This is a genomic window from Roseicella frigidaeris, from assembly GCF_003258945.1.
Classification (GTDB): Bacteria; Pseudomonadota; Alphaproteobacteria; order Acetobacterales; family Acetobacteraceae; genus Paracraurococcus; species Paracraurococcus frigidaeris.
Window position 1 is genome coordinate 1 of the sequence record NZ_QLIX01000029.1, and the last position, 50218, is coordinate 50218.

Below are 50218 nucleotides of genomic sequence, written 5' to 3' on the forward strand. Positions count from 1 at the left end.
ACTCCAGGTCCCCCGGGTCACCCGGGAGACCGTAGGTTGAGGGACGGCAGGTGGGCCAAAATTCGCCAGCACGCCTGGGCCAACATTCAGTAGCAAAGCCAGGGGAGTCCACCTGATCGGGATCTGCTCTAATTTGCCCCCGGTCCGGCGAGGGGATGCAGGCGTGGTGGAGAGGGTGCTCGGCGTGCTGGGCGGCATGGGGCCGCTGGCGAGCGCGCAATTCATGGTCCGGCTGACGCTGCTCACCCCGGCCGGGCGGGACCAGGACCATCTGCCCGCCATCCTCTGGTCCGATCCGCGGGTGCCGGACCGCACCGCGGCCCGGCTCGGCAGCGGGGAGGATCCACTGCCGGCCCTGCTGCGCGGCATCCGCGGCCTGGAGGCGGCCGGCTGCGGCGCCATCGCCATCCCCTGCAACACCGCGCATGGCTGGTTCGGGCCGATGCAGGCGGCGACCCGGCTGCCGATCCTGCACATCGTCGAGGCGGCGGCGGCGGAGCTGCGCCGGCTCGGCGTGGCGCCGGGGCGGATCGGCCTCATGGGCACCGCCGCCACCCTGGCGATGCGGCTCTACCAGGATCGCCTGGGCGCGGGCGGCTGGGACTGCCTCACCCCCTCGGCCGAGGCGATGCAGCGCCTGGTCACGCCCGGCATCGCGCTGGTGAAGGCGAACCGCGTCGCCGAGGCGCATGCGCCGCTGGCCGAGGCGGCGCGCGACCTCGCCCGGCAAGGGGCGCGGGCGGTGGTGCTGGGCTGCACGGAGATCCCGCTCGGCATCGCCGCAGGGCCGGCGCTGCCCTTTCCGGTCGTCGACACGATCGACGCCCTGGCGCGGGCAGCAATCGGCTGGGCGCGGGGATGACAGGCCAGGGGTAGGCGGGGGTGGGTGGGCAGGGCCTGCCCCGAGGCGACGCTCCCCCCTCTCGGCGACAGGGGACGGGCCGGGGCCGGCGGGCTCCGGCGTCAGGCCGGAGCGGGGGTCAGGGAAGGGTCAGTCGCAGTCGCAGCCCGGCGTCGGCCCGGCATCGCCGCGGACGATGTGATGGTCGATCCATTCGGCCACCAGCCGCCGCGCCTCCTGCATCGAGGCTTCGGGATGGTGCACGCGATAGAGCATGGTGCAGGTGCGGAAGGCCGAGAGATCATCGGCTCCCGTTTCCCGCAGCTCGCGGTAAGCCGTCACCACCGCGCGCTCGCAGCGGCGAAGGATGGCTCCGACGGGCAACACGACCTGACCCATTCCCCAGACCCTCCGGCTGCGAGCTAGTTGAGAATCATTCGCAACCACACCCAATCCTAACGACACTTGAACAGGGGTTCAAGTTTCCCTCCCGCTCAGATTTGCTCCAGCGCCGCCGTCAGGCGCGGCTGACCGCCTCCGCCAGCGCCTTGCCGACATCGACGGTGCCGGCATTCCCGCCCATGTCGCGGGTGCGCGGCCCACCCTCGGCGAGATGCCGCTCGATCGCCTTCACGATCGCGTCCGCCGCGGCCTTCTCGCCGAGATGCTCCAGCATCATGGCGCCGGACCAGATCTGGCCGATCGGGTTGCAGATCCACTTGCCCGCGATGTCCGGGGCCGAGCCGTGCACCGGCTCGAACATCGAGGGGAAGGCCTTCTCCGGATTGATGTTCGCGCTCGGCGCGATGCCGATGGAGCCGGCCACCGCGGGGCCGAGATCGGAGAGGATGTCGCCGAACAGGTTGGAGCCGACGACCACGTCGAACCAATCGGGGTGCTGCACGAAATGCGCGCAGAGGATGTCGATATGGAACTGGTCGGTGGTGACATCCGGGTAGTTCTTCGCCATCGCCGCGAAGCGCTCGTCCCAATAGGGCATGGTGAAGGTGATGCCGTTCGACTTGGTGGCGCTGGTCACTTTCTTGCGCGGCCGGGTCATCGCCAGCTCGAAGGCGTAGCGCAGCACCCGGTCGGTGCCGGTGCGGGTGAGCACGCTCTGCTGCGAGACGAATTCCCGCTCCGTCCCCTCGAACATGCGGCCGCCGACCGAGCTGTACTCGCCCTCGGTGTTCTCGCGCACCACGTAGAAGTCGATGTCCTCGGGCCCGCGGTTGGCGAGCGGCGTCCGGGCGCCCGGCATCAGCTTGCAGGGGCGGAGGTTCACATACTGGTCGAAGCCGCGGCGGATCGGGATCAGCAGGCCCCAGAGCGAGACATGGTCCGGCACCCCCGGCCAGCCGACCGCGCCGAGGAAGATCGAGTCGCTCTCCCGCAGCCGGTCGAGCCCGTCCTCCGGCATCATCCGGCCGGTCTTCGCATAGATGTCGCAGGACCAGTCGTAATCCGTCAGCGCCAGCTCGAAGCCGAAGCGCCGGGCCGCGGCGTCCAGCACGCGCAGCCCCTCGGGCGTCGTCTCCTTGCCGATGCCGTCGCCGGGGATAACGGCGATGCGGTATTTGCGCGCCATGGGCGGGTCCTCCGATCAGCGGCCGCACCCTGACGAGGGCAGGACGCCGCGGCAAGCCCCGCGCGCGCCGGGCCCGAGGGCGGAGCCGGGGCTCCGCCCCCTTGCCCGCCCCCTTTCCCATCCCCCTGGCCGCCCCCCCTCGCCGTCCCCCTGGCCGCCCCGCGGCGATCTGCTAAAGCCCGCGGACGGCCAGGGCCTCGACCGGGCCTCGCGCCGCGCCGCAGGGGAGCCTCCCGCATGACCGTCACCGCCGCCGACCTTGCCCCCTATGCCGGTTTCGTCCTGCGCGACGCGGCGATCCCCGAGCTGCCGAACCACTACCGCGGCAAGGTGCGGGAGAATTACGACCTGCCGGACGGGCGGCGCATCATCATCGCCACCGACCGGCTCTCCGCCTTCGACCGCATCCTCACCGCCGTGCCGCTGAAGGGGCAGGTGCTGACCCAGTTCGCCCGCTTCTGGTTCGAGCGCACGGCCGATCTCTGCCCCAACCACGTGATCGAGTACCCCGATCCCAACGTGCTGGTCGGGCAGCGCCTGAGCATCATGCCGGTCGAGGTGGTGGTGCGGGACTACCTGGCCGGCACCACCTCCACCTCCATCCTGTCGATGTACAAGGCGGGACGGCGGGAGATGTACGGCCACCGCTTCCCGGACGGGCTGCGGCCAAACCAGAAGCTGCCGCAGACCATCCTGACGCCGACCAGCAAGGCCTTCGATGCCGGGCATGACGAGGAGCTGAGCCCGGCGCAGATCCTGGACCAGGGGCTGCTGACCAGGGCGCAGTGGGAGGAGGTCTCGGCGCTGGCCCTCGCCCTCTTCGCCCGCGGGCGGGAGCTGGCGGCGCAGCGCGGGCTGATCCTGGCCGACACCAAATACGAGTTCGGCTTCGACGCCGAGGGCCGCATCCTGCTCGCCGACGAGATCCACACGCCGGATTCCAGCCGCTACTGGTTCGCCGGCAGCTACCCGGCGCGCTTCGCCGCCGGCGAGGCGCCGCAGAGCTTCGACAAGGATTTCGTCCGCAGCTGGGTGGTGGCGCGCTGCGACCCCTACAAGGACGCGGTCCCGGCCATTCCGGCCGAGGTCAATCTCGAGGCGGCGCGGCTCTATATCGAGGCCTTCGAGACGGTGACCGGCGAACCCTTCCCGCTGCCCGATCCCGGCCAGCCGGTGCTGGAGCGCATCCGAGCCAATCTCGCGGCGTATTTCTAGAGCGCCGATCGAAACCGTCGCTGCCCGTTGCCCTGCCGCGGCTTCGCCGCGGCAGGCTGTGACGCCCCCTGGGCCGGTGGGGGACTCACGGGGCCCCCGCAACGCCGCGAAGCGGTTTTGCGGGGTGCTCTCAGGCTCGCGCCGGCACCCGCCGCCGCGGCCGCCACCGCCAGAGCAGCGCCACGGCCGGCACCGCCAGCGCCGCCACCCCGGCCCAGACCGCCGGCCGCAGCCCGAAGGCCACATCGAGATTGGCCAGCAGGATCCGCTGCGCCGGCAGCTTGGTCGCCAGCGCGTACCAGGCATATTCCAGCGCCGCCGCGGCGAGGGCGGTGAGCGGCGCCAGCGCCAGCAGCGCCGGGACGCGGCTCTGCCAGGGCCGTGGCAGCACCCGCCAGAGCAGCAGCCAGGCGAGCAGCCCGCCGGCCAGCACCGCCTCCCAGACCACGGATTTCGACTGCATGTAGAAATGCAGCACGCCGAGCCCGGCGATCGGGAAGATCAGCGCGTGCAGCCGCTTCCAGCGCGGCCCGAGGGCGCGGATCCAGCCATCGGTCGAGGTCCAGCCGAGCGCCGCGAGGCCGAGCAGCGCCACGAAGCCGATGGTCAGGTAGATGCGCAGCGCGATCTCGGAGACCACCTTCCCGAGGTCGAAATTCTCCTGCCCGACATAGAGGAGGAGATGCAGCCCGGCATAGGCCAGCACCGTCAGGCCGCAGAGCCGGCGCAGCGCCAGCAGCCGCGGCTCGGCCAGGATGCGGCCGAGCGGCGTCACCGCGAGCGTCAGCAGCAGCAGCCGGATGGTCCAGAGGCCGATCTCCTTCAGCGCCGCCTTCCAGGGCTCCGGCCCGAGCTGGCCGAGCAGCGCCTCCCCCGCCACCCAGGCGGCCGGCGCCAGCAGCAGGGCGAAGACCAGGGCGCGGAGAGCGGAGAACCGCCCCGCCCGGTCCTGCCAGGGCCAGGTGAAGGGCCGGGGGCGGCCCGCCGGCAGGGGAAAGGCGGTGCGGAGGATGGCCTGCAGCATGGGCTGGATTTCGCCCCGGCCGCGCGGCCGGTAACCCCCCTCCCCCGTCACGCCCAGCCGCGCGCCCGGATCGCCGCCGCGACGCGCCCCGGCTCGTCGAGCGGCGCGCGCGCGAAGGGCGCCGGCGCCGCCGCCAGCATCCGCGCCTGGCCGGCCGCGACCAGGCTCGCCGCCAGCCGCTCGTGCCGCGGCCCGAGCCCGCCGGGATCGGCGATGAAGAGCGGCGCCGCCGTCGCCATCGCCTCCGACAGCATGGAGACGCTGTCGCCGGTGACGACGATGGAATCGGCCCAGGCGAGGAAGCCGGCATAGGGGTTGGCGCCCGCCGCGCCCCAGCGATGCAGGCGGTGCGGCACCGGGGCGAGGGCGGCCGCCAGCGCCTCGGTCGCCGGCGCCCCGGTGCGGCGGCTGGCGGTGGCGAGCACGCTGCCGGCGAAGCCCGCGACCCGCGCCCCGAGCGCGGCCGCGACATCGGGCGCCATGCCCTCGCCGCGCACCGGCCCGCCGAGCAGCAGCGCGACGCGCGGCGAGGGCAGCGCCGCCAGCGCCCGCCATTCCTCCCGCGCCGCCGCCAGCCGGTCCGGGCTCATCCGGTGGCAGGCGCCGAGGATGGGCAGGATGGTCGGGCGATCGGGCGGCGCGTCGTGCCGGCCGAGCACCAGCAGGTCGAACTCCGCCGCGCCGAAGCCCGGCCGCATGCAGTGCACCAGCCGCGCCCCGCGCCGGCCGAGCCAGCGTGCCACCGGCGCCGAACGCCGCCCGGCCGAGAGAACCAGCCGCGGCCAAGGGGGATGGATGGCGCCGCCCGCCCCGGCGGCGAGGCCGGCCAGGCTCGGCCAGGGCCAGGGCAGCCGGGCGAGCGGCCCCCAGGCGAGCGGGACGGCGCGGAACGGCACGCCCAGCCGCTCCGCGATGCCGAGCGGCTGCGCCGCCGTCCCGGCGCGCGGATCGGCCAGCACCCAGATCGCCTCCCCCGCCGCGGCGCCCTCGGTCATGGACGCCGCAGCGGCCGGAGGTTACGAGGGGGCACGACGCGGTTCGGGATGGGCGCCATGGCCATGCAACACGCTTCCGACTGGGACAGGGACGCCGCGCTGACGACGGCGCGGCTCCTGCTCGAGATCAAGGCGGTGAATTTCCGCCCGGAAGAGCCCTACACCTTCACGAGCGGCTGGAAGAGCCCCGTCTATATCGACTGCCGCAAGATCATCTACTTCCCGCGCGCCCGCACCCGCATCTGCGACCTCGGCGTCGAGAAGATCGGCCGGCATGTCGGCTACGAGACCATCGAGGTGGTGGCGGGCGGCGAGACCGCCGGCATCCCCTTCGCCGCCTGGATCGCCGAGCGCATGGCGACGCCCATGGCCTATGTGCGCAAGAAGCCGAAGGGCTTCGGCCGCGGCGCGCAGATCGAGGGCGACGTGCCGGAGGGCAAGAACACCCTCCTGGTCGAGGACCTCACCACGGATGGCGGCTCGAAGATCCGCTTCGCCCAGGCGCTGCGCGACGCCGGCGCGATCTGCGACCACACCTTCGTCGTCTTCTATTACGGCGTCTTCCCCGGCAGCTTCGAGACGATGAAGGGCATGGGGCTGAACCTGCACCATCTCTGCACCTGGTGGGACGTGCTCGAGGTCTGCCGCGAGCGCCCCTATTTCGCCGAGAGCGCGCTGAAGCAGGTGCGGAAATTCCTCGAGGACCCGGTCGCCTGGTCGAAGGCGCATGGCGGCATCGGCTCGGTCGAGGAGGCGCGGGCGATGCGCGACGGCGCGGGGAAGGCGGCGGACTAGGCGCGCGGCCCGCATGGCGCCCCCCAAGGCGCTTCCTGGGGCGGCCCCGGCCGGGCTGCGCCGCCGCGCCGCCGCCGCGGCCACCCTCGCCCTCCTCGCCGGCGGCGCGCCCGCCCTCGCCCAGGGCCAAAGTCAGGGCCAGGGCCAGAGCCAGGGCGCGCGCGACACGCTCACCATCGGCATCACCCAGTATCCGAGCACCTTCCACCCGAATATCGAGAACATGGCCGCCAAGGCCTATGTGCTCGGCTTCGTCCGCCGCCCCGTCACCGTCTACGGCGCCGACTGGCAGCTCGCCTGCATGCTCTGCGAGACGCTGCCGACGCTCGAGAACGGCCTCGCCGCGCGCGAGGTGACGCCGGAGGGCAAGCCCGGCCTCCGCCTCACCCTCCGCCTGCGCGAGGATGCGCGCTGGGGCGACGGCCGGCCGGTCTCGGCCGAGGATCTCCGCTTCGCCTGGGAGGCCGGGCGCAATCCCGAGACCGGCTTCGGCCCGGCCGAGTTCTACCGCTCGGCCTATGCGCTCGATGTCGAGGATGCGCGCAGCGTCACGCTGCATTTCGATCGGGTGACCTTCGACTTCGCCTCGCTCGGCGACTTCCAGCCGCTGCCGAGCCATATCGAGCGCGAACGCTGGGCGCAGGACCCGAAGGGCTATCGCAGCCGCACCGCCTACGACACCGAGCCGACCAATCCGGGCCTCTGGTCCGGTCCCTACCGGATCGTGGGCGTGCAGCCCGGGGCCGGCGTCACGCTCGAGCGCAACCCCGCCTGGCAGGGCCCGGCGCCGGCCTTCCGCCGCATCCAGATCCGCACCGTCGAGAACACCGCGGCGCTGGAGGCGCAGCTCCTCGCCGGGCAGGTCGACATGATCGCGGGCGAGCTCGGCCTGCCGGTCGAGCAGGCGGCGGCGCTGGAGCGGCGCACCGGCCAGCGCTTCCGGTTCCTCTACAAGCCCGGCCTCATCTACGAGCATGTCGATCTCCGGCTCGACAACCCGATCCTCGCCGACCGCCGGGTGCGCCAGGCGCTGCTGCTGGCGATCGACCGGGTGCAGATCGTGGCCCGCCTCTTCGAGGGGCGGCAGACCGTGGCGCAGGGCAGCGTCAACCCGCTCGACCCGATGCACAGCCCGGACGGGCCGGACTGGCCCTTCGACCCGGCCCGCGCCGCCGCCCTGCTGGAGGCGGCGGGCTGGATGCGCGGCGGCGACGGCCTCCGCCGCAACGCCGCCGGCGAGAAGCTCTCGATCGAGCTGATGACCACCGCCGGCAACCGCGCCCGCGAGGCGGTGGAGCAGGTGCTGCAGGGCATGTGGCGCCAGGCCGGGATCGAGACGCGCATCCGGAACGAGCCGCCGCGGGTGCTGTTCGGCGAGACCCTGTCCAAGCGCCGCTTCCAGGGCGCGGCGCTCTATGCCTGGATCAGCGCGCCGGAGAGCGTGCCGCGCAGCAACCTGCATTCCGAGGAGATCCCGACCGAGGCGCGGAACTGGTCGGGCCAGAACTACCCCGGCTACCGCAACCCGGAGATGGACGCGCTGCTGGAGGCGATCCCGCAGGAGCTGGACCGGGAGCGGCGCCGCGCCCTCTGGGCCCGGCTGCAGGCGATCTATGCCGAGGACCTGCCGGCGCTGCCGCTCTGGTTCCGCTCGGACGCGCATGTGCTGCCGCCCTGGCTCGACAACCTGCAGCCGACCGGGCACCTCAATCCCAGCTCGCTCTGGGTGGAGCAGTGGCGGCTGCGCTGACGGTGCCGGCCCGAGCCTCCAAGGCCCGGCCCCCGAGGCCCCACCCCTCCCCAGACCCGGGCCCGTGATCGCGACGCGGACCGGGCGGCGTTCCCTCCCGGCCGCAATCCGCTGTAGGGTGGCCCCGATTCCGGGCGTTCCGCGCCCGGCCCATGGAGTGAGACATGCCCACGGCCGAGTCGAAGCATCCCTATCTCGACCTGTTCGCCTTCGCGCTGGTGCCGAAGATGAAGCTCGGCCCCGATCATTCGAAGGACCCGCCGGAGCCGCACCTGCTGCCGCTGGACAAGGCCTCGCCGGAGGCGCGGCAGGTGCTCGAGCTGCTGCTCGGCGCCGATCACGACATCCGCGACGACCATGACAGCGCCGCGGGCATCAACCTCTCCCTCGCCGAGACCAAGATCCGCCTCGCCGCCAGCCATGGCGACGCCGCGCCGGCGCTGGCCACCGCGCTCGAGCGCATCGCCCTGGCGCGGCAGGAGCTGGCGCGGCACGACACCCGCCGCGCCTGCGCCGCGCTCGCGGACGCCATCCGCGCGGTGACGGCGAAGGGCTAAGGCCCCCCGCCTCCGGGCGGGCGGGAGCCGATGCGGCTCCCGCGACGCGCTTGCGGGGGGACTCCCTACCCCCCGACCGGCCCGCCGCCGTTGCGGACCAGCCCGATCAGCGTGCTGCGCGGCGGCAGCCCGGCCTGGAATTCCGGCCAGCGCGTCGCCGGGCGCTCGAAGCTGGTGCCCGGCTCCGCCCCGGGATGCCGCACCGCGCTGAACAGCACCTCGCCATCCGGCGTCAGCGCCGCGCCGCCGATCGCCCCGGCCCGCGGCGCCCCGTAGAGCGGCAGGGGCACGCCGCGGCGCGGCCCATCGAGGTCGCAGCCGAACAGCCCATCCGCCTGCGCGCCGACCCGGCCGCCGCGATCCGTGCCGATCCAGGCGCGGCCGCGGCCATCCACCGTCACCGTCGCCGGATTCTCCAGCCAGGCGCTGCCCGGCGGCAGCCCGGCCTGGCCGTAGCGCGTCTCCGGCCCGCGCGGGTCGCCGGCGGCGAAGAGCAGCGCCGCCCGGGCGCCCTCGGCGCCATCGTCGCCGCCGCTCGCGGTGAGCTCGATCACATGGCCCGCCGGCCGCGACGGGCCGCCGTGGCAGGCGAGCAGCAGCCGTGGCCCGGACGGATCGAGGCCGAGGCCGGCCGGCATGTCGAGCGGGCTGCCGCCCGCCGGCCCGGCGGCGGCGACGGGGTCGGACCCGGCCGGCAGCGGCATCCAGGTGACCCGCTCCCCCTCCATGCGCGCCACCGAGAGGCGGCCGGCATCGAGCGCGTCCTCGGCGGTCGCCGTCCCGGCCGAGACGAAGCGGAAGAGGAAGCCGCCGGCCCGGCGATCGGTCAGGTAGACCACCGCATGCCCGTCGCGCGAGAGCGTCGCCGCCACGTCGCCATGCGCGAAGCGGCCGAGCGCGGTGCGCTTCACCGGCAGGGATTGCGGGTCGAAGGGGTTCAGCTCCACCACCCAGCCATAGCCGGCGGGCGGCATCTGGGCGGGGTCGGCGCCGAGCCGCGCCAGCCAGGGCGCCGGATCGCCCTCGGCCAGCAGCAGCGTGCCCCAGGGGGTGACGCAGCCGCCCTGGAGGCCGAGCACGCCGCGCACGCTGCCCTGGCCCCCCGGCCCCTGCCCGAAGGGGCCGGAGAGGCGGCAGAGCGTCGCGGCGGTGAGGCGCCGGCTCTGGAAGCCGCCATCCACCACCACCCAGCGGCCGCGCCGCTCCAGGTTGAGCAGCGAGGCGCCCTGCATCATCGCCGCCGCGGCCGGCTGGTCGCGGCCGCCGGGGAAGGCGAAGCCGGGCTGCACGGTCGGGTGCACCACGGCGAGCACGGCGCGCGGGATGCCGTCGGCCGCCTGCTGCGTCGGCGCCGCGACGCCGGCCAGCCGCGCATCCCAGCCGAATTGCGCCGCCGCGCCCTCCGGATCGGGGCGCAGCGGGGCCCAGGGCGGCGCGTCGAAGGTCACGCGGTCGCCCCAGCGGACCAGCGCGTCGCGGCGATAGCCGCGGGCGATGCTGTCATCCTGCTTCACCGGCAGCGGCATCGGCGCGAGGTCGCTGCCGCGGCCGGGCGCCCGGGCCGGCTGCCCCCGGGCCAGGGACGGCGCCGCGAGCAGCGCCGCCAGCGCGCTGCGGCGGGCGATCATGCCCGGCGCTCCGGATGCAAGGCGGCCTGCGGCCTCGGCGCTGCCATGGCTGGATCCCGTCTCCCGTCGCGGTGGGGCGGACCTTGGCACCCGCTGCCGGCCGGCGTCCATCCGCCGGGGCGGCACATGCGCGTGCGGGGGCAGCGCCAAGGCGACCGGCAGCCGGGCGATCGGCAGCCAGGCGATCGGCGCCGATTCACGCCTCCGGGCGTTTCCGCCCTGCGGCGATCGGCAGCCATGCCATCAGAGCCGATTCACGCCTCCGGGCGTTTCCGCCCTGCGGCGATCGGTTCTAGACTGCCCCATCCCGGAGAGAAGGCGCAGCCATGACCCCGCCCCGCAATTCGACCGCCGCCCGCGACATCGCCTATGCGCTGCATCCCTACACGGACCACAAGGCGCATCTGAAGGACGGGCCGCTGGTGATCAGCCGCGGCAAGGGCGTGCGCGTCTATGACGAGCAGGGCAAGGAGTACATCGAGACCGTCGCCGGCCTCTGGTGCGCCAGCCTCGGCTTCGACAACGAGCGGCTGGTCGAGGCGGCGGCGGCGCAGATGCGCAAGCTGCCCTTCTACCACGCCTTCACCTCGAAATCGCACGAGCCGCTGGTCGACCTGTCGGAGATGCTGATCGAGCGCGCGCCCCCCTCCGCCGACGGGGCGCCGATGAGCAAGGTGTTCTTCGCCAATTCCGGATCCGAGGCGAACGACAGCGCCATCAAGATGATCTGGTACATGAACAACGCGCTCGGCCGGCCGGAGAAGAAGAAGATCATCGCCCGGCTGCGCGGCTATCATGGCATCACCCTCGCCGCCGCCTCGCTCACCGGCCTGCCGGCGAACCACAAGCTGTTCGACCTGCCGCTGCCGGGCTTCCACCACGTCTCGACGCCGCACCACTACCACAACGCCCAGCCGGGCGAGTCCGAGGAGGCGTTCGCCACCCGCCTCGCCGAGGAGCTGGAGCAGAAGATCCTCGCCGAGGGGCCCGAGACCGTCGCCGCCTTCTGGGCCGAGCCGATCATGGGCGCGGGCGGCGTGGTCGTGCCGCCGGCCACCTACTTCCCGAAGATCCAGGCGGTGCTGAAGAAGCACGACGTGCTCTTCGTGGCCGACGAGGTGATCTGCGGCTTCTGGCGCACCGGCAATTACTGGGGCTGCCAGACCCTCGGCATCCAGCCGGACATCCTGGTCTGCGCCAAGGCGCTCTCCGCCTCCTACCTGCCGATCTCGGCGGTGATCGTGAGCGAGAAGGTCTTCCAGGGCATCGCCGAGGGCTCCTCCTCCATCGGCACCTGGGGCCATGGCTTCACCTATTCCGGCCATCCGGTGCCGGCCGCGGTCGCCATCGAGACGCTGAAGATCTACGACGAGACGGATATCGGCGGCCATGTGAAGCGCGTCGGCGCGCATATGCAGGCGGCGCTGCGCGAGCGCTTCGGCGACCATCCGCTGGTCGGCGAGCTGCGCGGCACCGGGCTGATCGCCGGCATGGAGCTGGTGGCCGACAAGGCGAAGAAGGTCAATTTCGACCCGGCGAAGAAGGTCGGCGGCCGGCTGAGCAAGCTCGGCGAGAAGCACGGCCTGATCATGCGGGCGATGGTCAATGACAGCCTCGGCTTCTCGCCGCCGCTGATCATCACCGAGGCCGAGGTGGACGAGATGCTCGACCGCCTCGGCACGGCGCTCGACGAGCTGATGGTCGAGCTGCGCCGCGAGAGCATCGCCGTCGTCTGAGTCCGGGCGGGGGCGGCCGCGCGCCGCCCCGCCGCGACCGGCGCTCCTTCTGACCTGCCGCTGGCCGCCGTCCCGCCCCGGGGCGGCGGGCCCGGGGGGGATTCGCCGGGATCCTCGCCAAGGCGCGCCGCGGCCCTGGGATTCCCCCATGCCACCCTCCCCTGCCGCGGCGCCGCGCCGCGCCGATCCCAGCCTGCCGCTCGCCCTCGCGCTGGCCATCGCCCCGGCCGCGGGCGTGCTGCAATCGAAGGCCCTGGCGCCGATCGCCGTCATCGGCCTGCTGCTGACCGTGCTCGCCGATCGGCGGCGGCATGGCGCCCTGCGCTGGACATGGGGCCCGGCGAGCGGCGTCGCCCTCGGCCTCTTCGCCTGGGCGGCGGTGACGGCGCTCTGGGCGCCCGAGCCCTGGCGGGCGCTCGGCACCGCCCTGCAGATCGGCGGCTTCGCCGCGCTCGGCATCGCCGCCGCGCAGGCCGTGGCGGCGGAGACGGAGCCGGCGAAGCGCCGGCTGATGCGCCTCGCCGCCCTCGGCCTCGTCGCCGGCATCGCCCTCGCCGCGCTCGACGCCGCCACCGGCCATGCGGTGCGGGCGGCGGTGCGCGGGCTGCGGGAGGCGCCGGTGACGCTCGGCTTCGGCCTCAAGCCCGCCGCCTCGGCCATGGGGCTCTGGCTGCCGCTGGTCGCCGCCACCGCCTGGCCCCGGGCCTGGCGGGCGCTGCTCCTGCTGGCGGGCGCCGTGGTGCTGGTGCTGCTGCCGGGCGAGGCGGCCAAGCTCGCGGTGCTGGCGGGCGGCCTCGCCGGCGGCGCCGCCTGGCTGGCGCCCCGTCTGGCGCCGCGGCTGACCGGCGCCGTCCTGGCGCTCGCCATCCTCGCCATGCCGGCGCTGCTCGGGCCGGTGCTGGCGCGCGGCGTGCCGGCGGACGGCATCCCGCCCTCGGCGGCGCACCGGCTGCTGATCTGGGATTTCGTCACCGCCCGCATCGCCGAGCGGCCCCTCCTCGGCTGGGGCATGGAGGCGAGCCGGGCCATCCCCGGCCACCGCGACCATGCCAGCCCGGCGGTGCTGGAGCGCTTTCGCCTGACCGGGCCCGGCGCCGCGCTCTGGCTGCCGACCGCCGAGCTGCTGCCGCTGCATCCGCACAACGGCGCGCTGCAACTCTGGCTGGAGCTCGGCCTGCCCGGGGCGCTGCTCGGCGCGGCGCTGGCGCTGCTGCTCGGCCGCGCCGCCGCCCGCTCGGCGCGCCCCGCCCTGGCGACGGCGGTGCTGGCGGCGGCGAGCGTCACCGCGATGCTGAGCTTCGGCGCCTGGCAGGAATGGTGGGTGGGGGCGGAGCTGATGGCGCTCGCCGCGGCGGCGGGGCTGCCGCGGCAGGGCTGAGCCGCCCGCGCGCAGCCCGTTCAGCGCGGCGGGATCAGCGGGCCCGGGCGATGCAGAAATCGACGATGCCGGCGAGCGCGCGGCGCTCCGGCCCGTCGGGGAAGATGGCCAGCGCCGCCAGCGCCGCCTCGCCATAGCGGCGCGCCCGCTCGACGGTGTCGCGCAGCGCCTGGTGGTGCTCGATCAGCCGCTGCGCCTCGGCCAGGTCGTCCGGCCCCTGCTCGCGCTCCTCGAGGGTGCGGCGCCAGAATTCCCGCTCCGCGGCCGTGCCGCGCTGGAAGGCCAGCAGCACCGGCAGGGTGATCTTGCCCTCGCGGAAATCATCGCCGACCGTCTTGCCGAGGCGCGCCTGCTCGGCCGCGTAGTCGAGCGCGTCGTCGACGAGCTGGAAGGCGGTGCCGAGGGCGCGGCCATAGGTCTCGAGCGCCGCCTCCTCGGCCGCCGGGCGGTCGGCCACCACGGCGCCGATGCGGGTGGCGGCGGCGAAGAGGGCGGCGGTCTTGCCCTCGATCACCTGCAGGTACTGCGCTTCCGTGGTGGTGGTGTCGTTCTGGGTGACGAGCTGCAACACCTCGCCCTCGGCGATGGTGGCCGAGGCGGCGGAGAGGATCGCCAGCACCCGCAGCGAGCCGTCCTGCACCATCAGCTCGAAGGCGCGGGCGAAGAGGAAGTCGCCGACCAGCACGGAGGGCTTGTTGCCGAAGAGCGCATTGGCGCTGGCCTGGCCGCGGCGCAGCGCGCTCTCGTCCACCACGTCGTCATGCAGCAGCGTCGCGGTGTGGATGAACTCGACGCAGGCGGCGAGCGCCACCTGCCGCTCGCCGCNCACCGGGCTGTGCATGCGCGCGACGATGAGCCGGTTGCAGGCTTCGAGTTCGGCGCCGACGAGCGCGGTCAGCGCCGTCAGCGCATCCTCGCCGCCGGACGCGGTCGTCATCATCGGCGACATATCCGCCATCGCGCCCGCTTCCGCGTCCACTTCACTTGACCTGTCTCTCGGGGGCGGCACCATAACGACGCTCCCAGGTGGCGGCAAGCGCAGGGAAAACAAGGGTTTCGCACGGAAATGCGTGTCGTCGCGGAGAGCACGGACCCCGTGCGCGTGAGTTTCCTGATGGCGCTGCTGCGGGATGCCGGCATCGCCTGCGTCCTGCTGGATGCGCATATCAGCGCCATCGAGGGCGGGATCGGCGCCTTTCCGCGCCGGGTGGCGGTGGCGGCCGAGGATCTGGAGCGGGCCCGGCGGGTGCTGCGCGAGGCCGGCGAGGCCCCCGCGTGAGCGGGGCGGCGGGCGCGGCGGGCTTCACCGAGGACAGGCTGCTCGGCGGCCGGGTGCGGCTGCGCCAGCCCCGCGACGGGCTGCGGGCCGGGCTGGATGCGGTGCTGCTGGCCGCCGGGGTGCCGGCCCGGCCGGGGGAGCGGGTGCTGGAGGCGGGCTGCGGCAGCGGCGCCGGCTTCCTTTGCCTCGCCGCGCGGGTGCCCGGCCTCCGCATCCTCGCCCTGGAGCGGGACCCGGCGCTCGCCGCCCTCGCCCGGGAGAACGCCGCCGCCAACGGGCTGGCGGCGCAGGTGGAGGTGATCGAGGGCGATGTGCGCGACCTCGCCCTGGCGGCCCGGCTGCCGGGCTGCGCCCATGCCTTCGCCAACCCGCCCTACTGGCCCGGCGGCACCGCCCCGCCCACGGCGCTGCGCCGCGCCGCGACACATGAGGAGGCGGCGCTGGCCGATTGGGCGCGCTTCCTCGCCGCGCCGCTGGCCCGGCGCGGCAGCCTGAGCCTGATCCTGCCCGCGGCGCGGCTCGAGGCCGGCATGGCGGCCCTGGCGACGGCCGGCTGCGGCGGGGCGCGGCTGCTGCCCTTCTGGCCGCGCGCCGGGATGCCGGCGAAGCGGGTGCTGCTGCAGGCGCGGCGCGGCAGCCGCGGCCCGGCACGACTCGAACCGGGGGTGGTGCTGCACACGGCCGGCGGCTTCACCGCCGCGGCGGAGTCGATCCTGCGCGCGGGCGAGGCGCTGCCCGGGCAGGGCGCGGGGTGAGCGGGCCGCCGCGGCGCCGGGCCTCATGCCCGGCGCATGGCGATCCGACCCGCGGCCCGCAAGGCCGAGCGCCCGAACGGGCGCCGCGTCCCTTCTGGCGCGCCTGTCGGCGCGACGCCGCGCAGGCCCAGGCAAACCGGAGGGTTGCGCCCGGTCTCAGCTCTCCTGGGTTTCCGGATGGCGCAGGTACCAGAGCCGCTCATGCGCCGCGACCAGGCTCTCCATGTTGCGGCGGCGGTTGGTGTCCGGCGAGGCGGGGCGCCGGGTCAGCATCATCTCGAGGATGCGCAGCAGCTGTTCCGCCACCTCGTAGTCCGACTGGTCGCAGGCGTGATGGAAGGCGATCAGGATCTTGTCGGACAGGCGGCGGCTGTGCCGCGGCGCCGCGCCGCGCCCGCCATCGCGTGCGCCGTCCTGGTCCGAAGCCTCGTCCGCCATAATCCCTCATCTCCAAGCCTGGCATCGCAGGGCCAGGGTGTCCGGTTGGTGCCACAGGCCGCCAATAAACCCATCAAGCCAGGGGCCTTCAACCCTGGGCTGGACGACCGGCGCCGATCTGGGCGGCGATGCCGGCCGCGATGTCCTCCGGGCGCGTCTCCGGCCGATACAGGGCGCGCACCTTGGCGTCCGGCCCGACGAGGTAGAGGAAGCTCGAATGGTCCATCAGGTAGTCGGTCATGTCGGGCCGCTGGACCTTGGCATAGTACACGCGATAGCGCCGCGCGACCTCGGCGACCTGCTCGGGCGTGCCCGTCAGCCCCTGCAGCCGCGGGTGGAAGCGGGCGACATAATCGGCGAGCGCGGCGGGCGTGTCACGCTGCGGATCGACCGAGATGAAGACCGGCGTCACCTTCGCCGCCGCCGGGCCCAGCGCGTCGATGACGGTGGCCATGGTGCCGAGCTCGGTCGGGCAGACATCGGGACAGTAGGTATAGCCGAAATAGACCAGCATCCAGCCGCCGGCATAGTCGCGTTCCGTCACCGCGCGGCCGGCCTGGTCGGTGAGGCTGAAGGGACCGCCGAGCGAGAGCCCCTGCGCGAGCTGCACGCCGCCCGCCGAGGGCAGGCCGGTCTGCCCGCCGAAGAGCGTGGTGAAGGCGGCCGGCAGGGCCTCCGCCATGCTCTGCCCCGGCGCGCGCAGCACCCAGGCGATGGCCCAGACGCCGCCCAGCAGCAGGACGAGGACGAGGGCGGAGAGGCGGATGATCCTCAGCATGCCGGCCTCTCTAGAGCAGATCCCGATCAGGTGGAATCACCTGATCGGGTGAAGATGCTCTGAAAACAAAAGGCTAGGACCTCCTTGAATCCGGCGGAACCACCCGGACGGGTGGCCCCGTCGCGGCGGGCGCGCCTCAGCGCGCCGACGCATCCTCCGCCGCCCAGTGCTCGCCGATGCTCGGCGCCCAGACCTCCTCCCAGGAGCCCGCGGTGCTGGCCCGCGAGTATTCGGTCGCGCGGTTCTCGAAGAAATTGGTGTGCTCGATCGCGTTCAGCATCTCGTCGAGCCAGGGCAGCGGGTTCTTCTCGATGGCGTAGTGCGGGTCGAGGCCGAGTTGCTGCAGGCGGCGGTCGGCGATGAAGCGGATGTAGCGCTTGGTCTGCTCCGCATCGAGCCCCTCGACGCCGCCGAGCTCGAAGGCGAGGTCGATGAAGGCGTCCTCGTGCTCGACGATAGTGGTGCAGATCTCGACGACCTCGCGCTTGAGCTGCTCGGTCCAGATCTCCGGATTCTCCTGCACGAAGGTGCGGAAGAGGCGGATGATGGAAAGGCAGTGCAGCGTCTCGTCCCGCACCGACCAGGAGACGATCTGGCCCATCCCCTTCATCTTGTTGAAGCGGGGGAAGTTCATCAGGATGGCGAAGGAGGCGAAGAGCTGCAGCCCCTCGGTGAAGGCGCCGAAGGCGGCCAGCGTCTTGGCGATCTCGGTCTTGTTGGCGACCGAGAAGTTCTGCATGTAGTCGAACTTGTCCTTCATCTCCTTGTATTTGAGGAAGGCGGTGTACTCCACCTCCGGCATGCCCACCGTGTCGAGCAGGTGGGAATAGGCGGCGATGTGGATGGTCTCGATGTTGCTGAAGGCCGACAGCATCATGAGCACTTCCGTCGGCTTGAACACCTGCGAGTAGTGCTTCATGTAGCAGTTGTTCACCTCGACATCCGCCTGGGTGAAGAAGCGGAAGATCTGCGTCAGCAGGTTCCGCTCGGCGGCGCTGAGGTTCCTCTGCCAGTCCTTCACGTCGTCGGCGAGCGGCACCTCCTCGGGCAGCCAGTGCACGCGCTGCTGCGTCAGCCAGGCGTCATAGGCCCAGGGGTAGCGGAAGGGCTTGTAGACGGGATTGGCGGTGAGCAGGTCGAAGCGGGGCTGGGGGCCGGTGGGAAGGCCGTCGGGCATGGGGGTTTCCGCTCGTCTCGTGCTGTCGGGTGGAGGACGGGGCGATCCGGGGATCGTCCCGCCACGGGGAGGCCGGGCGCGGGATCGCCCGGGCCGGTGGCCGGATGCGACTCATCGATGCGACTCACCGGCGGCTGGCGTCACTATGCGATCCGCCCGCCGGCGGGACAAGGACGCTCTGCCGGCGAGGCCTGCCCTGCCCCACAACATCTAGGGTCTGTGTCCGGTTCGTCACACCACAGCTTGTTGTCCGAGGCTTGTTGTCCGGGGCTCGTTGTCCGGCGCGAGTCGGGCCGCCTCGGGCAGGCGCGCGGCGCCGTTCCGGACGGCCGCGGCACGGCGGATCGCGGGCAGGCGGAATCGCCTCGCCGCCTGCATCGGCCCCGCCGGCGACGGTGCGGGAGATGCCGCGGGCCCGACCGGAGTCCGGCCTAATATCGGCATGGCGCCATGTTGTGATCGATGTCCCCGGGACCGGCGACGCCGACGCGCCGTGACGGGAGGGCGGCGCGCGCCGGAGCCGGCGGGCCGCGCCGCCGCGCCGCCGACGACTCGCCATGCCGCCGGCCGCGCGGCCCGATCCGCACGGCGCGTCCCGCCGCACGACCCTGCCCTCGCCCGCCGTGGAAAGCCTTGACTGCGGCCTGGAAGTCGCGGCCTCATGCGCGAACGAACAGCGAACATCGGCCTGGGGCCTGGATTTTCGCGGCATCGATCTGCTTGCAACCTGCCACTCGATATGGTGTTAGGATGCATCACCGGCTCCAATATCTTGTGTGAGGATCCCCCGACATGCATGCTCCCGTCCGCAAGGCCGAAGGAGACGTGACCGTGTTCGATGCGGTGCAGTTGGCGGGTCACCACCAGGTCCAGGTCGAGCGTTCGCGCGACGCGCTGCTGACGGATTTCGGCAAGGCGACCCTCGACGACCGCTACCTGCTGCCGGGCGAGAGCTATCAGGACCTGTTCGCGCGCGTCGCCAGCGCCTTCGGCGACGACGCGGCGCATGCGCAGCGGATCTACGACTACATCTCGCGGCTCTGGTTCATGCCGGCGACGCCGGTGCTCTCCAACGGCGGCACCACGCGCGGCCTGCCGATCTCCTGCTTCCTGAACGAGGCCTCCGACAGCCTCGACGGCATCGTCGGCCTGTGGAACGAGAATGTCTGGCTCGCCGCCAAGGGCGGCGGCATCGGCAGCTACTGGGGCAACCTGCGCGGCATCGGCGAGAAGGTCGGGCGCAACGGCAAGACCTCGGGCGTCGTCCCCTTCATCCGGGTGATGGACAGCCTGACCCTCGCCATCTCCCAGGGCTCGCTGCGGCGCGGTTCGGCCGCCTGCTACCTGCCGGTGAACCACCCGGAGATCGAGGAGTTCATCGAGATCCGCCGGCCGACCGGCGGCGACCCGAACCGCAAGGCGCTGAACCTGCATCACGGCATCCTGGTGCCGGATGCCTTCATGCGCGCGGTCGAGGCGGATGAGGAATGGCCGCTGGCCAGCCCGAAGGATGGCGCCATCGTGCGCAAGGTCTCGGCCCGCGCCCTCTGGATCCGCATCCTGACGGCGCGGATCGAGACCGGCGAGCCCTATCTGGTCTTCGCCGACCAGGTGAACCGGGCACGGCCGGAGCACCACAAGCTGGCCGGGCTGGAGGTGAAGACCTCCAACCTCTGCTCCGAGATCACCCTGCCGACCGGCATCGACCAGCATGGCCGGGACCGCACCGCGGTCTGCTGCCTCTCCTCGCTCAACCTCGAGACCTGGTTCGAGTGGAAGGACAACCCGCGCTTCATCCCGGACGTGATGCGCTTCCTCGACAACGTGCTGCAGGAGTTCATCGACACCGCGCCGGATTCCATGGCCAAGGCGAAGTACTCGGCGATGCGCGAGCGCAGCGTCGGCCTCGGCGTCATGGGCTTCCACAGCTTCCTGCAGGCGCTGAACGTGCCCTTCGAGAGCGTGGTGGCGAAGGTCTGGAACAAGCGGATGTTCAAGCACATCCGCGAGCAGGCCGACCTCGCCAGCCGGCAGCTCGCCGAGGAGCGCGGGCCCTGCCCGGATGCCGCCGAATACGGCTTCATGGAGCGCTTCTCGAACAAGATGGCGATCGCGCCGACCGCCAGCATCTCCATCATCTGCGGCGGCGCCTCGCCGGGCATCGAGCCGATCGCGGCCAATGTCTACAACCACAAGACGCTCTCGGGCAGCTACATCGTCCGCAACCCCTATCTGCGGAAGGTGCTGGCGAAGCATGGCCGCGACGACGAGGAGACCTGGACCAGCGTCACCGTCAACAAGGGCAGCGTGCAGCACCTCGATTTCCTGAGCGAGCAGGAGAAGGCGACCTTCAAGACCGCCTTCGAGCTCGACCAGCGCTGGGTGGTCGAGCATGCCGCCGACCGCACGCCCTTCGTCTGCCAGAGTCAGTCGGTGAACCTCTTCCTCCCGGCCAGCGTGCACAAGAAGGACCTGCACCAGATCCACTGGATGGCCTGGAAGCGTGGCGTGAAGTCGCTCTACTACTGCCGCAGCCTCTCCATCCAGCGCGCCGACACGATCAGCGAGAAGGTGGTGCCGAACCTGCTGAGCGTCGCCCTGCTGAACGACGTGGCGGCGGTGCAGGTGGGCACGGATACGACGACCGCGACGGCGAGCGCGAATTACGAGGAATGCCTGGCCTGCCAATGAGGCGGCGGGGCTTCGCCGCGCCCGCCAGGCCGGCGGCGCGGCGCCTGACAAACCGTTGTTTGATCGCGTGAGTCACGCTTTTCGGTGAGTCCACCTCAAGCGATCACGCTCCAGACCACGATCCACTCACGCCGGTTCGCGGACCATGGTCTGGCTTGTTGTTTGATCGCGTGATTCACGCTTTTCGGTGAGTTCACCCCAAGCGATCACGCTCTAGCCGGGATTGTTGCGCGCCTTGGTCGGCTTGCGGCCGCAGCCGGCCGTGCCGGCGACGCAGCGCGGCTTCGCCGGCGCCTCGGTCTTGTCCATCTGACGGGTCCAGCCCCGCACCTCGGCCCAGATATCGCCCGGCTCGGTCTGCAACGGTCCCATGCCAGGCCCCACCGGCCCGGCATTCGGCCGGGCGGCGGCGCCGGCACGCGGCGCGTCCTGGGCCCCGGCCAGGCCCGGCAGCAGCAGCAGCAGGGCAAGGGCCGCCACCCGGCCGCATCCGGGCCGGGCCGCAGGCGGGCGGGATGCGCGCATGAGCTCTCTCCTCGAGGTCGGCGGGCGCTCTTTGTCAGGAATGCCCGGCCCCTGGCAAGGCGTCATCCCCCGGAAGCGGCGAGCGGTCGGGTGCCGCACCAATCGGCGATGAAGGCGGCGATGGAAAGCGTCGTCTTCTTGAGCTGCTCGAGGTTGGTGCGCTCGTCGAAGGCATGCGCCCCCTCCCCCTTCGGCCCGTAGCAGAGGCCGGGGATGCCGAAATACCGGCCGTAGAAGCGGGTGTCGTTCACCGCCGTGCTGACCCGCGCCTCCATGGCCCGGCCGAAGACCTGCTCATGCGCCGCCGCCAGCACCGCCTCCGCCTCGCTGCCCGGCTCCAGCACGTAGCCATCGGCGAGGAAGCCATGCCATTCGACGACAGGCGGGTTGTTGGCGAGGAAATTGTCGCCCTTGGCCGCGGCGGCGATGCAACGCTCCACCCCGGCCTGGGCCTCCGCCACCTCGGTGCCCGGCAGCAGGCCGATGCGGCAATCCACCTCGCACCAGGCTGGCGTCGAGCTCGCCCAGTCGCCGCCGCGGATGATGCCCGGGTTGAATTTCAGCGGCGACTCGATGGCGGCGTACCAGGGGTCGGCCTTCGCCGCCTCGTTCTGCGCGGCGGTATGCGCCTGCAGTGCCTGGATCAGGTGGTAGGCGGAGAGGATGGCGTTGGTGCCGACCTGCGCCTCCATCACATGCACCGGCACCCCGCGCACCTTGATGCGGAACCAGAGCGTGCCGGTATGGGCGCGGGTGATGGTGCCGCCGGTCGGCTCGGTGATCAGCGCCGCCTCGGCCCGGTAGCCGCGCACCAGGGTGGAGAGGGCGCCGTTGCCGGTGCTCTCCTCCTCCGTCACCGTCTGCACATGCACGTCGGCGGCGGGGGCGAGGCCGGCCGCCTTCAGCGCGTCCATGGCGAAGACCATGGCGGCGACGCCCGACTTCATGTCATGCGCGCCGCGGCCATACATCCAGCCGTCGCGGATCGTCGCGCCATAGGGCGGGTAGGTCCACATCTCGGCCGGGCCTTCCGGCACCACGTCGATATGCCCCTGCAGGATCAGGCTGCGGCCGGTCGGGTTCGCGGCGCGGTGCGTCGCCACCACCTGCACCGAATTCTGCGGCCCGACATCGACCATCGGGCTCGCCTTGGGGTGGGCCGGCAGCGGCACCTCGGCCAGGGTGTAGCGATCGACGCCATAGCCGCGCGCCGCCATCTGGCGCGCCATCCAGTCCTGCAGCGGCGCCTCGTTGCCGCGGGTGCTCGGGAAGCGGACGAGATCGGCGAGGAAGGCGACCTCCTTGTCGAAATTCGCCTCCACCGCCTCGGCGAGGCGGGCGAGCAGGGCGGCGTCGGGCATGCGGGATCCTTCCTTGCCTTTGCAGACCAGGGCCTTGCAGACCGGATGCCGGCGGCGCCGTGGCCGCGACCGGTCCATGGTCCGTGCGAAGGCCCCGAGCGTCGGCCCGGCACCGGCCAGGGTCAAGCCAGGGTCTGCAATCGGGGGCTTGCAATCCGGATGCCAGGCCGGCGGTCACCCCGGCGGCCGCGCCAGCCGCGGCTCGGTGTGGTTCGGCGGGCTCGGCTCGTAGACCACGCGGTCGCGCCGCCCGGCCCAGACATTGCGCAGGTTGATCACCGGGATCACGCCCATATCCTCGAGCAGCGCCCGCGAGGCCTGCTGCGTCAGCGCCTTCCGCTTCGCCTCGTCCATGGTGGTGAGCGCGGCGGCGAGCGGGTGGTCCACCTCCGGGTTGGAATAGCGCTGGCGGTTGAAGGGGCCGTGGCCGCGCTCGGCATCCCGCGTCATCACCACCTGGCGCAGCGGGTTCAGCGAGAGGTAGCTGCTGAAATAGGTCATGAAGAGCGAGAAGTCGCGGTTGGTGGCGCGGGTGAAGAGGTTGGCCGGCGGCAGGGTCTGCACCTGGGCCTCGATGCCGATGCGGCTGAAGCCCTGGGCGATCGCCTGCAGCAGGTTGTCGTCCGAGGGGAAGAAGCCGTTCGGCCCATGCAGGGTGAGGCGGAAGCCCTGGCCGAACCCGGCCTCGGCGAGCAGCGCCCGGGCGCGGGCCGGGTCGTGGGGCAAGGGGCCCAGCCCTTCGAGCCGGTGCTCGGCCACCGGCGCGGCGAATTGGTCGGCCGGCGAGGCCAGGCCGCTGTAGAGCCGCTCGGCGATCTGCTGCCGCGGGATGGCCAGCGATAGCGCCTGCCGCACCCGCCGGTCGGCCAGCGGGTTGGCCGGCAGCGGCTTGCCCTGCCGGTCGGTGACGAAGGGCGAGGTCTCGCGCATCGCATCCGGGGCGAGATAGACGAAGGTGATGCTGTCGATCTGGAACAGGGCGAAGCGGCGGTCCTTCTCCAGCCGCGGCACGTCCTGCACCGGCACGTAGTCGATCAGGTCCACCTCGCCGGCGAGCAGCGCCGCGGTGCGGGCGCCGGGCTGCGGGATGAAGCGGTAGAGCACGCGGTCCCAGGGCTCGACCGGCCCGCCATGCCACGCCGCGTTGCTGGCGAGCTCCAGCCGCTCCCCCTGCTGCCAGGAGACGAAGCGGTAGGGTCCGGTGCCGAGCATCAGCCTGCCGCTGTTGAAATCGGCGGTTTGCGGATTCGGCCCATGGATTGTGCGCGAGAGGATGACCGGCCCGCTCATGTCGTAGCGCATCAGCGGGTTCGGCTCGCGGGTGCGGAGCAGGATCGTCTCCGGGTCCACCACCTCGATGCTGGCGATGCTGCGCACCTGCGGGGTGAAGAGCGCCGGGCTGTTCGGCACGGTCGGCACCCGGGCGAAGGTGAAGGCGACGTCCTCCGCCTCGAAGGGCGTGCCGTCATGGAAGCGCGCCGCGGTGTTGAGCTTCACCTCCCAGGTCAGGTCGTCCACCGGCCGCATGCTGCGGGCGAGGCGCGGCTGGAACTGCGCCTTCGTGTCCAGCTCGAAGAGCGGCTCGAAGACCATGCGCGCGACCTGGTTGTTGTTCTGCGTGTTGTGGTAGTGCGGGTCGAGCGCGCTCGGCGGTGTCTGCGCCCCGATGGTCAATGCGCGCTGCGCCCAGGCCGGCGCGGCGGCGATCGGCAGGGCGAGCAGGGCGGCGCAGACCAGCCCCCGGACTCCTGGATGCATGCAAACCTCCCGGTTGGCCGGTCTCGCGCCGGCCCGATGCGCCGAGACTCGGATGCCGGGCCGAGCGGTCAAGCGCGGCGAGGCGGCCGGGCCGCCCCGGCGGCGCCCGCCCGGCCAGCCCAGCCCGAGGGACATGTTCCCACGCCGGCCTGGGGATGGCAGGATGCGGGCATGACGCAACAGGATCCCGACCGCCGCCATCTCCTGCGGTCCCTGGCCGCAGCGCCCGCGCTCGCCGCCCCTGGCCTTGCCGCGCCGCTCATCGCGCGGGCCGAGGCGGCCCCCGAGGCCGGCCTCGCCGCGGCGACGATGGGGCTGCTCTCGGACCGGGTCTGCGCGGTCATGCCGGCGGTGACGCAGGGCCCCTTCTATCTCGACCCGAAGCTCGTCCGCCGCGACATCACCGAGGGCCTGCCCGGCGTGCCGCTCCGCCTCGGGATGCAGGTGGTGACGGCAGACTGCCGCCCGGTCGCCGGCGCCCGGGTCGATCTCTGGCATTGCGACGCCCAGGGCAACTACTCTGGCTTCGCCCGCCAGGGCTCCGACGCGGCGCGCAGCACCGAGGGGCAGCACTTCCTGCGCGGCACGCAGCCGACGGATGCGCAGGGGGTCGCCAGCTTCGACACGCTCTATCCCGGCTGGTACCGCGGCCGCACGACCCATCTGCACTACAAGATCTTCCTCGACGAGCGGACCGTGCTGACGGGCCAGGTCTTCTTCCCCGATGCGCTGAACCAGTATCTCTACGAGCATGCCCCGGCCTATCGCCGGGCCGAGGCGCGCGACACCGCCAATGCCGCGGACGGCATCGCCGCCGAGGCCGGCGAGGGCGCCCATTGCGCCATCCGCGAGCAGAAGGATCGCTATGTCGCGGCGCTGGTCGTCGGCATCGATCCGCGCGCGGAGTGGCGGGAGCGCGGCCCCTTCGGCGGCGGGCCGGGGATGGGCGGGCGCCCGCCCGGCCCGCCGCCGGGCTTCCGCCCGGGTGGTCCCCCGCCCTTCCCGCCACCCGGCGGCCGCGGCGTCGATCCGGCGAAGATCAGGATGTTCCCGGGCGGCGGCTAGGGCAGATCCCGATCAGGTGGCCTCACCTGATCGGGTGAAGATGCTCTGGACCACGATCCGCTCACCCGGGTTCGCGGGCCATGGTCCGGCGCGGTGTTTGGTCGCGCGCGGCACGCCTCCGGTGAGGCCACTCGGGCGATCATGCCCAGGAGCGCCGCAAGGTGTCGGCCAGAACCTTTTGCAGGCGGCCGCATGCTCCGGCAGCCGCCTTGTTTAAGACTGCCTGTCTTAGCAATCCCACTATTTAACCTATTGGTCGTTTGCTTAAATAACCTGCCGCAGCCATGATGAGGCCATGGCTGACAGTTCAACCCATGGTAGCCGACTCGGCCGCTTCGTCGAGACGCCTGTCGCAGGCGAGTTCGTGCGCGCCTTTGTGCCGCCCCCGCTTCCGCCCGTTCCGCCGATCGACGTGCTCTCGCTGCTCAACCGCCTGAGCGTCGCCGAGCGCGCCTTGGGGCGCCTCGATGGCATCATCATGCTCCTGCCCCGCCAGGAGCTGTTCCTCTACATGTATATCCGCAAGGAGGCAGTCCTCTCGTCGCAGATCGAGGGCACGCAATCGACCCTCTCCGACCTCCTCCGCTTCGAGACCGAGGCCCAGGCCGGCGCGCCGATCGACGACATTCGCGAGGTCTCGAACTATGTCGACGCGATGATGTTCGGGCTCGAACGCCTCGCGGAGCTTCCGCTCTCGCTCCGCCTCATCCGCGAGATGCACGCCCGTCTCCTTCGGGGCGGGCGCGGCGGCAGCAAGAGCCCCGGCGAGTTCCGGCGCACACAGAACTGGATCGGCGGCAGCCGGCCGGGAAACGCCATCTTCGTCCCGCCGCCCATCACGGAGCTCGACGCCGCCCTCGCTGCGCTGGAAGCCTTCATGCACGAGGAGCAATCGAAGCTGCCCGCGCTCATCAAGGCCGGGCTCCTGCACGTGCAGTTCGAGACGATCCACCCGTTCCTGGACGGCAACGGGCGGATCGGCCGCTTGCTCGTCACGCTGTATCTCTGCGTCCAGGACGTGCTCCGCAAGCCGTTGCTTTACCTGAGCCTTTACCTGAAGACACGGCGGGCGGACTATTACCGCCTTCTGCAGGAAGTCCGCGAGCGCGGCGCCTGGGAGGCCTGGCTGGAGTTCTTCCTCGACGGCGTCGCCGAGATCGCCAACCAAGCCTTCGACGCGGCAACCCGCATCGTCGACCTGTTCCGGCAGGATCGCGAGCGCATCACCGTGGAGAGCGAACGCGCCGGCTCGGCGCTTCGCATCCACGACCTGATGCAGCAGCATCCCTATGTCACCAGCAACCAGCTCGTCGAGCGGACGGGGCTGTCACCGCCCACCGTGAACGCCGCGCTCCTTGACCTGCAGCGCCTCGGCATCGTCGAGGAAGTGACAGGCCGGCGCCGCGGCCGCGTCTTCGGATATCGCCGCTACCTCGCCATCCTCAGCGAAGGCACCGATCCGCTTCCGGCCCCTTGACGATCGGCGTCGAAGGCGCGCCCCGGCAGCCTTGCCCGGTCCGGCTTCGGCCCCGCAATCACTCCCACTCGATCGTCCCGGGCGGCTTGCTCGTGATGTCGTAGGTGACGCGGTTGATGCCGCGCACCTCGTTGACGATGCGGTTCGCCACGCGGGTGAGGAAGTCCATCGAGAAGGGGTAGACATCCGCCGTCATGCCGTCGGTCGAGGTCACGGCGCGCAGCGCGCAGGCCTGGTCGTAGGTGCGGCCGTCGCCCATCACGCCCACGGTGCGCACCGGCAGCAGCACCGCGAAGGCCTGCCAGATCGCATCGTAGAGGCCGGCGGCGCGGATCTCCTCGAGATAGACGGTATCCACCTTGCGCAGCAGGTCCGCCTTCTCCCGCGTCACCTCGCCGGGGATGCGGATGGCGAGGCCCGGCCCCGGGAAGGGATGCCGCCCGACGATCGCCTCCGGCATGCCGAGCTCGCGGCCGAGCGCCCGCACCTCGTCCTTGAACAGCTCGCGCAGCGGCTCGACGAGCTGCATGCGCATATGCGCCGGCAGGCCGCCGACATTGTGGTGGCTCTTAATGGTCACGCTCGGCCCGCCGGTGGCCGAGACGCTCTCGATCACATCGGGGTAGAGCGTGCCCTGGGCGAGGAAATCGGCGCCGCCGAGCTTCGCCTGCTCCTCCTCGAACACCTCGATGAAGAGGCGGCCGATGGTCTTGCGCTTCACCTCCGGGTCGGTGACGCCGGAGAGCTGGCCGAGGAAGAGCTCCGAGGCGTCGCGATGGACCAGGCGGATGTTGAAGCGGTCGCGGAAGGTCGCCACCACCTGCTCGCTCTCGCCCGCCCGCATCAGCCCGTGATCGACATAGATGCAGGTGAGCTGGTCGCCGATCGCCTCATGGATCAGCACCGCGGCCACCGAGGAATCGACGCCGCCCGAGAGGCCGCAGATCACCCGCCCCTTGCCGACCTGCGCGCGGATCTTGCCGATCATCTCGGCGCGGAAGGCGCCCATGGTCCAGTCGCCGCGGCAGCCGCAGACCAGATGCGTGAAGTTCCTGAGCAGCGCCCCGCCATGCGGCGTGTGCACCACCTCCGGGTGGAACATGGTGCCGTAGTAGTGCCGGGCATCGTCGGCGATGAGGGCGAAGGGCGCGCCCTCGCTGCTCGCCACCACCCGGAAGCCGGCGGGCAGCCGGGTGATCCGGTCGCCATGGCTCATCCAGACCTGCTCGCGCGCCCCCTTGGCCCAGATGCCCTGGGTGATGGCGCATTCAGCGGTGACATCGACATGGGCGCGGCCGAACTCGGCCGGATGCCCGCTCTCCACCGTGCCGCCGAGCTGCGCCGCCATGGTCTGTTGGCCGTAGCAGATGCCGAGCACCGGCAGCCCGCTCTCGAAGACCGCGGCCGGGGCGCGGGGCGAGGCGCCCTCGGTCACGCTGGCCGGGCCGCCCGAGAGGATGATGCCCTTCGGCGCGAAGGCCCGGATCCGCTCGCCGCTGGCGGTGAAGGGCCAGATCTCGCAATAGACCCCGGTCTCGCGCAGCCGGCGCGCGATGAGCTGCGTCACCTGGCTGCCGAAGTCGAGGATCAGGATGCGGTCATGGCCGCCGGCGGGCGGGGCGGAAGCGGCAGCATCGGAAGCGGGCGCGTTCATGGCGCCTTGCAGCATAGCCGATCGCCGATCGCAAGCGGGCGCGCGGCCTTCGGCCGCCGGGGGCCATACCGGGGGTGCGCAGGGTTCACCGTCGCGCCACGCGGCGCGGCGCCCATCCGGGCCCCGGCATGAAGGAAGCATTCATGCCCTTGGTCTCAGCCCTCGGGCGCCGGGGCGGTCGCGGCCAGCAGGATGTCGATCGGGTCCCAGAGGAAGGCGGTCTGGTCCATCGCCTGGCCGGCGAAGCGGAACCGCTCCTCGGCCGCCGGCCGGCCGCCGAGATGCCGGTAGAACCAGCGGGTCGGGTTGTCGCTCAGCACCCAAAGCATGGCCGAGCGGCAGCCGATGGCGGCCAGATGCGCCGCCATGGCCCGCATCAGCCGCCGCCCGATGCCGCGCTCGCGGAAATCGTCGAGCAGGTAGAGCGTCTCCACCTCGCCCTGGGCCAGCCAGGCCCGCCGCGCCCGGCCGCCGGAGACGAAGCCGACCACCGCCCCGCCCTCGCGCTCCGCCCCGCCCGGGCGCCCGCCCGTGCCGCCGCCCAGGGGGGCATCCGGCCCGGAGGCCACGGCGACGAAGATCGCGTGGCCGTGCTGCCGGCTGGCGATCGCCTGCTCGTAGCCGAGCGCGTGGCGCACCGGCGAGAGCCGGGCGAGGTAGTCGTCCGGCAACACGCCCGCATAGGTCGTGCGCCAGGTGGCGACATGCACGGCGCCGATCGCCGCGGCATCACTCGGGCGGGCACGGCGGATGCAGATCATGCGGCGCGCTTCCCTTCCCAGCCTTGGCCTCGCCTTCCGGCCTTGCGAGCCCAGCGGGGTTCGGAGGCGGATCGGGAGGCGTGTCGTTTTCCTGGCCTGCCGGCCCGCTCCGCCCGGGGAGGATCCCATGGAGCGCGCCGGCAGGACACTAGGCCTTTCGTTGCAGCACGGCGGCGAAGAAGCCATCCGTGCCGTGCCGCGCGGGGCTGGTGAGCAGGTGATCGCCCTCGGCCGGCGGCGCCCCCTCCCCGCCCGCGGCGCGCCAGGCCTCGGCCAGGGGCAGCAGGGCGAAATCCGGGCGGCGGCCGAGGAAGGCGTTGACCTGCTCCTCATCCTCCTCGGGCAGCAGCGAGCAGGTAGCGTAGACCAGCTTGCCGCCGGGGCGCACCAACTCCCCCGCGCTATCCAGAATTTCATGCTGCTTGGCGACGAGTTCGCGCAGATCGGCCGAACCGGTCCGCAGCCGCGCGTCCGGGTTGCGCCGCCAGGTGCCCGTCCCCGTGCAGGGCGCATCCACCAGCACGCGGTCGAACTGCCCCGCCCGCCGCTTCGCCCAGCGGTCGCCGGCGGCGAAGAGATGCCGCTCGGCATTGTCGACGCCGGCGCGGCGCAGCCGCCGCACCGCCCCCTCCAGCCGCACCGCCGAGACGTCGCAGGCCGTGATCCGCCCCTTGTTCCGCATGGACGCCGCGAGCGCCAGCGTCTTGCCGCCGGCGCCGGCGCAGAGATCGGCGACCCGCAGCCCGGGCCGGGCATCCGCCAGCAGGGCGATGAGCTGGCTGCCCTCGTCCTGCACCTCGATCAGCCCCTCGGTGAAGGCGGTGGTGGCGGTGACCGGCCGCCGCGCCGGCAGCCGCAGCCCCCAGGGCGACCAGCGCGTCGGCAGGGTCTCGAAGCCCTCGGCCGCCAGCGCCGCCGCCGCCGCCTCGCGCGTCGTCTTCAGCAGGTTGGCGCGCAGGTCGAGCGGCGCCGGCTGCTCCATCGCCGCCGCCTCCTCCTCCAGCCGGTCGCCGAAGCGGGCCCGCAGGCCGGGCAGCACCCAATCGGGCAGGTTCAGCCGCACCGTCTCCGGCATCGCCGGGTGCAGCAAGCCGCTCCCGCCCGCCTCCGCATGGGCGGCGGCCAGCGCCCGCAGCAGCCGCTCCTCCGGCGGGTTCAGCGGCTCGGCGGCATATTGCCCGCCCGGGAAGGCGCGCAGCACCTCCGGCAGCGCCAGCCCCTCCAGCAGCAGCAGCCCGGCCGCCGCCAGCAGGCGCGGGCTCGGCCGGGCGCCGACCCGGGCCAGCCACCAGTCGAGCCGCAGCCGCTGCCGCACCACGCCCCAGACGCGCTCGCCGATCTCCCGCCGGTCGCCGCCGCCGATATAGCGGCGGGCGCGGAAGAACTCGGTGGCCACCGCATCGGCCGGGCGGCGGCGGGGGGCGGCAGAGGCGGCGAAGCATTGCGCCTCGAGCGCCGCCAGCAGGTCGATGGCGGCGGCGAGGCGGGCGGCCGGCGTCACGCCAGGCGCTCCGGCAGGGCGGCGAGGTCGGGCAGGATCTCGGCGGTCTCGTCGAGCCGGTACTCGACCGGGGCGCCGGTGCGGTTGACCCAGACGACCCGGAAGCCGAAGCGCCCGGCGCCATAGGCGTCCCAGGCATTGGAGGAGACGAAGGCGATCTGCTGCGGCGCGCAGCCGAAGCGGGCGGTGGCGAGCGCATAGACCCGCGGATCGGGCTTGAAGCAGCGCAGCGGATGCACCGAGAGCACGTCCGCGAGCCACGGCCCGAGCCCGCCGGCCTCGACCGAGCTGGCCAGCATCTCCGGCGAGCCGTTGGAGAGGATGGCCGCCGGGATGCCGCGCGCCCGCAGCGCGCCGAGCATCGGCACGACCTCGGGATAGGGGTCGAGGCGGCGATAGGCGGCGAGCAGCGCCTCGCGCAGCCCGCCCGCCGAGGCGTCGGGGCCGGCGAGGCCGTGCACCGCGAGCGCGTGGTCGAGCGCCCACTCGGTCAGCGCCCAGAAGGGCTCGTAGGCGCCGCTCGCCGAGAGGATCCAGCTGTATTCGAGCTGCCGGGCGCGCCAGAGGGCGGAGACGGCGGCCGCCCGCTCCCCCAGGCCTGCGGCATGGCGGGCGACCGCGGCATGCACGTCGAGCAGCGTGCCATAGGCATCGAAGATCGCGGCGTTCGGCGGCATCGGGCTCTCCGGGGTGGCGGCGGGGCGTGGCTGGTCCTTCCGGCGGAGCCGGCGCAGACTGCTCCCCTACAGCGGATCGCGGCCCGGTACAGCCCGGCCGCCGCTGTGGTCCCATGCCCTGGGCGCGGGTCGGCGCCAGGCGGCGGCCGGCAGGCCGCGCCCCGGGCCGGGACGGCGCGGGAGGAGATCGCATGCAAGACCTGAAGAACCCGATGGCGCTGACCGGGCGCACCATCATCGTCACCGGCGCCGGCCAGGGCATCGGCCGGGCGATCAGCGAGCTGGTGCTCGGCCTCGGCGGCAATGCCGTGCTGGTGGAGCGGAACCGGGAGACGCTGGAGAAGACCGCCGGCGAGCTGGACCGCGACCGCACCCTGCCGGTGCTCGGCAACGTCGCCGAGGAGGGTTTTTCCGAGAGCTGCGTCGCCCAGGCGGTGGAGCGCTTCGGCGCGGTGCACGGGCTGGTGAACAACGCCGGCATCACCCGCCCGGCCATGTTCGCCAAGATGACGATGCAGCAGTGGCAGGCGGTGATCGATGTGAACCTGACCGGCTGCTACCTGATGATGCAGGCGGTCGGGCGGCACATGATCGACCGCGCCAAGCAGAGCCTGCCGCAGCCGACCGGCACCACCGGCGCCATCGTCAACATCAGCTCGACGGCCGGCAAGCGCGGCTCGATCGGGCAGGTGAACTACTCGGCGGCCAAGGCCGGGCTGTTCGGCATGACGATGACCGGGGCGCGGGAATGGGCGCGCTACGGCATCCGCTGCAACTCGGTGGGCTTCGGCACGGTGGTGACGCCGATGACGGAGGTGATCCGCAGCGACAAATTCGCCGAGCAGACCATGGCCCGCATCCCGATGGCCCGCTACGCCGAGCCGCAGGAGGTGGCGCCGCTGATCTGCTTCCTGCTCTCGAACGGCGCCGTCTACATCACCGGCGAGAACATGACGGTCTCCGGCGGCAGCCATATGCAGCCGTAATCATCTCCCCACGACGTCGCTGCGCGACGCCGCGGGGGCCCCGGGGATATCCCCACGAAGCCGCTTCGCGTCTTCGCGGGGGCCCCGGGATTCGCCCCTGGACCGGGATGCGTCACAGCCTGCCGCGGCGAAGCCGCGGCAGGGCAACGGGTGGCGCGGGGTGCAAGGGGGCGGGCCGGGGCCGGACGGGGTTGGTGGTTCGGGGCCCGGGAACTCCTTGGAATTGAAGAGAGTTTGGCGGGTGGAGGCCGGGGCTGCCGGTTTCGGACAAATACCCCTCCGGGGGCGCTGGGGGGCTTTCAGACCGGGGCTGCCGGGCGCCTGTCGGGGGACTTGCGCCGCATGACGGGGGCGGCGGGAGGGGGACGGATGCGGATGTCAAAGAGCCAGGGACAATATTCCTAACAACATCGATACGAAAAGGCAAGTGGCGTCCGCCCGGCCTCACCAATCCTTGCCGAGTTGCCGCAGGCGGTCCCGGGCATACTCGTTCCCACCCCTCGCTGCCGACTGGTAGAGCTGCACCGCCTGCTGCTCGTCCTTCGACAGGCCGCCCCGCCCCTTCTCGTAGAAGAAGCCAAGATTGGCCTGCGCATGGGCGTTGCCCTGGTCGGCGGCCAGCCTGTAGAGCGCCGCCGCCTTCCGGTCGTCCTTCGGCAGGCCGCCCTGGCCATCGCGATAGGCGCTGCCGAGATAGGCTTGCCCGATGGCGTTGCCCTGGTCGGCTGCTAGCCCATAGAGCTCCACCGCCCGCCGGTCGTCCTGCGGCAGGCCGCCCAGCCCCTTCTCATGGAAGAAGCCGAGATTGGCCTGCGCAGTGGCGTTGCCCTGGTCGGCCGCCAGCCTGTAGAGCGCCGCCGCCCGCTGCTCGTCCTGCGGCAGGCCGCCCCGACCGGTCTCGTAGAGGACGCCGAGATTGACCTGGGCCGGGGCGTAGCCCTGGTCGGCCGCCGCTTTGTAGAGCACCGCCGCCTTCCGGTCGTCCTTCGCCAGGCCGCCCAGCCCCCTCGCGTAGCAGATGCCGAGGTTGCCCTGCCCAAACGCGTTGCCCTGGTCGGCCGCCGCTTTGTAGAGCGCCGCCGCCTTCCGGTCGTCCTTCGGCAGGCCGCCCCGGCCGGTCTCGTGGAAGACGCCGAGATTGACCTGTGCATCGGCGTCACCCTGCTCGGCCGCCAGCTTGTAGAGTTGCACCGCCCGCCGCTCGTCCCGTGGCAGGCCACCCCAGCCTTCCTCGTGGAAGACGCCGAGATTGAACTGCCCATAGGCGTCCCCCTGGTCGGCGGACAGTGTGTAGAGGCGGGCCGCCTCCTGGTCGTCCTGCGGCAGGCCGCCCTGGCCCTCCTGATAGGCGATGCCGAGATTGACCTGCGCCCGGGCATGGCCCTGGTCGGCTGCCGCCTTGTAGAGGTCCACCGCCCGCTGCTCGTCCCGCGGCAGGCCGCCCCGTCCGGCCTCGTAGAAGATGCCGAGATTGACCTGCGCCGGGGCATGGCCCTGGTCGGCCGCCAGCCTGTAGAGCCGGGCCGCCTCCCGGTCATCGCCGGCAACCTCGCGCTGCCGGGCGAGGGCGAAGATCTGGTCCGGGCTCTGGGCCGGGCTCTGGCCCGGGCTCCGGGGCGCGGCGGGCGGCGCAGCCGCACCCGACCGGCGCGGCGCCCGGTTCGGAAAGGCCGGCAGCCGGGTCAGGTCGCCCTGCGTCGCATTCACCTGGTGCAGCACCGGCCGCGGCGCATTCGCCCCGAACCCCTCCAGCATGCGCTGGTAGGCGGCATCGCGCAGTTCGGCGAAGGAGAGCACCGGCGGATGCCCCGCCGATCCCAGCCGCAGCACGTCGAGCACGGCGCCGCTGAAGAGCGTGCGCGCCGCCGCGGGCGGGCCGATCGAGACCTCCCCCAGCGGGCTGGAGCAGAGCAGCAGCGAGCCCCGGCGCGGCTGCACCTCGCCGAGATCCTTCGCCGCCGTCGCCGCCACCGCCTGGTCCAGCGCGCCGGACTGGCCCATGAAGTCCCGCGCCGCCGCCTCCGAGAAGCAGCAATCGAGCACCACCAGCCGGCGCTGCTGCGGCGCCGCGACCCGCAGCACCCGCGCCAGGTCGGGCGCCTTGATGCCGGTCTCCGCCTCCATCCCGCGGCGGCTGCGGCGGACCAGCAGCGCCAGGTGGTTCTGCTCGTCGGTATGGCCGTGCCCGACATAATAGACCAGCAGGTCGGCGACCGGCCGGCCCTCCTCGCGGCGGTCCCGCAACAGGATGTCGAGGCTGTCGCGGATGCGCGCCAACTGGTCGTTGGCCGAGCCGGTGTCGTCGAACAGGTCGATCACCAGCGTCGGGTCGAGGCCGAGGCCGGCGCTGTCGATCAGGTAGCCGAGCACGCCCTTGGCCGAGCGCAGGAAGGAGGGCGCCCGGCCGAGCCCGGCCTCGGTCCAGTCATGCGCCCCGAAGACGATGGCCGCCGTCGCCTCGCGGTCGAGCAGCCGCGGGCCGGGCCGGGGCGCCGCGGCGCGCATGCCGGGCGCTCAGCCGCGGATGAGCTCGGTGATCCGGAGGGCCGCGGCGGCGTCGATGCCCTCGACCTTGGCCTTGAGGCTGCCCGTCCGGCCGTCGCGCTCGATGGTGATGGAGGCCTGCTTTCGGCTCCGCAGCCAGGCGGCGATGCCCTGGGCGATGGCGACGGCCGCGCCGGAGCTGGCGAGCACCGTCACCACCGATCCGAGATCCATGCTGTCCGCAGCGGCCTTGCTGCGCTCGGCCTCGAGGACGCCGTCGGCCTCCCGCAGCCGGTCGGCGAGCGCCTCGGCCGCCTGGCCCGCGCCGGCCTGGTCCGAGGACGCAACGACGAAGCGGTATTCCTGCCTGTCCATGCCACGGCGCCTCCACCCGAGGGTGGAAAGTATACGATCCGGCAAGGGCAGCGACAGCGCTTTGGCGCACAGCGCGCCGCCCGCCTGACGCCCCCGCCGTTGCCCTGCCGCGGCTTGGCCGCGGCAGGCTGTGACGCATCTGCGACCCTAAGGGACTCCCGGGGCCCCCGCGGCGTCGCGCAGCGACGTCGTGGGGATCGTATTACCCCTCCAGCCGGTAGTTCGGCGCCTCGCGGGTGATCGCCACGTCATGCACATGGCTCTCCCGCAAGCCGGCGCCGGTGATGCGGCGGAAGCGGGCATTGGTCTGCATCTCGGCGATGGTGGCGTTGCCGGTATAGCCCATGGCCGCCCGCAGCCCGCCGACGAGCTGGTGCACCACCGCGCCGACCGGGCCCTTGTAGCCGACCCGGCCCTCGATCCCCTCCGGCACCAGCTTGAGGGAATCCTGCACCTCCTGCTGGAAGTAGCGGTCGGCCGAGCCGCGCGCCATGGCGCCGAGCGAGCCCATGCCGCGATAGGATTTGTAGCTCCGCCCCTGGTAGAGGAAGACCTCGCCCGGCGCCTCGTCGGTGCCGGCGAAGAGGCTGCCCATCATCACGCAATCCGCCCCGGCGGCCACCGCCTTGGCGATGTCGCCCGAGGTGCGGATGCCGCCATCGGCGATGGCCGGCACCCCATGCGCCCGCGCCGCCGCCGCGCTCTCCAGCACCGCCGTGAGCTGCGGCACGCCGACGCCGGCGACGATGCGGGTGGTGCAGATCGAGCCCGGGCCGATGCCGATCTTCACCGCATCCGCCCCGGCGGCGATCAGCGCCTCCACCCCCTCCGGCGTCGCCACGTTGCCGGCCACCACCTGCACCGCGTTCGACATGCGCTTGATGCGCTCGATCGCCGCCAGCACGCCGCCGGAATGGCCATGCGCGGTATCGACCACGACGACATCCACCTCGGCGGCGATCAGCGCCTCCACCCGGCGGATGCCGTCCTCGCCGACGCCGGTCGCGGCGGCGACGCGCAGCCGGCCGAGCGCGTCCTTCACCGCATTCGGGTTGGCCTGCGCCTTGTCCATGTCCTTGACGGTGACGAGGCCGATGCAGCGCCCCGCCTCGTCGGTGACCAGCAGCTTCTCGATGCGGTGGCGGTGCAGCAGGGCGCGCGCCTCGTCCGGCGTCACCTCGGCCGAGGTGGTCACCAGGTTGTCGCGCGTCATCAGCTCGTAGACCCGCGTCGCCGGGTCGTTGGCGAAGCGGACGTCGCGGTTGGTGATGATGCCGACCAGACGGCCGGCCTCGCCGTTCTTGCTGCGCTCGACCACCGGGATGCCGCTGATCCGGTGCTGCTCCTGCAGGGCGCGGACATCGGCCAGGGTCTGGTCGGGATGGATGGTGACCGGGTTCACCACCATGCCGCTCTCGAACTTCTTCACCCGCCGGACCTGCGCCGCCTGCTCCTCCGGCGTCATGTTCTTGTGGATGACGCCGATGCCGCCGGCCTGGGCCATGGCGATGGCCATCGGCGCCTCGGTCACCGTGTCCATGGCGGCGGCGACGAGGGGGATGTTCAGCGCGATCTCGCGCGTCATCCGCGTCCGCGTGTCGGTCTGGTTCGGCAGCACGGCGGAATAGGCGGGGACGAGCAGCACGTCGTCGAAGGCATAGGCCTCCTCGATGACGAGGCTGCGGCGGCGGCCTTCGGGGCCGATGGCGCCCGAGGGGGCGTCCGGGACGGAGTCGGGTGCCATGGCAGACCTTTCGCGCGCGGGCGCGGTCTTCGCAACAGCGCCCGCCATCGGGGCGAGGATCGCGCCAACGGCGAAGCGGCACGAACCGCGGCCTTGGCGGCTCCCCATAGACCCATCGGCCGCGCCGCGGCAAGCCGTGAGGCCCGGGGCGGCGCGCATTGGCGCCGTGCGCCGGACGCGGGTCGGCCCTCCCCCCCCGGTCAGCCCGCCGGGCGGAAGCCGGTGGCGACGACGTAGAGCTCGCTGCTGCCCTTGCGGCTGGCCGGCGGCTTGACGTGCCGCACCGCGGCGAAATGCCGCTTTAGCAGGTCGAGCAGCCCCTTCTCGCTGCCGCCCTGGAAGACCTTGGCGACGAAGCCGCCACCGGGCGCCAGCACCTTGAGCGCGAAGTCGAGCGCCAGCTCGGCCAGCGCCATGATGCGCAGATGGTCGGTCGCGTTGTGGCCGGTGGTGTTCGGCGCCATGTCGGAGAGGACGAGGTCGGCCTGGCCGGCCAGCGCCGCGCGCACCGCCTGCTCGGCCGCCGCCTCCTGGAAATCGCCCTGCAGCAGGATGGCGCCCGGCAGCGGGTCCATGGCCAGCAGGTCGAGCGCGACGACGCGGCCGGCGGGGCCGATCCGCTGCAGCGCCACCTGCGTCCAGCCGCCCGGCGCGGCGCCGAGATCGACCACCCGCGCCCCGGGGCGGAGAAGCCGGACGCGGTCGTCGATCTCGACCAGCTTGAAGGCGGCGCGGGAGCGGTAGCCGGCGGCCTGGGCGGCGCGGACATAGGGGTCGTTCAATTGCCGCTCCAGCCATTTCTGGCTGGCGGTGCTGCGGCCCTTGGCGGTGCGCAGGCGCGTGGCGACGCCGCGGCCGGCGGTGGGCGGTCCCTTCATCGCATATCCGTGAGATCAGGGCCCGTGGCGACGCGCCAGGGCGGGGCGCTGCTCGCGCCAGGGCTGGCGACAGGCCCGCATCATCCGCAGCAGCATGCCCTCGCGCAACCCGCGATCGGCGACGGTGAGCGTCGGCACCGGCCAGACCCGGCGGATGGCGGCATAGACGGCGCAGCCGGGCAGCACGAAATCCACCCGGTCCGGCCCGACGCAGGGATGCGCGGCGAGCCCGGCGCGGCCGAGGGCGAAGAGGTCGCCGAGCGCCTGGTCCGCCACCTCGATGTCGAGCACCCGGCCATCGACCAGCGGCCGGCGGTAGCGCGGCAGGGCCAGCGCCACGCCGGCCAGCGTCGTCACCGTGCCGCTGGTGCCGATCAGCCGCACGCCGCCGGCGCGGATCTCCTGGCCGATGCAATGCACGCGGTCGAAGCGGCGGAGATGCTCGGCCACCTCCTCCACCACCGCGGCGAAGCCCTCCTCGGTGAAGCAGGAGGCGCCGGCGCGCTCGGCCAGGGTGACGACGCCGAGCGGCATGGAGACATAGCCGATCAGCTCGGCCGGGGCCTGGCCGCCCTGCGGCCCGGCCGGGGGCACGCGGATCCAGGCGATCTCGGTGCTGCCGCCGCCGATATCGAAGAGCAGCGCCCGCCGGTCCTGCTGCTCGAGCAGCGGCGAGCAGCTCTCCATCGCCAGCTCGGCCTCCTCGCGGGCCGAGATGATGCGCGGGCGCAGCCCGGTCTCGGCCTCGACGCGGGCGAGGAAGGCGGGGCCGTTGCCGGCGCGGCGGCAGGCCTCGGTGGCGACGGCCTGGAAATGCCGCACCGGCCGGCGCGCCAGCTTCTCGGCGCAGGCGGCGAGCGCGGCGATGGCGCGGTCCATGGCGGCCTCGGAGAGCCGGCCGGTCGCCGCCAGCCCCTCGCCGAGGCGGACGATGCGGCTGAAGCTGTCCACCACGCGGAAGCCGAGGCCGACCGGGGCGCCGACCAGCAGGCGGCAATTGTTGGTGCCGAGATCGAGCGCGGCGAAGGTCGGGCCGGCGAAGCCGCCGCACCGGGCCGCGGCCACGGCCTGCCGCTCGGGCGCGGCATCCGTCGGCAGGGGCAGGCCCAAGGTGCCGAATGTGGCGGTATCGTCTGGCATGGCCCCGGGCCTTGCTGGCCCATCCTCCTCGTTTGCGTCGCTCCGGCGTCGCTTCGCCGGTCATCGTCCCGGAATGTGGGGAGCCGGGCAAGCGGTTTCGACGGCTGGGGGTGTTGCGGAGCCCGGGGTGAAGTGTTAGCAGAGCCGCCCTGCCGCCAAGCGGCGCGCGGGTCCCGCTGGGGGATAGTTTAACGGTAGAACTCCCGACTCTGACTCGGGCAGTCTTGGTTCGAATCCAGGTCCCCCAGCCAATCTTTCCGCCAGCCCGTACCGGCCTCCTCTGCGCATCGCGAAGGCGAGATCGGCCGCGCTCCCGTCAGCGCCCCGGCGCCGGCTGCCGGGGGGCCGCGACCGCCTCGCCGCAGCTCACGCTGGCGATCCCCGCGGGCGCGTCGGATCGCTCCGGCAGGCCGGCCAGCGCCAGGCCGCGCAGAAGCGCCATCGGCAGCGCCGCGCATCTCCTCTAGGCTGCCTCCGTCCAAGACAAGACGGAGAAGACCCATGGCCCTCACCCGGCGCCAGGCGCTCGCCACGACCCTCGGCGCGGCCGCCGGCGGCAGCATCCTCCGCGCCCAGGCGCAGACCGGCGGCGGCAGCGCCCGGCCGAAGCTGAAGCTCGGCATCATCACCGACCTCGCCGGCCCCTATGCCGACCTCAACCGCCCCTCCATGGCCTGCGCGCAGCAGGCGCTCGAGGATTTCGACACCGCCGGCCGCGGCTGGGATGTCGAGATCCTGCTCGGCCAGCATTTCGACAAGGCGGACAACGCCGTCACCATCGCCCGGCAATGGTTCGACCGCGAGGGCGTCGACGCGCTGCTCGACGTCAACACCTCGGCCACCTCGCTCGCCGTCTCGGCCGTCGCGCGGGAGAAGAACAAGCCGCTGCTGCTCTCCGGCCCCGGCACCACCGAGCTGACCGGCAAGCAATGCTCGCCGAACACCGTGCACTGGACCTGGGACACCTACATGCTCGCCCGCTCCAGCGGCACCGCGGTGGTGCGGCGCGGCGGGACGAGCTGGTTCTTCGTCGCCGCCGACTACTCCTTCGGCCAGCAGCTGGTGCGGGACGCCTCGGCGGTGGTGGAGGCGCGGGGCGGCAAGGTGCTCGGCAGCAGCTTCTACCCCTTCCCCACCACCACCGACTTCTCCTCCCTGCTGGTGCGGGCGAAATCCTCCGGCGCCAAGGTGCTGGCCCTCGGCAATGCCGGGGCCGACATGCAGAACTGCATCAAGCAGGCGCATGAATTCGGCCTCAACCGCTCCATGACCATCGTCAGCCTGCTGACCTACGACACGGATGTGCGCGTGCTCGGCCTGGAGGTGGCGCAGAACCTGATGACCACCCAGGCCTATTACTGGGACCTCAACGACCGCACCCGCGCCTTCAATGCCCGGGTGAAGCCGAAGACGCCCGAGCTCTGGCCGAACATGGCGAATGCCGGGATCTACGCCCAGACGCTGCACTACCTGAAGGCGGTGGCCGATATGGGCATCCCGGCGGCGAAGGCGGATGGCGCCGCGGTGATCGCCCGCATGAAGGCCATGCCGACCGACGACGACTGCTTCGGCCCCGGCCGCATCCGCGAGGATGGCCGCAAGCTGCATCCGGGCTACCTGATGCAGGTGAAGACCCCGGCCGAGAGCCGCGAGAAGCACGACGTGCTGAAGCTGCTCGAGACGGTCTCGCCCGAGGAGGCCTTCCGGCCGCTGCAGGAGGGCGGCTGCCCCTTCGTGAAGGCGTGATGGGTCCGGCCCTCGGGCGCCGGGCGCACGCCTCCGGCTTGCCTGGCTGCGCGGCATAGGCCTCGGACCGGTCATGCGACCGGTCCGTTGATAGGTCGCTGGCCCTCAGGCGCCGGGCGCAAGCCTCCAGCTTGCTTGGCTGCGCGCCATGAGGCGCGGGCCCCGTTCGGGGCCGCGGACCGGTCATGCGACCGGTCCGTTGGTAAGTCAGTGGCCCTCAGGCGCCGGGCGCAAGCCTCCGGCTTGCCTGGCTGCGCGCCATGAGGCGCGGGCCCCGTTCGGGGCCTCGGACCGGTCATGCGGCCGGTCCGTTGGCATGTCCTGGGCCCTCAGGCGCCGCCCTCGCTGCTGCGGAAGGCGATGGCGTTGCGCAGCGCATGGACGATGAGCTCCATGCGCTGCTCGAACCCCGCCGCCGCGGCGTCGCGCCCGGCCTGCTCGGCGCCGACCACGCCGCGCAGCACCGAGGCCTCGAGCTGCGCCGCCATCTCCTCCATCGAGCGCAGCGCCGTCGCCGCGCCGCCGCCCTCCACCGCGGCGCGCAGCACGGCGATCTCGCCGAAGGCCGCGGCGAGCGCGGTCTCGAGCGCGATGATCTCGCCGCGCAGCGTCTCCGCCTCCTTCGATGCCATCGCCCCGTTCCTCTCCGGCCAGGGGCAGGAGGTGGACCCCGCGGGCCGGCGGCGCAAGCCGGGCGCTTCCGCATCCCGCCGCCCGACCATAGGCTGGCCGAAAACCGGAGGACCCCCCGCATGCGCGCCGCCATCTTCCGCCAGGGCGACTTCACCGTCGGCTCCATCCCCGACCCGGTGCTGGCCGAGGGCCAGGTGCTGGTCCGCACCCGCGCCTGCGGCATCTGCGGCTCCGACCTGCATGCGGCGACCCAGACCGAGGCCTTCGTCGACGTCGCGCGCCGCTCCGGCGGCCGCTTCGCCATGGTGCAGGACCGCGACATCGTCTTCGGCCATGAATTCGTCGGCGAGGTGGTGGCCAACGGCCCCGGCACCGAGGGCCGCTTCGCCCCGGGCAGCCTCGTCACCTCGGTGCCGCTGACCATCGTCGCGCAGCGGGTGGAGGGCATCGGCTACAACCCGGAGGTGCCCGGCGCCTTCGCCGAATACCTGCCGCTCGCCGAGCGCATGCTGCTGCCGGTGCCGGCGGGCCTGGACCCCGACCACGCCGCGCTGGTCGAGCCGATGGCGGTCGGGCTGCACGCCGTTGAGCATGGCCGCGTCGCCGCCGGCGAGGCGGCGCTGGTCGTCGGCTGCGGCCCGATCGGCCTCGCGGTCATCGCCGCGCTGAAGCTGAAGGGCGTGGCGCCGGTGATCGCCAGCGACTTCTCGCCGGCGCGGCGGGCGCTGGCCGCGCGCATGGGCGCCGACCTCGTCCTCGACCCCGCCGCGGAGCCGGTCGCGGCGCGGCTGGAGCAGGCGATCACGCCGGCGGGCTTCGACGGCAGCCGCTATGCCCAGTTGCTCGGCCTCTCGCCGCCGCGGCAGCCGGTGGCGATCTTCGAATGCGTCGGCATCCCCGGCATCCTGCAGCAGCTCCTCGAGCTGGCGCCGGCCGGGGCGCGCATCATCGTCGTCGGCGTCTGCATGGAGCCCGACCGCTTCGAGCCCTTCTTCGGCATCGTCAAGCAGCTCGGGATGCAGTTCGTCCTCGGCTACACGCCGGCGGAATTCGCCGCGACGCTCGGCCATATGGCGGCCGGCCGCATCGATGTGGCGCCGCTCATCACCGGCCGCGTCGGGCTCGACGGCGTGCGCCAGGCCTTCCGCGACCTCGCCAGCCCGGAGCGGCATTGCAAGGTGCTGGTGGAGCCCTGGCGGTAGCGGGCGCGGCGGGTCCGGCCCAGGGACGCGGCAAGACCGCCGCCCCTATTCCGCGGCCAATCGATGACCGGCGACGGCCTCCTGCTCCGGGACATGCCGCAGGGGCACCGCCGCGTCCCCGATCTGGATGACGATGTTCCGGCGCGGCGAGGCCGAGGCGTTCATGCCGCCGCCATGCAGCACCTTCGGATGGACGAGCACCAGGTCGCCGGGGTCGCAGCCGACCGTGACAGCCTCCGCCGGCCGCCAGTCCCCCGGTGGAGACCTCCCATGCGCTTCGTCGTCCCGCAGGCGGTGGGAGCCCGGAACGAAGGTCGTTGCGCCTCCGACGCCGGACATGCCGTCGAGGCAGACCATCGCACGGACGAAGCACAAGGTTGCGGGACAGGCATAGCCATTCGGATAATCGCGGTGCCAGCCGATGGCCCGGCCGAAGCGCGGATGCTTGATGGTCACGTTCATGAAATGGGCGGCGACATCCCGCACGCCGACCGCCGCGCGCGCAGCGGCGATCAGCGGCGGCTGGTCGAGAAGCATCCAGAACACCGGATCGAAGGCGACGGGATCGCCGAGGATGAAGATCGCGTCGCCGACCTCGGACGCCGCGACGCCGCCACGCTGCGCGGCCGGCAGGTCCCGCTCCAGGGTGAGGCGCTCGCGCAGATGCGGCGGGAGGTCATGGACGGCATCCTGCACGCGCTGCACCGCCGCCCGCAGCGCGGCCAGGAGCGGCGCCGGGACCGTCCCGCGAACCACGGCGAAGCCGGTCTGGGCGAAGCCCGCCCTGTCGAAGCGACAGTCCATCGGGGGCGCCGGGCAGGCCGCCGTCAGTCCACCCTGAAGCCGCTCTTCTCCACCACCGGCCGCCAGCGCTCGATGTCCTCGGCGAGGATCCGCCCCAGCTCGGCCGGCGTCGAGACCTCCGGCTCCAGCCCGATGGCCAGCAGCTGCGCCTTCGCCTCCGCCTCCATCGTCGCCGCGGCGAGCTCGTCGCGCAGCGCCGCGACCATCGGCGCCGGCGTGCCGGCCGGGGCGTAGAAGGCGTAGAAGCCGAAGCTCGCCTGGTCGGGATGGCCGAGCTCGGCGATGGTCGGGATATCGGGCGTCGTCGCGCCGCGCCGGGGGCCGGAGGTGAGGACGATCCGCAGCTTGCCGTCGCGGTGGAAGGTGAGGAAATCCGAGACGCCGCCGCAGCCGGCCGCGATATGCCCGGCGCTGAGATCGGCGATCACCGGCGCCGCGCCGCGATAGCCGACCGGCTCCAGCGCCAGGCCGAAGGCGCCGCCGAGCTGCAGGCCGAAGAAATGCGTCGAGGAGCCGAGCGCCGTGCTGCCGAAGCTGCCGCGCCGCGCATCCGCCTTCACCCAGGCGACATACTCCTCGAAGCGGCCGAAGGGCAGGTTCGGCGAGAGCACCCAGCAGGTCTGCACCGTGCCGGTCAGGGTGACGGGCGCGAAATCGGTGCGCGGGTCGAAGGGCAGCCGGCGGAAGGTGAGCACCGGCTGCACCGTCGAGGCGCTCGGCGCGAAGAGCAGCGTCGTGCCGTCGGGCGGCGCGTATTTCAGCGCCTCGCAGGCGACGGTGCCGCTCGCCCCGGCGCGGTTCTCGATGACGACGTTGCGCAGCGCGCCGCGCCGCCGCAGCGCCTCGGCGATGACGCGGCCCATCACATCGGTGCCGCCGCCCGGCGGGAAGCCGACCAGCACGCGGACCACGCCCTGCGGCAGGGCCGCCCGGGCGATGGCGGGCGCGGCCAGCACTGCACCGCCCGCGCGCAGCAGGCTCCGCCTTGGCAGGGACATGGATTCCTCCCGATCGCTCGCTCGCGCCGGTTCTGCGCCGGCGCATCCTGGACCCGGGAAGGCTGCGGCGCGCGGCCCCGCGCTGTCAACGCGGCGCTGCCTGCCACCGGCCCTCGCGCGCCGGGCGCGAGCCTCCGCGTCGCCTGGCGGCGCGACACAGGGTGCGAGCCCCGTCCGGGGCCGCGGACCGGTCTTGAGACCGGCCCACGGGTTTCACGCCAGGGGCCGCCCCGCCGCCGCCGCCACCTCGGCCAGCAGCCGGGCCTCGCCCTCCTCGTAGCGCGGGGAGAGATGGAACGGCTCGATCCGCCCCGCCCCGGCGGCGCGCGCGATCTCGCCGGCGGCCTGGGTCGTCAGGTGGCGGCGGTCGCGGGCATGCGCGGCATCCGCGGCGGCGAAGGGCGCCTCGATGAAGAGGATGTCGGCGCCCTGCGCCAGCGCGATGGCCGCCGCGCGGTTGGCCGGGGTGTCGGCGAAATCGGTGAGGTAGGCGAGGCGCTGGCCGGGCGTGACCTCGACCAGGTCGCGCAGCGCGCCGAGCGGCAGGGTGGTGGCCGCCGGCTCCTCCCCGGGCCCCTCCCCTCGCCCCTCCCCTGGCCCTCCCCGGGGCGCCGCGACGGCGATCGGAGTCGCATCCGGCGCCCCCTCCCGCACCGCCTGCTTCAACCGCGTCAGCCAGGGCCCGACCGGCAGACCGCGCGCCTCGAGCCGGGTGCGCCAGACATTGATGCGCATCGCCTCCGACACCGCGAAGCCGAGGCAGGGCGTGCCGTGGTCGAGCACCGCCGCCTGCAGCCGCAGCGCGCCGAGCGTCAGCACCGTGCCGTCCGCCGCGGCGGGCTGCGGCGGCAGCGCCTCCGGCCGGAAGCCGGTCTGCAGACGGAAGCGGCGGCGCGGCCAGAGGGGGCCCTCCGTCACCTCCGTCACCTCGAAGGCGAGGACCGGCGCGATGCGGTCGACGAGGTTCCAGGTATAGGCCTGCAGCCGGTGCCAGAGCCGCGCCGCGAAGCCCGCCGGCCCGACCACCTGCACCACCCGCTCCCGCCCGATCAGCAGCCGCAGCAGCCGGTCGAAGCCGGCCCAGTGGTCCATATGCGCGTGCGAGACGCCGAGCAGCCCGGTGCGCAGCAGCTGCCGCGGCGCCAGGCCGGAGAGGTCGCCGCAATCGAGCAGCACCGCCTCGCTCTGGTGCAGCGCCTCCAGCCAGAGGCCGGGATCGCCGGTCCGCCCATTCAGCAGGCAGGGATGCAGGGTGGCGCGCATGGCCGCCGGAGTGCCACGGCGCGGCCGGATGGTCGAGCGGGGCCGGCCCGATCGGGGCCGCGGCCGGGAAAGCGCGCCCGGGAAAGCGCGCCCGGGAGAGCGCGCGCCGGCGGGGCGGCCAGGCGGGGCGGCCAGGCGGGCGGCGGGCCGGCTTGCCTCCGCCGCGCCGGGCTGGCATCGCTGCGCCGCCGCTCCCGCCCCTCCAGGCACGCCCGGGCGGCCCCCGCCGCGGGGCCCGCGGATCGCAATGCCTGGACCGGGAGCAGCGGCCATGCCGGAGCTGCGCGCGGCGGCCGAGAGCTTCCTGCTCGCCTTCCCCGCCCTCTTCTCCATCGTCAACCCGATCGCCGCCGCGCTCATCTTCGCCCAGGTCACCGCCCGGCTGCGGCATGCCGACCGGGTGCTGCTGGCCGGGCGGATCGCCGCCTATTCGGCCGCCATCCTGCTCGGCGCGCTCTGGACGGGGGCCTATGTGCTCGGCTTCTTCGGCATCAGCCTCGCGGCGCTGCGGATCGGCGGCGGGCTGGTCGTCGCGGTCCGCGCCTGGGACCTGCTGGCGGCGCCGGAGCGGACGGAGGAGCGCAAGCAGGACCAGGCCAGCGAGGCGGAGGGCGAGCCGGCCGGCGACATCGCCTTCTTCCCGCTCACCATGCCCTTCACCACCGGGCCGGGCTCCATCTCGGTCGCGGTCGCGCTCGGCGCCAACCGCCCGGTGACGGGCCCCGGGGGCGGCGGCTGGGCCGAGGTGGCGCCCTTCGCCGCCGGCCTCTCCCTCGCGGCGCTCGCCGTCGCCGGGCTGGTCTGGCTGGCCTATCGCTCGGCGGATGCGGTGGTCGGGCTGCTCGGCCAGTCGCGGGTCCGCATCCTCACCCGGCTCGCAGCCTTCCTCATGCTCTGCATCGGCGTGCAGATCGTCCTCGGCGGCGTCACCGAGGTGCTGCGGCCGCTGCTCGCGCGGTAGGGCATGTCATAGTCGGGGCATCGGCACCCGTCCGAGCGCCTCCGCTCGAACGGGATCTGCGCTCGACCACGCGCCGCTCGCCCGGGTGCGCGGCCCGACGGCGCGCCGTCGGGCCGCCTGGGTCACGCCCCGGCGCCGGCCCGCCTCAGCCCTCCCCCTCAGGCAGCGGCGGCGGCGCGGCGCCGGCGAGCAGCGCGAGGCGCGCCGTGGCGAGGATGCCGCCGCCGCCCCGCTCCGGCCGCAGCAGGAAGAGCAGGAAGGAGCGGCCGGTGACCATGTAGGGATGGCCGAACTCGAAGGGCTCCGGCTCCTCGAGGTCGGGGCGGTTGGTGTCGATCAGCAACTGCCAGCGCTGGCCCTGCGGCGGCTCCGGCAGGGAGAACTCCACCACGTCGTGATGCGCGTTCAGCACCAGCAGCAGGGTGGCGTCGCCGGCCGGGCGGCGGATGCCGGTGGCCTGGGCGCGGCCGTCCAGCAGCAGGCCGAAGCAGCGGGTGTTGGCATCGTCCCAGTGCTCGGCCTCCATCTCGGTGCCGGCGGGGGTCAGCCAGGTGGCGTCCTTGACGCCGGCCGCCTCGTTCAGCGTCCCGGTCAGGAAGCGGCCGCGGCGGAGCACGGGGAAGCTCTGGCGCAGCGCGATCAGCTTGCGGGCGAAGGCGGCGAGCGCCCGCCCGTCGGCGTCGATCCCCTGCCAGTCCACCCAGTTCAGCGCGTTGTCCTGGCAATAGGTGTTGTTGTTGCCCTTCTGGGTGCGGCCGAACTCGTCGCCCGCCAGGATCATCGGCGTGCCCTGGGAGAGCAGCAGCGTCGCCAGCATGTTGCGCTTCTGCCGCTCGCGCAGCGCCCGGATCTCCGGGTCGTCGGTCGGCCCCTCGACGCCGTGGTTCCAGGAGAGGTTGTGCGAGTGGCCGTCGCGGTTGTCCTCGCCATTCGCCTCGTTGTGCTTCTCGTCGTAGGAGACGAGGTCGTTGAGGGTGAAGCCGTCATGCGCGGCGATGAAGTTCACGCTCGCCCAGGGCTTGCGGCCGCGGCGGTCGAACTTGTCGCCCGAGGCGGTGAGCCGCGCCGCCAGCTCGGCCGCCTGGCCCTCGTCGCCCTTCCAGAAGGCGCGCACGGTGTCGCGGAAGCGGTCGTTCCACTCCGCCCAGCCCGGCGGGAAGCCGCCCACCTGGTAGCCGCCCGGGCCGCAATCCCAGGGCTCGGCGATCAGCTTGACGCCCGAGAGCACCGGGTCCTGCCGGCAGGAATCGAGGAAGCCGCCGCCCTCGTCGAAGCCATAGGGCTCGCGGCCGAGGATGGTGGCGAGGTCGAAGCGGAAGCCGTCCACCCGCATCTCGGTGGCCCAGAAGCGCAGGCTGTCGGTGACCATCTGCAGCACCCGCGGATGCGACAGGTTCACCGTGTTCCCGGTGCCGGTGTCGTTGATGTAGTAGCGCTTCTGGTCGGGCAGCAGCCGGTAGTAGCTGGCGTTGTCGATGCCCTTGAAGGAGAGGGTCGGCCCGCGCTCGTTGCCCTCGGCGGTGTGGTTGTAGACCACGTCGAGGATGACCTCGAGCCCGGCATCGTGCAGCCGGGCCACCATCTCCTTGAACTCGGCGAAGGCGAAGGGCGGGTTGCGGGCGTAGCGGCGGGCCGGGGCGAAGAAGCTGAGGGAGTTGTAGCCCCAGTAATTGGTCAGCCCCTTGTCGAGCAGCGGCCCGTCATTGACGAAGCTGTGGATCGGCAGCAGCTCGACCGAGGTGACGCCGAGGCCGCGCAGGTAGTCCACCACCTCCGGCGAGGCGAGGCCGGCATAGGTGCCGCGGATCTCCTCCGGCAGGTCGGCGCGGAGCTTGGTGAAGCCCTTCACATGGGTCTCGTAGAAGATGGTGCGGTCCCAGGCGACGGCCGGCCGGCGCTCCCGCCCCCAGGTGAAGGCGGGGTCGATGACCCGGCATTTCGGCATCATCGGGGCGCTGTCGCGCTCGTCGAAGGTGGTGTCGTCCTCGCTTTCCAGCGTGTAGCCGAAGATCTCGGGGCCCCATTTCAGCTCGCCGACGATGGCGCGGGCATAGGGGTCGAGCAGCAGCTTGTTCGGGTTAAAGCGGTGGCCGGCCTCCGGCTCGTAGGGGCCGTGCACGCGGTAGGCGTAGATGGTGCCGGGCCGCGCCTCCGGCAGGTAGCCGTGCCAGACCTCGTCCGTGTACTCGGGCAGCTCCAACCGCTCCAGCTCGGTCTCGCCGGCCTCGTCGAAGAGGCAGAGCTCCACCTTGGTGGCATGCGCCGAGAAAAGGGCGAAGTTGACGCCGAGCCCGTCCCAGGTCGCGCCGAGCGGAAAGGGCTGGCCCTCCCTGACCCGCGTGCGGCGTCCCACCCGCGGCGCGCCGCCATCCTGTATCTTCGCCATGGCCCAGGCCCCCTCGCTAACTCCGGTGGGTCACAACAACGCTCGGCCCCGTTCGTTTCCGCGGTGCAGCAGCGCCGCGGCGGGAAACCGATCCGCCGGCGCGGCGCTTCATCGGCACTGCGGCAACGGCTGCCGCAGCGGAGGACACCGCCCATGACGGAACATGTCTACAAGGTGGTGGAGCTGGTCGGCTCCTCGAAGGACGGGGTGGACGACGCCATCCGCACCGCCATCACCCGCGCCGGCGAGACGGTGCGCCACCTGCGCTGGTTCGAGGTGACGCAGATCCGCGGCGTGGTCGGCAAGGGTGGCGCGATCGACTACACGCAGGTGTCGCTGAAGGCCGGCTTCACCCTCGAAGGGGACTAGCGCGCATGTACCTCGCCCGCTTCTCCTATGACGTGCTGCCGGTGCATCGGCAGCGGGCCATGGATTTCATCCGGCGCGAGGTGGCGGCCGCCGGCAAGGCCGGGCTGCGGGCCCGGCTGCTGGTGCCGCTCACCCGCGGCCAGGGCGGCGCGGCGCTGCAATTCGAGGTGGCGCTGACCAGCCTCGACCAGCTCGAGGGGCTGCGGCATCGCGGCGGCAGCGCGGCGCCGCAGGACTGGATGCATGCCTTCAGCGAGATCCTGACCGCGCCGCCGCAGGTGGAAATCCTGCGGGTGGACGGGGTGCAGGCGGGCGGCCCGCCGATCTAGGGCGGAGCCGATCGGGCGGACCCCCTGATCGGGTGGAGATGCCCTGACGATACTGCCCTGGACATGATCCGCGCACCCGTGCGAGCGGCCCATGGTCCTGGCCAGGCGGCGGGCCTGAGGCCGGCCGCGACGCGCGCGCGGGCCTCGGTCCTTCGCTGGAGCGGCGGAGCGGCCGCCATCCTGGGGCCGGTCCGCCGCCGGTCGTCCTCCGGGCCGGGATCGCGGAGGCGGGACGGGATGCATGGCCCCTCCACCGCCGCGGCGCCCGGAGGCCAGGCGCGGCGCCTGCTGCGCCGCGCCGTGACCCTGCCTGCCGTCAGGAATGGAAGACGTAGTCGCCTGCGACGAGGGTGTGGCCTGTGGCGGCGGAGACGGGGTCGAGCTTGAGGGCGATGACGTCGACGCGGTTGACATCCTCGGTGCCTGGGGTGGCGTAGACGGCGTAGTACTGGAGGCCTGCGACCTTGGCGGAGGCGCCGATGAACTCGAGATGGGCGTCGGGGCCGTAGTTGAGGA

At 72.9% G+C, this 50218-nt stretch carries 46 protein-coding genes and 1 tRNA gene; 19 read left to right on the forward strand and 28 right to left on the reverse strand.

Annotated features, from left to right (window positions below; genetic code table 11):
* Window positions 1-163: 163 nt before the first annotated feature.
* Window positions 164-862 (forward strand): cysteate racemase, encoded by a 699-nt coding sequence (cuyB, locus tag DOO78_RS23195; RefSeq protein ID WP_111472271.1) that lies wholly within the window; start codon window positions 164-166, stop codon window positions 860-862.
* Between the two features lie 129 nt (window positions 863-991).
* Here the strand turns inward: cuyB and DOO78_RS23200 are convergent, their stop codons facing one another.
* Both DOO78_RS23200 and DOO78_RS23205 read right to left on the reverse strand, forming a co-directional pair.
* A complete protein-coding gene (locus tag DOO78_RS23200; protein ID WP_111472272.1) occupies window positions 992-1240 on the reverse strand; it encodes a hypothetical protein in 249 nt (82 codons plus the stop codon).
* Window positions 1241-1358: 118 nt separating this feature from the next.
* On the reverse strand, window positions 1359-2429 hold the full coding sequence (locus tag DOO78_RS23205; RefSeq protein WP_111472273.1) for a tartrate dehydrogenase: 1071 nt from the start codon (window positions 2427-2429) through the stop codon (window positions 1359-1361).
* 237 nt (window positions 2430-2666) lie between these two features.
* On the opposite strand from DOO78_RS23205, the gene DOO78_RS23210 reads away from it, so the two are divergent.
* Window positions 2667-3644 (forward strand): phosphoribosylaminoimidazolesuccinocarboxamide synthase, encoded by a 978-nt coding sequence (locus DOO78_RS23210; RefSeq protein ID WP_111472274.1) that lies wholly within the window; start codon window positions 2667-2669, stop codon window positions 3642-3644.
* A gap of 130 nt (window positions 3645-3774) precedes the next feature.
* On the opposite strand, the gene DOO78_RS23215 is transcribed toward DOO78_RS23210, so the two are convergent.
* Window positions 3775-4668, reverse strand: a complete 894-nt coding sequence (locus DOO78_RS23215) for a protein-methionine-sulfoxide reductase heme-binding subunit MsrQ (RefSeq protein WP_111472275.1) — start codon at window positions 4666-4668, stop codon at window positions 3775-3777.
* Window positions 4669-4715: 47 nt separating this feature from the next.
* On the reverse strand, window positions 4716-5663 hold the full coding sequence (locus DOO78_RS23220) for a mitochondrial fission ELM1 family protein (protein ID WP_111472276.1): 948 nt from the start codon (window positions 5661-5663) through the stop codon (window positions 4716-4718).
* Between the two features lie 57 nt (window positions 5664-5720).
* Between DOO78_RS23220 and DOO78_RS23225 the strand changes: the two genes are divergently transcribed.
* The 3 genes from DOO78_RS23225 (at window position 5721) to DOO78_RS23235 (ending at window position 8765) form a co-directional block, all read left to right on the forward strand.
* A complete protein-coding gene (locus DOO78_RS23225; protein ID WP_111472313.1) occupies window positions 5721-6458 on the forward strand; it encodes an orotate phosphoribosyltransferase in 738 nt (245 codons plus the stop codon).
* A gap of 13 nt (window positions 6459-6471) precedes the next feature.
* On the forward strand, window positions 6472-8208 hold the full coding sequence (locus DOO78_RS23230) for a peptide ABC transporter substrate-binding protein (protein WP_111472277.1): 1737 nt from the start codon (window positions 6472-6474) through the stop codon (window positions 8206-8208).
* Between the two features lie 164 nt (window positions 8209-8372).
* A complete protein-coding gene (locus tag DOO78_RS23235) occupies window positions 8373-8765 on the forward strand; it encodes a hypothetical protein (RefSeq protein ID WP_111472278.1) in 393 nt (130 codons plus the stop codon).
* A 65-nt stretch (window positions 8766-8830) separates the two neighbouring features.
* On the opposite strand, the gene DOO78_RS23240 is transcribed toward DOO78_RS23235, so the two are convergent.
* Window positions 8831-10393, reverse strand: a complete 1563-nt coding sequence (locus DOO78_RS23240; protein WP_165839053.1) for a PhoX family protein — start codon at window positions 10391-10393, stop codon at window positions 8831-8833.
* Window positions 10394-10719: 326 nt separating this feature from the next.
* Between DOO78_RS23240 and DOO78_RS23245 the strand changes: the two genes are divergently transcribed.
* Both DOO78_RS23245 and DOO78_RS23250 read left to right on the forward strand, forming a co-directional pair.
* Window positions 10720-12129, forward strand: a complete 1410-nt coding sequence (locus DOO78_RS23245) for an aspartate aminotransferase family protein (protein ID WP_111472280.1) — start codon at window positions 10720-10722, stop codon at window positions 12127-12129.
* A 148-nt stretch (window positions 12130-12277) separates the two neighbouring features.
* Window positions 12278-13507, forward strand: a complete 1230-nt coding sequence (locus DOO78_RS23250; RefSeq protein WP_111472281.1) for an O-antigen ligase family protein — start codon at window positions 12278-12280, stop codon at window positions 13505-13507.
* 34 nt (window positions 13508-13541) lie between these two features.
* Here DOO78_RS23250 and DOO78_RS23255 read toward each other — a convergent pair whose 3' ends face one another.
* The gene (locus tag DOO78_RS23255) at window positions 13542-14465 is read right to left on the reverse strand and encodes a polyprenyl synthetase family protein (protein WP_111472282.1); all 924 of its coding nucleotides are present in this window, start codon (window positions 14463-14465) and stop codon (window positions 13542-13544) included.
* 108 nt (window positions 14466-14573) lie between these two features.
* On the opposite strand from DOO78_RS23255, the gene DOO78_RS23260 reads away from it, so the two are divergent.
* Both DOO78_RS23260 and DOO78_RS23265 read left to right on the forward strand, forming a co-directional pair.
* The gene (locus DOO78_RS23260) at window positions 14574-14786 is read left to right on the forward strand and encodes a putative signal transducing protein (RefSeq protein ID WP_111472283.1); all 213 of its coding nucleotides are present in this window, start codon (window positions 14574-14576) and stop codon (window positions 14784-14786) included.
* Window positions 14783-15541, forward strand: coding sequence for a tRNA1(Val) (adenine(37)-N6)-methyltransferase (locus DOO78_RS23265; RefSeq protein WP_111472284.1), 759 nt, complete (start codon window positions 14783-14785; stop codon window positions 15539-15541). Before DOO78_RS23260 ends, DOO78_RS23265 begins: the two co-directional genes overlap by 4 nt.
* 156 nt (window positions 15542-15697) lie before the next feature.
* Here DOO78_RS23265 and DOO78_RS23270 read toward each other — a convergent pair whose 3' ends face one another.
* The 3 genes from DOO78_RS23270 to DOO78_RS23280 form a co-directional block, all read right to left on the reverse strand.
* Entirely contained in the window at window positions 15698-15979 is a 282-nt protein-coding gene (locus DOO78_RS23270) for a hypothetical protein (RefSeq protein WP_111472285.1), read from the reverse strand.
* A gap of 88 nt (window positions 15980-16067) precedes the next feature.
* Entirely contained in the window at window positions 16068-16757 is a 690-nt protein-coding gene (locus tag DOO78_RS23275; RefSeq protein ID WP_111472286.1) for an SCO family protein, read from the reverse strand.
* Between the two features lie 136 nt (window positions 16758-16893).
* A complete protein-coding gene (locus DOO78_RS23280) occupies window positions 16894-17934 on the reverse strand; it encodes a ribonucleotide-diphosphate reductase subunit beta (RefSeq protein ID WP_111472287.1) in 1041 nt (346 codons plus the stop codon).
* A 792-nt stretch (window positions 17935-18726) separates the two neighbouring features.
* Here DOO78_RS23280 and DOO78_RS23285 point away from each other — a divergent pair.
* A complete protein-coding gene (locus tag DOO78_RS23285) occupies window positions 18727-20625 on the forward strand; it encodes a ribonucleoside-diphosphate reductase subunit alpha (protein WP_111472288.1) in 1899 nt (632 codons plus the stop codon).
* Between the two features lie 213 nt (window positions 20626-20838).
* Here the strand turns inward: DOO78_RS23285 and DOO78_RS23290 are convergent, their stop codons facing one another.
* The 3 genes from DOO78_RS23290 to DOO78_RS23300 all read right to left on the reverse strand — a co-directional run bounded on the left by DOO78_RS23290 (window position 20839) and on the right by DOO78_RS23300 (window position 24269).
* Window positions 20839-21105 (reverse strand): hypothetical protein, encoded by a 267-nt coding sequence (locus DOO78_RS23290; protein WP_111472289.1) that lies wholly within the window; start codon window positions 21103-21105, stop codon window positions 20839-20841.
* Window positions 21106-21212: 107 nt separating this feature from the next.
* Complete coding sequence (locus DOO78_RS23295) at window positions 21213-22511, reverse strand: ArgE/DapE family deacylase (RefSeq protein WP_111472290.1); 1299 nt, start codon at window positions 22509-22511, stop codon at window positions 21213-21215.
* A gap of 174 nt (window positions 22512-22685) precedes the next feature.
* Window positions 22686-24269 carry an ABC transporter substrate-binding protein gene (locus DOO78_RS23300; protein ID WP_165839054.1) on the reverse strand — a complete coding sequence of 528 codons (1584 nt, stop codon included), beginning with the start codon at window positions 24267-24269 and terminating at the stop codon, window positions 22686-22688.
* Window positions 24270-24440: 171 nt separating this feature from the next.
* On the opposite strand from DOO78_RS23300, the gene DOO78_RS23305 reads away from it, so the two are divergent.
* Both DOO78_RS23305 and DOO78_RS23310 read left to right on the forward strand, forming a co-directional pair.
* Window positions 24441-25334, forward strand: a complete 894-nt coding sequence (locus DOO78_RS23305; RefSeq protein WP_111472292.1) for an intradiol ring-cleavage dioxygenase — start codon at window positions 24441-24443, stop codon at window positions 25332-25334.
* A 295-nt stretch (window positions 25335-25629) separates the two neighbouring features.
* The gene (locus tag DOO78_RS23310) at window positions 25630-26811 is read left to right on the forward strand and encodes a Fic family protein (RefSeq protein ID WP_111472293.1); all 1182 of its coding nucleotides are present in this window, start codon (window positions 25630-25632) and stop codon (window positions 26809-26811) included.
* Between the two features lie 58 nt (window positions 26812-26869).
* Here DOO78_RS23310 and guaA read toward each other — a convergent pair whose 3' ends face one another.
* The 4 genes from guaA to DOO78_RS23330 all read right to left on the reverse strand — a co-directional run bounded on the left by guaA (window position 26870) and on the right by DOO78_RS23330 (window position 31404).
* Complete coding sequence (guaA, locus tag DOO78_RS23315; protein WP_111472314.1) at window positions 26870-28465, reverse strand: glutamine-hydrolyzing GMP synthase; 1596 nt, start codon at window positions 28463-28465, stop codon at window positions 26870-26872.
* A 155-nt stretch (window positions 28466-28620) separates the two neighbouring features.
* Window positions 28621-29226: a GNAT family N-acetyltransferase gene (locus tag DOO78_RS23320; RefSeq protein ID WP_111472294.1), complete on the reverse strand. Its 606-nt coding sequence runs from the start codon at window positions 29224-29226 to the stop codon at window positions 28621-28623.
* A 148-nt stretch (window positions 29227-29374) separates the two neighbouring features.
* Entirely contained in the window at window positions 29375-30727 is a 1353-nt protein-coding gene (locus DOO78_RS23325) for an RsmB/NOP family class I SAM-dependent RNA methyltransferase (RefSeq protein ID WP_111472295.1), read from the reverse strand.
* Window positions 30724-31404 carry a haloacid dehalogenase type II gene (locus DOO78_RS23330; RefSeq protein WP_111472296.1) on the reverse strand — a complete coding sequence of 227 codons (681 nt, stop codon included), beginning with the start codon at window positions 31402-31404 and terminating at the stop codon, window positions 30724-30726. Before DOO78_RS23330 ends, DOO78_RS23325 begins: the two co-directional genes overlap by 4 nt.
* Window positions 31405-31595: 191 nt before the next feature.
* On the opposite strand from DOO78_RS23330, the gene DOO78_RS23335 reads away from it, so the two are divergent.
* The gene (locus DOO78_RS23335; RefSeq protein WP_111472297.1) at window positions 31596-32390 is read left to right on the forward strand and encodes an SDR family NAD(P)-dependent oxidoreductase; all 795 of its coding nucleotides are present in this window, start codon (window positions 31596-31598) and stop codon (window positions 32388-32390) included.
* 444 nt (window positions 32391-32834) lie between these two features.
* Here DOO78_RS23335 and DOO78_RS23340 read toward each other — a convergent pair whose 3' ends face one another.
* The 5 genes from DOO78_RS23340 to DOO78_RS23360 all read right to left on the reverse strand — a co-directional run bounded on the left by DOO78_RS23340 (window position 32835) and on the right by DOO78_RS23360 (window position 39011).
* Window positions 32835-34895, reverse strand: coding sequence for a tetratricopeptide repeat protein (locus tag DOO78_RS23340; RefSeq protein WP_111472298.1), 2061 nt, complete (start codon window positions 34893-34895; stop codon window positions 32835-32837).
* Between the two features lie 9 nt (window positions 34896-34904).
* Window positions 34905-35249, reverse strand: a complete 345-nt coding sequence (locus tag DOO78_RS23345; protein ID WP_111472299.1) for an effector-associated constant component EACC1 — start codon at window positions 35247-35249, stop codon at window positions 34905-34907.
* Window positions 35250-35451: 202 nt separating this feature from the next.
* Complete coding sequence (guaB, locus tag DOO78_RS23350) at window positions 35452-36993, reverse strand: IMP dehydrogenase (protein WP_111472300.1); 1542 nt, start codon at window positions 36991-36993, stop codon at window positions 35452-35454.
* 200 nt (window positions 36994-37193) lie between these two features.
* The gene (locus DOO78_RS23355; protein ID WP_111472301.1) at window positions 37194-37871 is read right to left on the reverse strand and encodes an RlmE family RNA methyltransferase; all 678 of its coding nucleotides are present in this window, start codon (window positions 37869-37871) and stop codon (window positions 37194-37196) included.
* A gap of 15 nt (window positions 37872-37886) precedes the next feature.
* Complete coding sequence (locus DOO78_RS23360) at window positions 37887-39011, reverse strand: Ppx/GppA phosphatase family protein (RefSeq protein WP_111472302.1); 1125 nt, start codon at window positions 39009-39011, stop codon at window positions 37887-37889.
* A 177-nt stretch (window positions 39012-39188) separates the two neighbouring features.
* On the opposite strand from DOO78_RS23360, the gene DOO78_RS23365 reads away from it, so the two are divergent.
* Window positions 39189-39262 (forward strand) — tRNA-Gln (locus DOO78_RS23365).
* A 65-nt stretch (window positions 39263-39327) separates the two neighbouring features.
* On the opposite strand, the gene DOO78_RS28495 is transcribed toward DOO78_RS23365, so the two are convergent.
* Window positions 39328-39453: a hypothetical protein gene (locus DOO78_RS28495; protein ID WP_279387825.1), complete on the reverse strand. Its 126-nt coding sequence runs from the start codon at window positions 39451-39453 to the stop codon at window positions 39328-39330.
* A 59-nt stretch (window positions 39454-39512) separates the two neighbouring features.
* Here DOO78_RS28495 and DOO78_RS23370 point away from each other — a divergent pair, with 59 nt between their 5' ends.
* Window positions 39513-40757 (forward strand): ABC transporter substrate-binding protein, encoded by a 1245-nt coding sequence (locus tag DOO78_RS23370; protein WP_111472303.1) that lies wholly within the window; start codon window positions 39513-39515, stop codon window positions 40755-40757.
* A 329-nt stretch (window positions 40758-41086) separates the two neighbouring features.
* Here the strand turns inward: DOO78_RS23370 and DOO78_RS23375 are convergent, their stop codons facing one another.
* Window positions 41087-41389, reverse strand: coding sequence for a hypothetical protein (locus tag DOO78_RS23375; RefSeq protein WP_111472304.1), 303 nt, complete (start codon window positions 41387-41389; stop codon window positions 41087-41089).
* Window positions 41390-41509: 120 nt separating this feature from the next.
* Between DOO78_RS23375 and DOO78_RS23380 the strand changes: the two genes are divergently transcribed.
* A complete protein-coding gene (locus DOO78_RS23380; protein WP_111472305.1) occupies window positions 41510-42592 on the forward strand; it encodes a zinc-binding dehydrogenase in 1083 nt (360 codons plus the stop codon).
* Window positions 42593-42637: 45 nt separating this feature from the next.
* Here the strand turns inward: DOO78_RS23380 and DOO78_RS23385 are convergent, their stop codons facing one another.
* From DOO78_RS23385 to DOO78_RS23395, 3 genes are all read right to left on the reverse strand, one after another.
* Window positions 42638-43396 (reverse strand): phytanoyl-CoA dioxygenase family protein, encoded by a 759-nt coding sequence (locus DOO78_RS23385; protein WP_111472306.1) that lies wholly within the window; start codon window positions 43394-43396, stop codon window positions 42638-42640.
* 23 nt (window positions 43397-43419) lie between these two features.
* Entirely contained in the window at window positions 43420-44394 is a 975-nt protein-coding gene (locus DOO78_RS23390; RefSeq protein ID WP_111472307.1) for a tripartite tricarboxylate transporter substrate-binding protein, read from the reverse strand.
* 213 nt (window positions 44395-44607) lie between these two features.
* Window positions 44608-45657: an MBL fold metallo-hydrolase gene (locus DOO78_RS23395; RefSeq protein ID WP_111472308.1), complete on the reverse strand. Its 1050-nt coding sequence runs from the start codon at window positions 45655-45657 to the stop codon at window positions 44608-44610.
* Window positions 45658-45928: 271 nt separating this feature from the next.
* Between DOO78_RS23395 and DOO78_RS23400 the strand changes: the two genes are divergently transcribed.
* Entirely contained in the window at window positions 45929-46618 is a 690-nt protein-coding gene (locus DOO78_RS23400) for a MarC family protein (protein ID WP_111472309.1), read from the forward strand.
* 145 nt (window positions 46619-46763) lie between these two features.
* Here DOO78_RS23400 and glgX read toward each other — a convergent pair whose 3' ends face one another.
* Window positions 46764-49004 (reverse strand): glycogen debranching protein GlgX, encoded by a 2241-nt coding sequence (gene glgX / locus DOO78_RS23405; protein WP_111472310.1) that lies wholly within the window; start codon window positions 49002-49004, stop codon window positions 46764-46766.
* 153 nt (window positions 49005-49157) lie between these two features.
* On the opposite strand from glgX, the gene DOO78_RS23410 reads away from it, so the two are divergent.
* Window positions 49158-49373, forward strand: a complete 216-nt coding sequence (locus DOO78_RS23410) for a dodecin (RefSeq protein WP_111472311.1) — start codon at window positions 49158-49160, stop codon at window positions 49371-49373.
* 5 nt (window positions 49374-49378) lie between these two features.
* The gene (locus DOO78_RS23415) at window positions 49379-49702 is read left to right on the forward strand and encodes a hypothetical protein (protein WP_111472312.1); all 324 of its coding nucleotides are present in this window, start codon (window positions 49379-49381) and stop codon (window positions 49700-49702) included.
* 316 nt (window positions 49703-50018) lie between these two features.
* On the opposite strand, the gene DOO78_RS27730 is transcribed toward DOO78_RS23415, so the two are convergent.
* Window positions 50019-50218, reverse strand: a 200-nt coding sequence (locus DOO78_RS27730; protein WP_165838943.1) for a hypothetical protein, incomplete at its 5' end; no start/stop codon positions are given.

Bases quoted from the DNA above. Each gene is read 5' to 3' on its own strand.
- DOO78_RS23395 (WP_111472308.1), bottom strand. From the start codon at position 45,657: ATGCGCGCCACCCTGCATCCCTGCCTGCTGAATGGGCGGACCGGCGAT.
- DOO78_RS23320 (WP_111472294.1), bottom strand. From the start codon at position 29,226: ATGATCTGCATCCGCCGTGCCCGCCCGAGTGATGCCGCGGCGATCGGC.
- DOO78_RS23275 (WP_111472286.1), bottom strand. From the start codon at position 16,757: ATGCTGAGGATCATCCGCCTCTCCGCCCTCGTCCTCGTCCTGCTGCTG.
- DOO78_RS23225 (WP_111472313.1), top strand. From the start codon at position 5,721: ATGGCCATGCAACACGCTTCCGACTGGGACAGGGACGCCGCGCTGACG.
- DOO78_RS23230 (WP_111472277.1), top strand. From the start codon at position 6,472: ATGGCGCCCCCCAAGGCGCTTCCTGGGGCGGCCCCGGCCGGGCTGCGC.
- DOO78_RS23260 (WP_111472283.1), top strand. From the start codon at position 14,574: ATGCGTGTCGTCGCGGAGAGCACGGACCCCGTGCGCGTGAGTTTCCTG.
- DOO78_RS23355 (WP_111472301.1), bottom strand. From the start codon at position 37,871: ATGAAGGGACCGCCCACCGCCGGCCGCGGCGTCGCCACGCGCCTGCGC.
- DOO78_RS23280 (WP_111472287.1), bottom strand. From the start codon at position 17,934: ATGCCCGACGGCCTTCCCACCGGCCCCCAGCCCCGCTTCGACCTGCTC.
- DOO78_RS23385 (WP_111472306.1), bottom strand. From the start codon at position 43,396: ATGGACTGTCGCTTCGACAGGGCGGGCTTCGCCCAGACCGGCTTCGCC.
- guaB (WP_111472300.1), bottom strand. From the start codon at position 36,993: ATGGCACCCGACTCCGTCCCGGACGCCCCCTCGGGCGCCATCGGCCCC.
- DOO78_RS23295 (WP_111472290.1), bottom strand. From the start codon at position 22,511: ATGCCCGACGCCGCCCTGCTCGCCCGCCTCGCCGAGGCGGTGGAGGCG.
- DOO78_RS23220 (WP_111472276.1), bottom strand. From the start codon at position 5,663: ATGACCGAGGGCGCCGCGGCGGGGGAGGCGATCTGGGTGCTGGCCGAT.
- DOO78_RS23245 (WP_111472280.1), top strand. From the start codon at position 10,720: ATGACCCCGCCCCGCAATTCGACCGCCGCCCGCGACATCGCCTATGCG.
- DOO78_RS23375 (WP_111472304.1), bottom strand. From the start codon at position 41,389: ATGGCATCGAAGGAGGCGGAGACGCTGCGCGGCGAGATCATCGCGCTC.
- DOO78_RS23200 (WP_111472272.1), bottom strand. From the start codon at position 1,240: ATGGGTCAGGTCGTGTTGCCCGTCGGAGCCATCCTTCGCCGCTGCGAG.
- DOO78_RS23250 (WP_111472281.1), top strand. From the start codon at position 12,278: ATGCCACCCTCCCCTGCCGCGGCGCCGCGCCGCGCCGATCCCAGCCTG.
- DOO78_RS23415 (WP_111472312.1), top strand. From the start codon at position 49,379: ATGTACCTCGCCCGCTTCTCCTATGACGTGCTGCCGGTGCATCGGCAG.
- DOO78_RS23380 (WP_111472305.1), top strand. From the start codon at position 41,510: ATGCGCGCCGCCATCTTCCGCCAGGGCGACTTCACCGTCGGCTCCATC.
- DOO78_RS23400 (WP_111472309.1), top strand. From the start codon at position 45,929: ATGCCGGAGCTGCGCGCGGCGGCCGAGAGCTTCCTGCTCGCCTTCCCC.
- DOO78_RS28495 (WP_279387825.1), bottom strand. From the start codon at position 39,453: ATGGCGCTTCTGCGCGGCCTGGCGCTGGCCGGCCTGCCGGAGCGATCC.
- DOO78_RS23270 (WP_111472285.1), bottom strand. From the start codon at position 15,979: ATGGCGGACGAGGCTTCGGACCAGGACGGCGCACGCGATGGCGGGCGC.
- glgX (WP_111472310.1), bottom strand. From the start codon at position 49,004: ATGGCGAAGATACAGGATGGCGGCGCGCCGCGGGTGGGACGCCGCACG.
- DOO78_RS23240 (WP_165839053.1), bottom strand. From the start codon at position 10,393: ATGATCGCCCGCCGCAGCGCGCTGGCGGCGCTGCTCGCGGCGCCGTCC.
- DOO78_RS23330 (WP_111472296.1), bottom strand. From the start codon at position 31,404: ATGCCGCCGAACGCCGCGATCTTCGATGCCTATGGCACGCTGCTCGAC.
- DOO78_RS23215 (WP_111472275.1), bottom strand. From the start codon at position 4,668: ATGCTGCAGGCCATCCTCCGCACCGCCTTTCCCCTGCCGGCGGGCCGC.
- DOO78_RS23285 (WP_111472288.1), top strand. From the start codon at position 18,727: ATGCATGCTCCCGTCCGCAAGGCCGAAGGAGACGTGACCGTGTTCGAT.
- DOO78_RS23300 (WP_165839054.1), bottom strand. From the start codon at position 24,269: ATGCATCCAGGAGTCCGGGGGCTGGTCTGCGCCGCCCTGCTCGCCCTG.
- DOO78_RS23335 (WP_111472297.1), top strand. From the start codon at position 31,596: ATGCAAGACCTGAAGAACCCGATGGCGCTGACCGGGCGCACCATCATC.
- guaA (WP_111472314.1), bottom strand. From the start codon at position 28,465: ATGAACGCGCCCGCTTCCGATGCTGCCGCTTCCGCCCCGCCCGCCGGC.
- DOO78_RS23360 (WP_111472302.1), bottom strand. From the start codon at position 39,011: ATGCCAGACGATACCGCCACATTCGGCACCTTGGGCCTGCCCCTGCCG.
- DOO78_RS23305 (WP_111472292.1), top strand. From the start codon at position 24,441: ATGACGCAACAGGATCCCGACCGCCGCCATCTCCTGCGGTCCCTGGCC.
- DOO78_RS23410 (WP_111472311.1), top strand. From the start codon at position 49,158: ATGACGGAACATGTCTACAAGGTGGTGGAGCTGGTCGGCTCCTCGAAG.
- DOO78_RS23390 (WP_111472307.1), bottom strand. From the start codon at position 44,394: ATGTCCCTGCCAAGGCGGAGCCTGCTGCGCGCGGGCGGTGCAGTGCTG.
- DOO78_RS23210 (WP_111472274.1), top strand. From the start codon at position 2,667: ATGACCGTCACCGCCGCCGACCTTGCCCCCTATGCCGGTTTCGTCCTG.
- DOO78_RS23235 (WP_111472278.1), top strand. From the start codon at position 8,373: ATGCCCACGGCCGAGTCGAAGCATCCCTATCTCGACCTGTTCGCCTTC.
- DOO78_RS23370 (WP_111472303.1), top strand. From the start codon at position 39,513: ATGGCCCTCACCCGGCGCCAGGCGCTCGCCACGACCCTCGGCGCGGCC.
- DOO78_RS23345 (WP_111472299.1), bottom strand. From the start codon at position 35,249: ATGGACAGGCAGGAATACCGCTTCGTCGTTGCGTCCTCGGACCAGGCC.
- DOO78_RS23205 (WP_111472273.1), bottom strand. From the start codon at position 2,429: ATGGCGCGCAAATACCGCATCGCCGTTATCCCCGGCGACGGCATCGGC.
- DOO78_RS23340 (WP_111472298.1), bottom strand. From the start codon at position 34,895: ATGCGCGCCGCGGCGCCCCGGCCCGGCCCGCGGCTGCTCGACCGCGAG.
- DOO78_RS23310 (WP_111472293.1), top strand. From the start codon at position 25,630: ATGGCTGACAGTTCAACCCATGGTAGCCGACTCGGCCGCTTCGTCGAG.